This window comes from Streptomyces sp. NPDC058295 (assembly GCF_042880655.1).
In the GTDB taxonomy this organism is placed as follows: domain Bacteria; phylum Actinomycetota; class Actinomycetes; order Streptomycetales; family Streptomycetaceae; genus Streptomyces; species Streptomyces coriariae.
On the sequence record NZ_JBHVYO010000003.1, the window covers coordinates 138,987 to 196,657 of the forward strand.

A 57,671-nucleotide genomic window follows, 5' to 3' on the forward strand; every position below is an offset into this window, starting at 1 on the left:
GGGTGGTGGCGGTGCGGGTGGGCCACCAACCACCGGGGGGCGGGACCGGCCAGGGCGCGGCGACGTGGCGCGCACCGCGCCCCGGGGGCGGCCCCCCCCCCCCGGGGGGGGGGGGGGCGGACCCCCCCCCCCACCCCTCCTGTCGTACACCGTGCTGTCGTGCTCTCGTGCCCGGTGGGGCTACCCCACCTTCTGAGTCACCCACGCCGACAGCTCCGTGCGGGCGGCGGCCAGCAGGGTCGCGGACGGCGCGGTCGCCCCGTTGGTGACCAGGGCGTAGTGCACGGTGCCCGAGTCGGGCGCGCCGAGCAGCAGGCGCCGGCTGCCCGTACCGCCCGGTTCGGCGGCCGCGGCGATCTTCGTGGTCGTCGTGTACACGGGCGGGGCGTACACCGTGCCGAGGTCGGAGACGACGGTCGTCGTGGCGGTCGGGAAGGAGGCCGGCAGATGCAGTTCGGTGGGTGCCGTGCCGCCGTTCGAACGCCACACCAGCAGCCCGTACTGGCCGGAGCCGACGAGCTGCTTCGTGCTGGGCAGGGTGCTGGGGACCGGGTTCCAGGTGAGGGTGGTGGAGCCGTCGCGGGAGCGGTCCTCGTAGGTGAAGGCGACGGTGGTGCCGGAGGTGGCGCTCGGGTAGATCCGGTCGAGCAGCCGGGCGTCCTGACGGAGGGTGGCGGTGCCGCTGTCGTCCAGGCGTACGGCGGAGAGGTCCTCGTCGTTCCAGGCGTCGCCGGTCGTGAGCACCTTGTCGGCGTTGCCGTTCATCAGCTCGTGGTGACGGCCGTTGTAGATGTCCCACTGCCACTGCGAACCGGACAGGACCGGTCCCGAGGTCGCCGGGGTGGTCCACCAACTCGCGCCCTTCACCCGGGAGTCGAGGGCCTGGTACATCGCCTTCAGGACGGTCGGCGCCTTTCCGGCGGTGGTGCCGTTCAGGGGGTGGCCGAACTCGCTGACGATCGCCGTCGTCCCGGCTGCGGACGCGCGGTCGCGGACCGTGCCGAAGTCGGTCACGTACTGGCCGTCCTCCGCGTTGCCCCACATCAGGACGCCGGAGATGGCCTTCTGGTCGTAGAAGTGGGTGTTGAAGACATAGCGGGAGCCGAGCGTTCCCGCGTCGAGGAGGCCGCCCTCCTCCTTGCTGACGTTGCCGTTCCAGAAGAGGTTCGGCTCGACGAAGGCGGGCTTGTCGGTCCAGCCGGCCGCGTCCATCCGGGCCCGGAACCTCACGTAGAAGGGCCACAGCAGGTCGCGTTCCCAGGTGCGGCTGTTCTGGCCGGAGTCGTAGGTGCCGGCGTAGGGCTCGTTGTAGGGGTCGAAGCCCAGGACGCCGGTGAACTGCTCGGTGGTGAGGTTCGCCTTGAGGTACGCCATGGTCTTCTGGGCGGTGGCCAGGAAGTAGTCCTGGAGACCGTGGTTGTTGTGCCAGAAGTCGTACTGGGCGGCCTTCACCGCGCCGTTCTGGGTGATGTTCTGCCCCCAGAGGAAGCAGATGCCGCAGGACTCGGCGGGGTAGCCGCCGAGTGCCACCGCCCACGCGGGGGCGCCGTCGCCGGTGTACCAGCTGCCCGAGTTGAACAGGTAGCGGGAGTAGAGGTCCTGGTGGAAGTCGGGGTAGACCCGGATGCCCGCGTCCAGGAAGGCGCCCATCTGGGCGGTGGCGGCGGCCAGGTAGGTGGTGTCGACCTGGCCGCGCACCGGTTCGGCGTAGGCCCAGGAGAGCAGGAAGCGGACGGAGTTGCCGCCGCCGAGGGCGCGCAGGGCCGTGGCGGACTTCTTGGCGTCGGCGACGGAGGCGAAGGGCAGGCCCTTGTTCTCCGCGAGCTTGGTCTCGCCGGAGACGTTGTAGCCGCGCAGGACGACCTCGCGGCCGTTGGCGTCGACGAAGCGGCCGCCCGAGACGGTGAGCGCCGTGCCGTCGAAGGAGAGGGAGTCGGGGAGCGTGGCCGCGCCGGCGGTCGGGGAGCCCGCCACCGTCAGGAAGCCACAGAGTCCGCAGAGGACCACCAGAACAGCGAGCAGACGAGCCCGGATATTCGGCATGTCCACTACAGTCCGGTGATTTCCGGACACCGTCAATACCTTCTGACCCACGAGTAAGTTCATTCCCTGTCAACCCAGTTGGCAACCCGGCCGCGCCGGTTCCCCAGGTGCCCCGCCCGGTGCGGACCGGCGGGCGGAGCCGCTGCGGACTACCGTTCGGGGAAACGGCCGATGCGGGCGGCGCAGCCGTCGCGGCCGGAAGGGAACGATCGTGCGCGAGATTCTCCCGGTGCTGAACGGGTGGTACGCGGCCGGTGCGCCGTTCGGGCTCGCCACCGTGGTCGCCGTCAGCCGCAGCACGCCGCGCGACCCGGGCGCGGCGATGGCGGTGGGGCCGGACGACGAGGTCGTGGGCAGTGTGTCCGGGGGCTGCGTGGAGGGCGCGGTGTTCGAGCTGGCCCGGGAGGTCGTGGCCGACGGAGCGGCCCGGCTGGAGACGTTCGGCTACAGCGACGAGGACGCCTTCGCCGTGGGGCTGACCTGCGGCGGCGAGATCACGCTGCTGGTCCGTCCCGTCACGCCCGGCCTCGACCCGTCGTTCGGCGCCGTCGCGGAGTCGGTCGCCGCGGGCGAGCCGGTGACGGTGGCCACGGTGACCGACGGCCCCGCGCCGCGCGGGGCCACCCTCGCCGTCTGGCCGGACCGGACCTCCGGCACGCTGGGCACGGAGGGCCTGGACGCGGCCGTCACGGCCGACGCGCGCGGCGAGCTCGCGCTCGGCGTCACCGGCGTCCGGCACTACGGGCCGCGCGGCCAGCGGCGGGAGGACGCCGTCCCGGTGTTCCTGCACTCCTTCGCGCCGCCGCCGCGCATGCTGGTGTTCGGCGCGATCGACTACGCGGCCGCCGTGGCCCGGATCGGCGACTTCCTGGGCTACCGGGTCACGGTGTGCGACGCCCGGCCGGTCTTCGCCACCCCGAAGCGTTTCCCGCCGGGAGTCGAGGTGGTCGTGGAGTGGCCGCACCGGTATCTGCGCGACATGGACACCGACGGCCGTACGGCCGTCTGCGTGCTGACCCACGACCCGAAGTTCGACGTGCCGCTGCTGGAGGTGGCGCTGCGCCGGCCGGCCGCGTACATCGGGGCGATGGGCAGCCGCCGTACCCACGACGAACGCCGGGCACGACTCGTCGAGGCCGGACTCACGGACGCCGAGCTGGCCCGCCTGCGCTCACCGGTCGGACTGGACCTGGGGGCCCGTACCCCCGAGGAGGTGGCGGTGTCGGTGGCCGCCGAGATCGTCGCGCTGCGCTGGGGCGGCAGCGGGGCACCGCTGACCGCGACGGCCGGAGCGATCCACCGCGCGAAGTGAGGGGGCCGGCCGCCTTCCGCCCCGATTTCCGCGAGGAGGTGTGAGGCGCGCGCGAACGGGGTACCCGCCCATAACGGACAGGCATGCATGTCCTCTGTCCTTCGTCTCGCGAAGGAAGGAGGTCCGTTGAAGCAACGCACACTCGCAAGTTCCGGGCCGCCCCCGACCCTCTCGGCCGGGCGCGGCCCGGTTCTCTGTCACCGGCGCGGTGGCAGCCGGTGCAGGACGAGATCCGTGAGCCGTCCGTCGGCCGCGGTGGCGGTCAGGTAGGTGCAGTGCGGCTGACGCCGCCGGTCGGTCGGGGAACCCGGGTTGAGCAGCCGGGGTCCGCCGGGGGCGGTGGTGTTCCAGGGGATGTGGCTGTGGCCGAAGACCAGCACGTCCAGGTCGGGGAAGCGGGCGGCGCAGCGGGCCTCCCGGCCCTGGGCGGGGCCCGTCTCGTGGACGACCCCGAAGCGCAGTCCGCCCAGTTCGGCGAAGGCGACCTCGGGCAGCCGGGCGCGCAGCTCGGGCCCGTCGTTGTTGCCGTACACGCCGACGACCCGGCGGCTGCGGCGCTCCAGCAGGTCGAGGGTGTCCGTGTCGACCCAGTCCCCGGCGTGGATCACCACGTCCGCGTGCGGGAGCTCGTCGAGCAGCGGGACGGGCAGCGCCTTGGCGCGCCGGGGTAGGTGGGTGTCGGACATCATCAGCAGGCGCACGGCGCCAGACTACAAAATCCCCGACTCGGACCAATCCGGACAGGTGGGGCGTCGGCGCCGGGGTTAGCATCGGGCCACGCGCACCCTCCGTCCCGCGCACGGCAGAGCGATCCAGCAAGGGGGCCAGGAGCCCGATGCCGGTCAAGGTCAGCGTCATCGTCCCCGTCTACAACCCCGGTCCCTACATCGAGGACTGTCTCGCCTCGCTGCTGAGACAGTCGCTCCCGCCGGACGAGTACGAGGTGATCTTCGTCGACGACGGCTCCACCGACGCCACCCCCGCGCTCCTCGACGCGGTCGCCGCCGAGGACTCCCGGATCCGGGTCGTGCACCAGGAGAACTCCGGCTGGGCGGGCAAGCCCCGCAACGTCGGCATCGACGTCTCCCGGGGCGAGTACGTCATGTTCGTCGACAACGACGACCATCTCGGTGACGAGGCCCTGGAGCGGATGTACGCCTACGGGGTCGCGAACGACGCCGACGTCGTCGTGGGCAAGATGGCCGGCAAGGGCCGCTCGGTGCCGGTGGAGCTGTTCCGCACCAATCGCCCGCACGCCACCGTCGAGAACGCGCCGCTGATCGACAGCCTCACCCCGCACAAGATGCTCCGCCGGGCGTTCCTGGACCGCACCGGCCTGCGCTTTCCCGAGGGGCGGCGGCGCCTGGAGGACCATGTCTTCGTCACCGAGGCCTATCTGCGCGCGGACAACGTCTCGGTGCTCGGCGATTACGTCTGCTACTACCACGTCAGACGCGACGACGCCGCGAACGCGGGCTTCCAGCGGTTCGACCCGGTGGGGTACTTCAAGAACCTCCGGGAGGCCCTCGACGTCGTCGAGCGCTACACCGAGCCGGGGCCGCTGCGCGACAAGCTGTTCCGGCGGTGGCTGCGCGTGGAGATGGTCGAGCGGCTGCGCGGCAGACGCTTCCTGAGCCTGCCCGAGGACTACCGCAGGGAGCTGTTCGAGGAGATCCACGGGGTCGTCGTCGAGCGGTTCGGGCCGGGTGTGGCCGCGCCGCTCCAGCCCACCCAGCGGGTCGTCGCCGCGCTGGCCGCCGACGGACGCTACGACGACGTCGTCGCCTTCGCGGAGTGGGAGGCGGGCGTCGCGCTCGCCGTCGACCCGGAGGACGTCACCTGGCAGGGCGGCGTGCTGCGGATCGCCTTCGCCGCCGAGCTGACGCACGACGGCGGGCCGATGACCTTCCCGTCCGCCGGGGGTTCCCCGCAGTGGCCGCCGCGGGACGTGGCCGAGGCCGTCCGGTGGCTGGGCACGGACACCGTGGGCCGGTTCGACCGGGCCGCGCCCGACCTGCTGCTGCGGGAGCGGGCCAGCTCGGCGCAGTACTTCCAGCCGGTGGACGTGGTCCGGGAGACGGTCCCGGCCGGCGACGGCAGCCAGGTGCGGCTCGTCCTGCGGGCGACCGCCACCATCGATCCCGCCACCGCGCTGAGCGGCGGGCCGGCGGCTGAGGGCCTGTGGGACGTCTTCGTGCGCGTCGGCCTGGGCGGCTGGACGAAGGAGCTGCGGCTGGGACCGGCGCCCCGCCACGGCCGTCCCGTCCCGCCCGCCGGGGTGGTCGCGGGGCGCGTGGTGCTGCCGTACTGGACCGACCGGTACGCGAGCCTGGCGCTGGACGTCGGGCACGCGGGCCGGCGGCTGGGCCTGGGCCGCGTGGCGGCCGACGATGTCACCGTCGCGGAGGACCGCCTCCATGTGGTCCTGCCGCTGCACGTGCCCGAGGCCGCCGATGTGCTGCTGCGGCTGACGGGGGTGAAGTCCGGCGGCTCGCGCGAGGTCTTCGGGACGCTGTCGCCGGGCGGCCGGCTGGCGGCCGTCCTGCCGGTCGGTGATCTGCTGGGCAGGACCTGGCTGACGACGGTCTGCCTCACCCCGGACGTGGAGGGGCCGCGCTTCCACCCGCTGCCCTTCGCCCTGCATGTCGCGTCGGACGGCGTCCTCGTGGTGCCGGCGCCTCAGCCCGCCGGTTCGCGCCGGCTGGCCCGCAGGGTGCGACGGGCGCTGTACCGGGCACTCCAGAGCATCACGCCCCGGAGGAAGTGACGACATGCGGCCACTGGACATCGAGGGGGCCTGGGTGCTCGAACCCAAGGTCTTCCCGGACGCGCGGGGCAGCTTCCACGAGTGGTACCGGGCGCCGGAGTTCCGGGAGGCCACCGGCTACGACCTGGGGATCGCCCAGGCCAACTGCTCCGTCTCCCGCCGGGGCGTGCTGCGCGGGGTGCACTTCTCGGACGTGCCGCCGGGGCAGGCCAAGTACGTCACCTGTGTCCGCGGGGCGGTGCTCGACGTGGTGGTCGACCTGCGGGTGGGCTCCCCCCGGTTCGGGCGGTGGGAGGCGGTCCGGCTGGACGACGACACCCGGCACGCGGTGTTCCTCGCCGAGGGCCTCGGCCACGCCTTCCTGGCCCTCACCGACGAGGCCACCGTGGTCTACCTCTGCTCGACCGGATACGCGCCCGAGCACGAGCACGGGGTGCACCCGCTGGACCCGGCCCTGGGCATCGACTGGCCGGGGGGCGTGGAGCCGGTGCTGTCGCCGAAGGACGCGCGGGCGCCGTCGCTGGCCCGGGCGGAGGCGTCGGGGCTGCTGCCGTCGTACGCCTCCTGCCGGGCCCGCTACCAGGAGCTGCGGGTCAGCGGCTGACGGTCGCCCGCTCCAGCGCTCCGCGCAGCGGTTCCCAGCCCCGGGAGCGGTCGAGACCACGGTTGCGGGCCCGTACGAGGGGCTTCCAGAAACCCGCCCGCAGCAGGGTCTCGGGCCGCACCGCGCGCACCCGCTCCAGGACCGCCTCGGGGACCTTCTGCGGGTCGGGCACGTCGAACTCGGCGATGATCTCGTGGTATTTCTCGCGCAGCACCGGGTTGCGGGGGTCGGCGCCGAAGACGACGAGCTGCCCGGTCGGCTGGGTGTCGACGGGGACGGCCACCAGGTCGGGGCGGTAGCGGGACAGGATCTCGATGAGCTTGAAGACGTCACCGGTCCAGGCCGTGGTGTGCCGGTCGCGGGCAGCCTCGTCGACACCGCGGGGCAGCATGTCGTCGAGGACGATCACGCTCGACCAGTCGGAGTGCTTCTCGACGTTGATGAAGTCGCGCAGCGCGTACTCGAACAGGTGCATGCCGTCGATGAAGGACAGGTCGAGCGTGGTGCGGCCCCAGTGGCCGAGCGGCCGGCGGCCCCGGGCGAGGTTGCGCAGCGGGTGGCGGCCGCCCTTGAGGTGGGCGAGGGGGTTGCGGCGCGCGAAGAAGTCGTCGCTGGTGGCCTTCACCAGGTGGACGTCGCAGCGGATCTCCGAGGTCACCTTGAACGCGGGATCGACCGCGATGCTGGGCACCCGGGACAGCCGCAGGCTGCGGCCGTCGTTGACGCCGATCTCCAGGTAGTTGCGGTTGGCGGTGGCCTTGTGCAGTTCCCGCAGGAACTCATGGCGTTTCACGAAGGGACTCCTTGAGGGACACCGTGTCGAAGGACGCCTTGCGGATCAGGGGAAGCGCCTGCCCCAGGGCGGCGCGCCAGTCCCGTGGCGGCGACAGACCCACCTCCCGCCACCGGCCGTGCGCGAGGACGCTGTAGGCCGGCCGGGGCGCGGGGCGGGGAAAGGCGTCGCCGGTGGTGGGACGCACCCGGTCCGGATCGGCGCCGATCGAGCGGAACACCTCGCGGGCCAGGTCGTACCAGGTGGCCTCGCCGGCCGCGGTGGCGTGGAAGACACCCGTCGCGCCGCGGCCGGCCTTCGGCCCCAGATCGGCGATACGGGCGGCCACGTCCGCGCTCCAGGTGGGCTGGCCGCGCTGGTCGTCGACGACGTCGACGGTGTCGCGGCGGGCCTCCAGTTCCAGCATGGTGCGGACGAAACTGCGGCCGTGGGCGCCGTAGAGCCAGGCGGTGCGCACTATCACGCCGGCGTCGGGGAGCACGGTGCGCACGGCCCGCTCGCCGGCCAGCTTGGTGCGGCCGTAGGCGGTGCGGGGGGACGGTGGGCCGTCCTCCCGGTAGGGGGCGCGGGCCGCGCCGTCGAAGACGTAGTCGGTGGAGACATGGACCAGGCGGGCGCCGTGCGCGGCGCAGGTGGCGGCGAGCAGCCGGGGCCCCTCGCCGTTGACCAGCAGCGCGCGGGCCTCGTCGGTCTCGGCGTCGTCGACGGCCGTGTAGGCGGCGCAGTTCACCACCAGGTCGGGCCGGTGCGCGGCGAAGGCCCGGGCCACGGATCCGGGCCGGGTGATGTCCAGGCCGGTGCGGTCGAGGCCGGTCACGTCCTCGCCGCGCCGGGCCAGTTCTTCCACCGTGTCCCGGCCGAGCATGCCGCCCGCGCCGGTGACCAGCCATCTCATGGCAGCCGCGCCCGTCGTTTCAGGGGTTCCCACCAGTCGCGGTGGTCCCGGTACCAGGCGACGGTCTCGGCGAGACCGGTGGCGAAGTCGTGGCGGGGCCGGTAGCCGAGCTCGGTGCGGGCCTTCGTCCAGTCGACGCAGTAGCGCAGGTCGTGGCCCTTGCGGTCCTCGACGTGCCGGACCCGGCCCCAGTCGGCCCCGCAGGCGTCGAGGAGCAGCCCGGTCAGCTCGCGGTTGCTCAGCTGGGTGCCGCCGCCGATGTTGTGGACCTCGCCGGGGCGGCCCCGGGTGCGGACGAGATCGACGGCCTCGCAGTGGTCCTCGACGTGCAGCCAGTCGCGGACGTTGCGTCCGTCGCCGTAGAGGGGGACCTGCTCGCCGTCCAGGAGGTTCGTGACGAAGAGCGGGATCAGCTTCTCGGGGAACTGGTACGGGCCGTAGTTGTTGGAGCAGCGGGTGACGCGGACGTCCAGGCCGTGGGTGCGATGGTAGGAGAGGGCGATCAGGTCGGAGGAGGCCTTCGAGGCCGCGTACGGGGAGTTGGGGCGCAGCGGGTGGTCCTCGGTCCAGGCGCCGGTCTCGATGGAGCCGTACACCTCGTCGGTGGAGACGTGCACGAACGGGCCGACGCCGTGCCGCAGGGCCGCGTCCAGCAGCGTCTGGGTGCCGAGGACGTTGGTGCGGACGAAGGTGCCCGCGCCGTCGATGGACCGGTCGACGTGGGACTCGGCGGCGAAGTGGACGACCTGGTCGGCGGCGGCCGTCAGCTTGTCGACGAGGTCGGCGTCGCAGATGTCACCGTGCTCGAAGGCCAGCCGGGGATGCCCGGCCGGCAGGTTGGCGCGGCTGCCGGCGTAGGTGAGCTTGTCCAGGACCGTGACGCGCACGGCGGCGTCGCGGGCCAGCAGGCCGCGCACATACGTGGAGCCGATGAATCCGGCGGCCCCGGTGACGAGGAGGTTCATGTGTGGATCTGTACCTTGCTGTGATCGCCGAGAACCAGCCGGTGGGCGCTGGACACCCCGGCCGCCGGGGTGACCTCGACATGCCGGCCGATCAGGGAGTTCTCGATGCGGCCCACCCCGTCGATGGAGGAGTCGCGCAGCACGATGGAGAACTCCAGCTCGCTGTCGGTGATCCGGCAGTTGTCGCCGACGGAGGTGAAGGGGCCGATGTAGGAGTCGCGGACCTCGCTGCCCGCGCCGAGGACGACGGGCCCGACCAGGCGTGAGTTCACCACCCGGGCGCCGGTCTCCACGACGACCCGGCCGACCGTCTCGGAGGCCTCGTCGACCTCGCCGTCGATCCGGCGCTCGACGCCCTCCAGCACGGTCCGGTTGACCTCCAGCATGTCGACGACGTTCCCGGTGTCCTTCCAGTAGCCCTTGATGATCGTGGAGCGCACCCGGGCCCCGGTGTCGATGAGCCGCTGGACGGCGTCGGTGATCTCCAGCTCGCCGCGCCGGGACGGCCCGATGGCGCGTACGGCGTCGTGGATCGCGGCGGTGAAAAGGTAGACGCCGACCAGGGCGAGGTCGCTCTTGGGGTGCGCGGGCTTCTCCTCCAGGCCGACGACCTGTCCCGCGGGGTCGAGTTCGGCGACGCCGAAGGCGCGGGGGTCGGGGACCCGGGTGAGCAGGATCTGGGCGTCGGGCCGGGTCCTGCGGAACTCGTCGACGAGGTCGGTGATGCCGCCGACGATGAAGTTGTCGCCGAGGTACATCACGAAGTCGTCCTCGCCGAGGAAGTCACGGGCGACGATCACCGCGTGGGCGAGGCCGAGCGGCCTGTCCTGCGGGATGTAGGTGATGTCGAGGCCGAACCGGGAGCCGTCGCCGACGGCCTCCCGGATCTCCTGCGCGGTGTCACCGACGATCACACCGACCTCGGTGACGCCGGCGGCGGCGATGGACTCCAGGCCGTAGAAGAGCACGGCCTTGTTGGCGACCGGTACGAGCTGTTTGGCCGAGGTGTGGGTGATCGGCCGCAGGCGTGTCCCGGCGCCGCCGGACAGCACGAGAGCCTTCATCAGCCTCACTCCAGCCCCGGCCGCCGGGCGGCAACCGCTTCATTCGCTCACGCCGACCGTCTGCCGGTCAGTCCTCACCCCTGACAATGTTCCATTCCGGGCCGGACTGCATCCCGGCGACCGCCCCGGGAACGGCGACGGCCGCCATGCAGGTACGCGGCGCGGCCGCCGCACGGCGCAGGCGACGGGCCGTGGCCCAGCCGGTCTCGGCCCGGCGGATCGCCGGTTTCTCCTGGACGTACGCGGTCACGACGGTTCAACACCCTTCTCGGTCACACGGCTGTGGTCCCGGGACCTTCTCGGTCACACGGCTCTCTTAGGGTCATCGGGATTCAGGGAGCACCCTGGCCGCCGCTGCCGAACGAGCCGCCGGAGCCCTCGTCCCAGCGGGGGCGGCTCTGGTCGGCGCTGTCGCGGCTGCCGGTGGGCCGCAGCTCGTGCGGGGTGAGGCGTTCGCTCTCCTCCGCCGCCAGCGGCATCTCGTTGGGCTCGCGGGCCCGGCGGGTCTCGTGGGCGGGGCCCGAGCCGGGCCTGCGGGGCTGTTCGTGCGGCTTCGGCGGCGCGGGCTCACGCTCGCGGACCTTGATGCCGAGCCGGAAGGCCCAGATCAGACCGCCGACGAGAACGATCCCGACGACGATGAAGGCGACGGTGGCCAGCACGGACTTTCCGGATGCCGCGAGGGTGACAGAGGCGAAGGTGTCCATGGGCGGCGGGTACCCCCTTCGAGCTCCGGGACACGTGGCGGTCGGGCGGCTCAGTGGTCCAGCGCCAGTTCGCTCCACACCTGCTTGCCGCCGCTGACCGGTACCGTCCCCCAGGCGTCGGACATGGCCTCGACGAGGAGGATGCCCCGGCCGCCGGTGGCCTCCCAGCCCAGACTGGTGGGCTTGACGGGGGTGCGGGGCGAGGCGTCGGTGACGGCGACGCGCAGTCGGCGGCCGATCAGGACGAGGTCGAGGCGGACCCGGCCGTCGGTGTGCACCAGGGCGTTGGTCACCAGTTCGGAGACGACGAGCAGCGCGCTGTCCATGGCCTCGGCGGGCACGCCCCAGGTGCGCAGGGTGCGCCGGGTGAAGCGGCGGGCCTGCCGGGCCGCCTCGGGCACCCGCCACACCGTCCAGCCCTCGCGCAGGGGTTTGACGGCCATGCCGTCGTAGCGCATGAGGAGCAGGGCGACGTCGTCGCCGCGGTGCGCGTTGCCGAGCAGGGCGTCGGCGACGAGACCCAGGTGGGCGGGGTCGGACACGGCCAGTTCGTGGGCGAGGCGGTCCAGGCCGGTGTCGATGTCCATGTCGGCGGACTCCACGAGCCCGTCCGTGGTCAGAGCGATGACGGTGCCGGGCAGCAGGCGCAGCGGGGTCATCGGGAACTCGGCCCGGGTCACCACGCCGAGGGGCGGGCCGCCGTCCGTCTCGGCGATGTCGGTCGATCCGTCGGGGTACCGCAGGACGGGTGGCGGGTGTCCGGCCCGTACGCACCAGGCGGTGCCCTCCTCCATGTCGACGTCGACATAGCAGCAGGTGGCGAAGAGGTCGGTCTCCAGCTCCATCAGGAGCCGGTTGGAGTGGGAGACCACGACGTCCGGCGGGTGTCCCTCGGCCGCGTAGGCGCGCAGTGCCGTGCGCATCTGGCCCATGAGGGTGGCGGCGCCCGCGCTGTGTCCCTGGACGTCACCGATGACGAGGGCGACGTGGTGGTCGGACAGCGGGATCACGTCGTACCAGTCGCCGCCCAGCTCCAGGCCCGCGGTGGCCGGCAGGTAGCGGGCGACGGCGACGGCGCCGGGGAGTTCCGGCAGGCGGCGCGGGAGCAGCTGGCGCTGGAGCATGCCGACGAGTTCGTGTTCGGCGTCGAAGGCGCGGGCGCGCGTCAGGGCCTGACCGGCGAGGCCGGCGGAGGCGGTGAGCAGGGCGCGCTCGTCGGGGCCGAAGTCGTGCGGCTCGTCCCAGCCGATCAGACAGGCGCCGACCATCCGTCCCCCGGCGGACAGCGGCAGGACGGCGAGGCCACCGGGGCCGACCTCGGCGAGGGCCGGTTCCAGGGCGGTTCCGGCGGGCCAGATTTGGGCGCGGCCCTCGCGCAGGGCGGCGGCGAGGGTGGGCATCGCGCGTACGGGCGCGTCGGGCCACTCGGCACGCCACTCCAGCTGCCACAGCTCGGGCCAGGACTCGGGTTCGGGCGGGTCGAGGACGGTGACCACGAGCCGGTCGTTCTCCAGTTCGGCGAGCGCGATCCGGTCGGCCCGCAGCGGCTTGCGCAGCGCGGCGACGACGGCCCGGCCGACGTCCCTGACGGTGCCCGCGGTGGCGAGCGCGGCGGCCAGCCGCTGGACGCGGGCTACGTCGGTGACCTCGCCGCGCAGGGTGGAAGCGTCCGTGACGGTGCCGACGAGCCGCGCCGGTCGGCCGTCTCCGGGCAGCAGCCGGCCGCGCAGCCTGAGCCACCTCGGCGGCCCGGCGGGCTGGAGGACGCGGAACTCCAGCTCGCGCTCGCCGATCGACATGTGGCCGGCCTCGACGACGGACATCAGCGAGGGCAGGTCCTCGGGGACGGTGAGCCCGAGCAGCGTCTCCACCCGGCCGTCGAACCGGTCCCGGCTCAGCCCGAACAGTTCCAGGATCGCGTCGCCGACCTCGACCCGGCCGGTGTCCATGGCCAGGCTGAAGGCGTCGGGGCGCAGTTCCTCGTCCTGGGCGGGGACGGCGGGGGCGGGGAGGGCGACAGCCTCGGCCACGAGCTCCAGGCAGGCCCGTTCGTCGGCGCCGAAGCCGCCGGGGCGCTCGCTCACCGCGAGCAGACAGCCGCCCGTGCCGCCGTGCAGGGGCAGGACGGCCAGGTGGACGTCGCGGGCGGGCATCCGGCGCGCCTCCGCGCAGTCGGCCAGCTCCGCCGGGCCCAGCCACATCGGCCGCCCGGCACGGTGGGCGTCGGCGGCCGGCGAGTGGCCGTCGAGCGGGTAGCTCTCGCGCAGTCCGTACAGCGTCCTCGGGACGCCGGCCGAATCGACCAGCCGGAGCGGGTCTCCGTCCCCGCCGGGTGTGTAGACCGCGGCGAGGACCGCGCCCGCGAAGACGAGTGCCTGTTCGAGCGTGCGCCTCACCCGTTCGGGCGAGACGGGATCGGCTGTGATCGTTTTGAGCGCGATTTCGGCACGCAGGGGCCCCGTTCTGCGCTCCGCGGCACCCTCATCGACCACGTCCGCCATTACAGCGCCAAAGGTGCCCCCGCGCAGCCCCTGTGGCCGTTTCGTGGAGGCGATCCGGGGTCGGACCGCCGGCCGTGCTCGAAACGGACCGAACATGTCTTTACGCGTGCGTTCCGCACAGGGATGTCGTGACAGGCGTGACTGTCCACGACCCCCGTCCGCTTGCGAGTCTCTTGGCCTGGCCACGAAAAGGGCCACGGAAGGGGACGCATGGACAAGCGGTACGAGGTGTACGCGCTGGCGGACGCGCACTTCTACGAGACGCCCGACCGGCTGACCGGCGACGGTCCCGCTCCGCAGTTCGACACGGCGTGCCGCCCGGTCCCCGAGGGCTGGACCTCGGCGCGGATCGGCGACTGGCTGACCCTGACGCCGCTCGACGCGGACGGCTCCCCGGCTCCGGGCCCCGCCCAGGGCTGGAAGATCCACGCCTCGGCCACCCGGGCGAACGCGGAGCGCATCGCGTCGATCGTGTGGGACTACTGCGTCCCGCGCCGCGTCCCGTTCAAGTTCGTGCCGGGCCCGCACCTGCTGCATCTGCGCAACACCAAGTACGCGGGCCGCGACACCAGCGGCAAGTTCGTCACCGTCTACCCGTCCGACGAGGGGCAGCTGCACACGGTGCTGCGCGAGCTGGGCGCGCTGCTGGAGGGCTTCGAGGGCCCGTACATCCTGACCGACCTGCGCTGGTCCGACGGCCCGCTCTACGTCCGCTACGGGGCGTTCGCCCGCAGTTTCGTCGTCGACGACCGGGGCTCGCTGGTGCCGGCGGTGCGCGACGGCGCGGGGACCCTGGTCCCGGACCGGCGGGCGCCCTCCTTCCAGGTGCCGGAATGGGTGACCCTGCCCCCGTTCCTGGAGCCGCATCTGGCGGCCCGCAACACGACGACCGTGGGCGAACTGCCCTACCGCATCGAGAAGGCGCTGCACTTCTCCAACGGCGGCGGGGTCTACGCGGGCACCGACACCCGGGACGGGCGCAAGGTGGTCCTCAAGGAGGGCCGGCCGCACGCGGGGCTGGCCTCGGACGGGGCCGACGCGATCACCCGGCTGGAGCGGGAGAAGCGGGCGCTGGAGGCGGTGGCCGGGACCGGCGTGGTCCCCGAGGTACGGGACTGGTTCACCCTCGGCGACCACCGCTTCCTGGTCATGGACCTCGTCGAGGGACGGCCGCTCAACTCCTTCTTCGCCGAGCGGCACCCGCTGCTCTCCCCCGACCCCGATCCGCGGGCCGTCGACGCCTACACGGCGTGGGCGGTACGGATCCACGGGGCGGTGGAACGTGCGGTGCGCAAGGTGCACGAGCGCGGGATCGTCTTCAACGACCTGCACGTCTTCAACATCATGGTGGCGCCGGACGAGGAGTCGGTGTACCTGATCGACTTCGAGGCGGCGGCCCCCGCCGGGGAGAACGGCCGCCAGGTCGTGGCGCACCCCGGCTTCTTCGCGCCGCCCGACCGCCGGGGCGCCGACGTCGACCGGTACGCGCTGGCCTGCTTACGGCTGTCCCTGTTCCTGCCCGTCACCACGCTCTTCGTGGTGGACCGGGGCAAGGCGGCCCATCTGGCCGAGGTGATCGCCGAGCAGTTCCCGGAGGTACCCAAGGAGTTCCTGGACGGGGCGGTGGCGGAGATCACCCGCGACATCCGCACCGACGGGCCCGCCCCGGACGGCGGCGGGTCCGGCACGCCGGTGCGGGTCGCCGCCCGGGTGCCGTCGGCGCCCGCCTTCCGGGTGGAGCCCGGTGACTGGCCGCACAGCCGTGACTCGATGGTCAAGGCGATCCTCGCGTCGGCGACTCCGGAACGCGACGACCGGCTCTTCCCCGGGGACGTCGCCCAGTTCTCCGACGGCGGCGGTCTCGGCCTGGCGCACGGCGCGGCCGGCGTGCTGTACGCGCTGGCGGCGACCGGCGCCGAACGTCACGACGACGGCGAGCGCTGGCTCCTCGACCACACCGCCCCGGCCCCGACGGGCACCCCGCTCGGCCTGTACGACGGCCTCGCGGGCGTCGCCCACGTACTGGACCTGCTGGGTCACCGGCAGCGGGCGCTGGACCTGGTCGACGGCATCCTGCGCGAGCGCTGGCAGAACCTCTCCTCGGACCTGCACGGCGGGCTGGCCGGACTGGGGCTCGTCCTCGGCGACCTGGCGCGCCGGACGGGTGAGCCGGCCCTCCGCGAGCGGGCCGCCGAGGCCGCGGACATCCTCGTACGACGACTCGCCGAACCGGTGCCGGACACACCCCGGCGGCGGCGGGCGGGGCTGCTGCGGGGCGCGAGCGGACCCGCGCTGTTCCTGCTCAGGCAGTACGAGCGGACCGGCGAGCGCCGCTTGCTGGAGGCGGCCGGCATCGCCCTGCGCCGGGACCTGGCGGTGTGCAGCGAACGCGAGGGCGGCGCGCTGGAAGTCGACGAGGGGTGGCGGACCCTGCCGTATCTCGGGGACGGGAGCGTGGGGGTCGGGGCCGTGCTCGACGACCACGCGGCCCATGCCGAGGACGCCACGGGCGAGTTCGACCGCGCCCGCGCCGGCATCCTCATCGCGGCCACCTCACGCTTCTACGCGCAGCCCGGTCTCTTCCAGGGCCGCGCCGGGATGATCCTGCACCTCGCCCGCACCGGCACACCCGGCGCCACCCGGAGCCGGCTCGACGAACAGATCGCCGCGCTGGGCTGGTTCGCGATGCCCTACCAGGGCCAACTCACCTTCCCCGGACACCAGATGATGCGGCTCTCGATGGACCTCGGCACCGGCACGGCGGGCTGTCTGCTCGCCCTCGCCGCCGCCCTCGACCCGGACGGCACGGGCGCCACCGCGCACCTGCCGTTCCTCCCGCCGCCGCACCGGCGGCCCTCATGACGCGGCTCCGCGCCAAGCGACGGAGCCGTGACGCAACCCGTCCCCACGGGACGTGACATCCCACCGATGAACCGATGAGAGGACACACCATGGCCCTGCTCGACCTTCAGACGATGGAATCCGACGAGCACACCAGCGGCGGCGGCAACAGCACCGTGAGCCTGCTGTCCTGCATCAGCGCGGCCAGCGTTCTGCTCTGTCTCTGACCCGCGGGACGCGCGCGACGCGCTGAACGCTCCGGGCGGTCCGCTCCCCAGGGAGGGGGCCGCCCGGTGCCCGTCCCCCCAGGACTGCGACACCTCCGACACCTCAGAGGAAGCGCGGGAGCAGGATGCCGATGGACCGGACGACCGGTGAGCTGCTCGGCGCGGCCACCCGGCACAGCGGATCCCGCTGCCTGGCCCTGGCTCTGGTGAGCGTGGCGTCGACCGGCGCCCAACTGCTGCTGCCCGCGGCCCTCGGCCGGGCCCTGGACCTGCTGCTCACCCACTCCCCCGCGACCCGCTGGGTGCTGTGCTGCACGGCCCTCGCCCTGCTGCTCACCCTCCTCGACGCCTGCGAGACCGTCCTCGGCGGCACCCTCGACGCCCGGACCACCGCCTTCCTGCGCCGCCGGGTCACCGGCCACGTCCTGGCCGTGGGCCCGCGCGCCACGGCCCGTTTCGGCGCCGGGGACCTCGTCGCGCGGGTCGTCGGCAGCGCCGCCCAGGCCGGTAAGGCGCCCGGCGCCCGCGCCGCTCTGCTGGCCGCGCCGGCCGGCCCGGTCGGCGCCGTGGCGGCGCTGGCCCTCATCGACCCCTGGCTCGCGGTCGTCTTCCTGACCGGTGCGCCGGTCCTGACCCTTCTGCTGCGGTCCCTCGCCCGGGGCACCTCCGCGTGCGTGGCGGACTACCAGCGGGCGCAGGGGCGGATCGCGGACGCGCTCACGGAGGCGGTCGGCGGGGCCCGCACGATCCGCGCGGCGGGCACGGCGGACCGGGACACCGCACGGATCCTGCGGCCGCTGCCCGAACTGTCCCGGGCGGGCCGGCGCATGTGGCGGGTGCAGGGCCGGGCCGCCGCGCAGGCGACCGCGGTGGCGCCCCTGCTGCATCTCGCGGTCGTCGCCGTCGCGGGCCTCCTGCTCACCCGGCACCGGCTGTCGCCGGGCGACGTCCTCGCCGCGTCGCGTTACGCGGTGCTCGCCACCGGCGTCGGCGTGCTGGTCGGACAGCTCTCCGGCCTGGTCAGGTCGCGCACGGCGGCAGCCCGCCTCGGCGAGGTCCTCACCGAACCGGCTCCCCCCTACGGCGACCGCCGCCTGCCACGAGGCGGCCCGGGCCGGCTCGAACTGCGCGGAGTGACCGCCCGGCGCGGTGACCGTACGGTGCTGGACGGCGTCGACCTGGTGGTACCGGGCGGGACGACCCTGGCCCTCGTGGGCCGCTCGGGCGCCGGCAAGTCACTCCTGGCCGCGCTGGCGGGCCGGCTCACCGACCCGGACGCCGGCGAGGTCCTGCTGGACGGCGTGCCGCTGCCGTCGCTCCCCCGGGCCGAACTGCGGGCCGCGATCGCCCAGGCCTTCGACCGCCCGGCCCTGCTGGGCACGACGATCGAGGACACCGTCTCGCTCGGCCACGCCTCCCCGGCCCGGGTCCGGGAGGCCGCCCGCACGGCCTGCGCCGACGACTTCGTCCGCCGCCTGCCCGACGGTTACGCCACGCCCTGCGCGGACGCCCCGCACTCCGGCGGCGAGGCCCAACGGCTCGGCCTGGCCCGCGCGTTCGCCCACGGCGGCCGGCTCCTCATCCTCGACGACGCCCTCTCCAGCCTCGACACGATCACCGAACGCCAGGTCACCCGGTCCGTGTTCGGCCGCTCCACGGCCGCCACCCGCCCCGCCACCCGCCTCGTGGTCGCCCACCGCGCCTCCACGGCCGCCCGTGCCGACACGGTGGCCTGGCTGGACGGGGGCCGGGTGCGGGCGGTGGGGACGCATGCACAGCTGTGGCGGACGGCGGGGTACCGGGCGGTGTTCGGGACGGCCGAGGAAGCCGGCGCCGGTGCGCGGACGGATGCGACGGCGGATGCGCGGGCGGAGGCCGAGTCCGGCCCGGGGGCGCGGCGATGAGCCGGGCGGCCGACGCGGACGGGCTGGGGGCCAGGGGACTCCGCTTTCTGCTGGGCCGTCGGCGGGCCCTGGCCCGGTTGACGGTCTGGTCGGTGCTGGAGACCGGGCAGACCTTCCTGCTCGGCTACGCCTTGGCGCGGGCGTTGGACGACGGGTTCCTGGCCGGGCGGGCCGAAGCGGGACTGTGGTGGCTCGCGGTGGCCGGGCTGGGGGTGCTGGTGGGCGCGTACGGGACCGGGCGGGTGTACGGGGCGGTCGCCGCACTGGTGGAACCGCTGCGGGACCGTCTGGTCACCCGGGTGGTGCGGCGGGGCGTGCGGGAGGCGGACGGCGGGGCGTTGTCCGGGCTCACCCAGCAGGTGGAGATCGCGCGGGACAGCTTCGCGGGCCTGGTGATGGTCTCGCGCTCGTTCGTGTTCACGTCCGCCGGCGCTCTGGTCGGCCTGTTGGCGCTCGCGCCGCAGCTCCTGCTGGTCGTCGTACCGCCGCTCGCCGCCGGCGTGGGCCTGTTCGCGGTGACCCTGCGTCCGCTGGCCAGACGGCAGGAGGCGTTCCTCGCCGCCGACGAGGCTCTGGCGGGGCACATGGGCGTCGTCTGCCCGGGGCTCAGGGACGTCACGGCATCCGGCGCGGAGGACCGGATCGCCCTGGACACCGGCGCCCTCGTCGACACCGAGCTGCGCGCGGCCCGCGCCCTGGCCCACTGGGGCGTGGCCCGGGTGGCGTGCCTGGCGCTCGGCGGCCATCTGCCCTTGGTCCTGCTGCTGGCCGGCGCTCCCTGGCTCCTTGACCACGGCGTGACCCCCGGCGCCCTCGTCGGCGCCCTCGCCTACGTCACCCAGTCCCTGCTCCCGGCCCTGACCGCCCTGGTCCACGGCCTGGGCACGAGCGGCTCCCGCCTGACGGTCGTCCTGCGGCGGCTGGCGCCGCGCGGCGAGGCACCGGCACTCCCGGCCGACGACGGGGACCGGACGGCGGCCCGGCACCACCGGCTGCCCGACCCCCGGCGACCGACCGCCGCACGGCGACCGGCAGGCACGGACCCGGCTCTGCCCCGGAGCCGGCCCCGTGAAGCACCGGGCCACTCGTCCGCCGGCCTGCGCCCGCACACCGACCAGCGTCCGCGCACCGGCCACACCCCGTCCACCGACCGTGCCCGGCCGGGCGCGACCCCGCAGGGCCCTCCCCTTCGGTCCGCCCCTCCGGTGGTCCCGCCGAGCCCGGCGCCCCCCGCGCTCTCGCTGACCTCCCTCACCTTCGCCTACGGTCCCGCCTCGGCACCGGTCGTCGACGGCCTCACGCTCACCCTGCCCATCGGGGCGCGGCTGGCCGTCGTCGGTCCTAGCGGGGTCGGGAAGTCCACGCTGACCGGGCTGGTCGCCGGGCTGCTGGAGCCGGTGCGCGGGGAGATAAGGATCTGCGGCCGGCCGGTGCCGAGCAGCGACGCGGCGGCCCAGCGCGTGCTCATCCCGCAGGAGGCGTACGTCTTCAGCGACACCCTCGGCGAGAACCTCACGCATCTGCGGCCGGACCCCGTGCCCGAGGAGGAACTGCTCGCGGCGGCCGAGGCGGTCGGCCTGACCCCGCTGCTCGACGCGCTGGGCGGACCGGCGGCGAGGGTGGATCCGGCAGCGCTGTCGGCCGGCGAACGACAGTTGATCGCCCTCACCCGCGCCTACCTGTCGCACGCCCCGCTCGCCCTCCTCGACGAGGCGACCAGCCACCTGGACCAGGAGGCGGAGGCCCGGGCCGAGCGCGCCTTCGCCGCCCGGCCGGGCGGCACCCTGGTCGTCGTCGCCCACCGCATCAGCTCGGCCAGGCGCGCCGGCCGGGTGCTGGTCATGGACGGGCCGCGGACCACGTACGGGACCCACGACGAGGTGGTGCGGCGCTCTGCCCTGTACCGCGATCTCGTCGGCGGCTGGGAGCAAGCCGGTGAAGCAGCAGGGGAAGAAGCCGGGGAAGGAGCCGGCGAAGGAGGAACGGAAGGGGACTCAGGGAGGCCGGCGGACTCGGAGGAAGCGGGACGGCCGGAGGACGGCTCAAAGCCAGCCCTGCCCCTGGGAGATACGGATGGCGTCGACCCGGTTGCGGGCGCCGGTCTTGCGGGTGATCGCCGCCATGTAGTTGCGCACGGTCCCGTGGGACAGATGCAGGTTCCCGGCGATCTCCGCGACGGAGGCGCCCTCGGCGGCGAGGGTTAACACGCTGAGCTCCCGACGGGTCAGCGGCATCTCGGCGGCCTTGAGGAAGCCGAAGCCCAGCGAATCATTGACGAAACGTTCCCCCTGGGCGACCTTCCGGATGCCGCGCAGCAACTGCTCCGGCGTGCCCGCCTTGTCGACATAGCCGAGCGCCCCCGCCTCCAGGGCCCGTTTCAGCAGGCCAGGCCGGTTCGCACTGGCGAGGACCAGTAAGCGGGGCGGCACCGGACCGCCGCCCCGCGGGCATAAGTCGCCCAGTGGTGGGAGGCCGTAGGCGTCGGAGCAGTCGAGATCCGCCGCGCACACGTCCGGACGCACCGCCCCGACGCGCCCGGCCGCGCTGCGCCAGGGGACGTCCTCCACCCGAAGATCGGGTTCCCGGGACAGCCATTGCGCGAGGACCGATCTGACCAGACACGCGTCGTGCACCAGTAGTACGCGGATCACTGCCGCCCCTTCAGCTCTCGCCGTACGCCGGTTCCGTGGTGTTGTCCGTGCTGTCGTTCTTGGTGTCGTTCGTGGTGTTGAACGCGTGCCCATTCTTCGGCTCCGGCACCTTTTCTCAGCGCGAAGATCCGGCCATCGGGATGCGCGGGGGCGCACGCGGGGCGCCCGTACGCGGTCGCGCGCTTCGACCGAGGGGGCATGAGGGTGGTCCGACGGGGTAGGGGGCGACCCTCGGCGGGCGTGTCGCTCGCCGTGCGCGCCGGGCCGCCAGGGGGCAGATTTGGAGCCTGAGGCTCGCGCGGCGCCGGGCGAGGAGGTGGTCGCCGTGTCGGACGGGCAGATGTCGTCCGGTCAGGCGCCTGCAACCGAATGGGCGCCGGTCGAACAGCCGCTGCTCTCGCTGTCGCTGACGTCGATGATGGACGCCGTGGCGCGCACTCGGGTGCCGTGTACCTGCGTGCGGGCGACGAGCCGCTGCTGGAGATGGCGGTGATGGCGGGGCTGCCCCGGTCCTTCGCGGCCCCCTGGGAGCGGGTGGGGCTGAGCGCGCCGATCCCGGTCGCCGAGGCGGTGCGCGAACGGCGGCTGGTGTGGGTCGGCGGGGTGGAGGACATGGCCCGCCGCTATCCGCGGATCGCCGTCGTGCTGCCCTATCCCTTCGCGCTGGCCGCGCTGCCGGTGCTCACCGCGACCCGGGTGTACGGCGCGGTCTTCGTGACCTGGCCCGGCTCGCACCCGCCGGACCTGTCCGACCGGGAGCGCCAGGAGCTGACGGCGGCCTGTGAGCGGCTCGCGCTGCGGCTGGAACGCGCCGCGTCGAAGAACCGTTCGGTGCGGGCCGAGACCGATCCGCTCGACGCGGGCCCGCTGGGCGGCGTCGCCGACACGCTCGGCACGATCGAGGCGGCACGGATGGTGTCGCGGCTGCCGTACGGAATGTGCTCGCTCGACGTGAGCGGGCGGGTCGGGTTCGCCAACGAGGCGGCCTCCGAGCTGCTCGGTGTCCCGGTGGGCGGCCTGCTCGGTGCACAGCTGTGGGCGGCGGTTCCCTGGCTGAACGATCCCCTGTACGAGGAGCGGTACCGGGCCGCGCTGCTCAGCCAGGAGGCGACCTCGTTCGTGGCGCTGCGCCCGCCCTCGCAGTGGCTGTCGTTCCGGCTGTATCCGAGTACCACCGGGATCAGCGTGCGGATCAGCCGGGCCCGGGCGGTGTCGGAGATGAGCCCGACCGGTCCCCGCTCGGAGGACGCGCCGACCCGGCTGGTGTCGATGTCGCAGGCGCTGAGCATGGCCGGGGCGCTCACCGAGACGGTGAGCGTGCAGGACGTGGTGGGGCTGGTGGCGGACGAGATCGCGCCGGCGGTGGGCAGTCAGGCGCTGGCGCTGCTCGGCGCGCGGGCGGGGCGGCTGCACGTGCTCGGGCACCACGGGTACCCCGACCCGCATGTCGTGGAGCGGTTCGACCGGACGCCGCTGTCCTCGCCGACGCCGGGCGCGCACGCGGCCGCCCATGGCGTCCCGGCGTTCTTCGACTCCCGGCAGGACCTGGAACGGCTGTACCCGGCCCGGCACGCCACGCCCGACGGGTTCGCCGCCTGGGCCTTCCTGCCGTTGATCGCCTCCGGCCGCCCGGTGGGCGCCTGCGTGCTGGCCTACGCCGAACCGCACACGTTCTCCACGCACGAGCGCGCGGTGCTGACCAGCCTCGCCGGGCTGATCGCCCAGGCCCTGGACCGGGCCCTGCTCTACGACGTCAAACACCAGCTGGCGCACGGGCTCCAGGCGGCGCTGCTGCCGCACTCGCTGCCGTCGCTGCCCGGGATCGAGGCGACCGCCCGCTATCTGCCGGCCACCCGGGGCATGGAGATCGGCGGGGACTTCTACGACCTGGTGCCCTCGCACCCGCACGCGGCGGCCGTGATCGGGGACGTGCAGGGGCACAACGTGACCGCGGCCGGGCTGATGGGCCAGATCCGTACCGCCGTCCGCGCGTACACGACGGTGGGGCAGGAGCCTGCGGAGGTCATGCGCAGCACCAACCGGCTGCTGATCGACCTCGGCTCCGACCTGTTCGCGAGCTGTCTCTACCTGCGGCTGGATCCGGCCCGGGGGCGGGCCGTCATGGCCCGGGCCGGGCATCCCCCGCCGCTGCTGCGCCGGGCGGACGGCCGGGTGCGCGTTCTCGACCTCGCGGGCGGTCCGCTGCTGGGCATCGACGCCTCGGCGACCTATCCGACGACGGAGGTCGAGCTGACCGACGGCTGTGTCCTCGCCCTCTACACCGACGGGCTCATCGAGACGCCGGGGGTGGACATCGAGGACGCGGTCGCCGACCTGGGGCGGCGCCTCGGCGAGGCCGGGGACCGTCCGCTCGCGGAGCTGGCCGACGAGCTGGTGGGTCCCTACGCGGCGGCGGACGAGCGGCGGGACGACGTGGCGCTGCTGTTGCTGCGGGCGCGGGGGAACGCCTGAGGGCCGCCGTCGGGCACAGACACGAACGGTCCGACCCCCGCCGGAGGGTCGGACCGTTCAGCTGATGCAGGATCAGTGCGACTCGGTCACACCCGAGCCGTCCTGCGCGCCGTTGTCGTTCTGGTCGTGGCCGTTGGCGTCGGCGTTCTCGTCCGCGCCGCCGACGGCGTTCTCGTCCGCGCCGCCGACGATGGCCTCGCCGGTGTTGTCGTCGACACCGTCACCGTTCTCGTCCACCGCACCGGCACCGGCCTCTTCGCCGCCGCCCTCGATGGCCTCGCCGGTGTTGTCGTCGACACCGTCACCGTTCTCGTCCACCGCACCGGCACCGGCTTCCTCGCCGCCGCCCTCGATGGCCTCGCCGGTGTTGTCGTCGACACCGTCACCGTTCTCGTCCACGGCGCCCGCACCGGCCTCTTCGCCGCCCACCGCGTCACCGGCGCCGATGCCGCCGTCGCCGAGGGTCGCGCCGACCGCCTCGAGCGCGGTGGTCACCGGCTGGAAGAAGGTCTCGCCACCGACGGTGCAGTCGCCGCTGCCGCCCGAGGTCAGGCCGATCGCCTGGCCCTCCTGGGTGAAGAGCGAGCCGCCGCTGTCGCCGGGCTCGGCGCAGACGTCCGTCTGGATGAGGCCCGTGACGGTGCCCTCGGGGTAGTTCACGGTGGCGTCCAGGGCGAGGACCTGACCGTCGTTGAGACCGGTGGTGCTGCCCATCCGGAAGACCTGCGTGCCGACCGTCGCCTCGGCGGCCTCGGTGATCGCGAGGGTCTGGTCGCCGAGGTTGACCTCGCTCGCGGCCACGGTGGCGGGGTCGTCGTACTTCACGAGCGCGAAGTCGCCGTCCCCGGGGAAGGTCGCCTGGTCGACGGTGGCGATCGGGTCGCCGTCCTCGGAGTCGGACCACTGCTCGGCCGCGACCCCGCAGTGACCGGCCGTCAGGAAGGCCGGGGAGCCGTCGCCCGCCGTCACGTTGAAGCCGAGGGAGCAGCGTGCCCCGCCGCCGAATATCGCGTCGCCGCCGGCGACCTTCGTGGTGAAGGTGCCGGCCGACTTCTGGATCGTCGCCATGCCCGCGCCGAGGGTCTTGACGGTCGACTCGACCTGGTCCCACTTGGTGCCGGTGACCGTGGAGTCGGCGGTGACGAGGATCTTGTTCGTCTTGGGATCGACGGCCCAGGCGGTGCCCGGGACGGTCGCTTCCTTCTTCAGCGTCTTCGCGGCCGCCTCGAGTTCGGCGGTGCTGTTGTCGACCTGGCGGATCTTGGCGCCCGCCTTCTTGGCCTGCACGATGACCTGGTTCTCGTCACCGTCGATGTTGATGTCATCGCCCTCGACGTTGACGACGTTGACGACGAGTTGCTTGCCCTCGCTGTCGTAGTACGAGCCGGCGAAGGCGTCGCCGAGCAGCTTCTCGAGCTGTGCGGCGAGATCCGAGGCGTCGCCCGCCTTGAGCGTCTTCACCGTGGCGGCGTTGTCGGAACCGCCGTCCTGGGAGGCGTTGGCCTGGGGAAGCAGGATGGCTGCCGCTCCGAGCGCAGCCACACCGCCTGCGGCGATGATGGCCTTACGCTTCGTAACTCGCTTGTGACTCAAAAAACTCGACCTCCTGGGGGACGGGGTCTGGCTGCCGGGGTTCGGCAGCTCCGTACAGCGGCGCCTGGTTGGCCATGAGTACGCAGGGGTCGAGGGGTGCGTTCAATCGCGTTTGCCAACTTCCTTTGCTCAAACGTGAATCGGCCATGACCGGAGTCCGACCTCGCGACCCCGGGAACAATCGCCCATATGACGATGACGGCCGCCGAAGGCGACAAGATCCTTTCGGTCGGCCCGGTGCTCCGGACGCTCACTCCGGGCCTGTTCACCGAAGTCACCCAGGGGCACCGCCGGTTCGGCGAATTCCCTGGTCAGGGGCGTCGAAACGGGAGGGCGACGGACCGCCGGGGGAGCTACCGACGGCGGCCACGGGCAGGGCTGACGCGATCGCCGCCCCGGTCGTCCACGGGACCCCGGAAGGAGGAAGACGGTGCGGCGGCCGACTTCGTTCCGGCCGGCGGTGACCGATTCGGATGTCCTGAACCGAGCGGTACCGACGAAGCCCGGCCCATGAAAGCGGTTGCGGATCTGTGCGTCAGCTATGTGCCTCGTCGGCCCGCCCTTCACGGATCGACACGCCCCGCGGTCGAGTGATCACGTTCCGTTCAGATCCGCGGGTCGAATCCCCGCTTCAGAGAATCTGCACATCGAATGCCCAAGCGGGTCACCGCGAGCAGGGGTTCTGCACAACTGCCCGGCGCCCGACACGCCTTTGGTGCGGGAGTGTCGGATTCGCCGCGAGAGGGCCGGCCGCTCATCCGCGCAGATCCCGCCCATCGTGTGAAGAAGTCGCCGACAAGCAGTGGGCGCGCCTGCACCGTTTCACGCTCCCGTGACACAAGTTCCCAGGTGAACGCGGTGATTGATTGGCTGCGCCGACCGCGGACCTGCTTTGATCCAACGCACCGCAGGGTCATCGCGGTCTCCCGGAAACGGGGGCCCGGTGCCCGTGCTCGCGGCCGTCATCTGTCCCCAGAGGGGGCCGCTCCCCCCTTATGAGATATCCATGTGAAGGGAAGTTCCACCATGAACTCCACCCCCCAGGTTGAGACCGTCGAGATCTCCGACGCCGAGCTGGACAACGTCTCCGGCGGTCTGTCCCTGAACGCCGTCGGCTCCGTCACCGGCCTGGTGGACGGCATCGCCCCGGTCTCCGGCCTGGTCAACACGGCCGTCGGCACCGTCGAGGGTGTCACCGGCCTGAACACGGCCCCGGTCACCAACCTGGTCGCCGGTCTCTGATCGCACCTTTCGTGACCCCTTTGAGTCCCGGAGCCGTCACCCGGCTCCGGGACTCATCGGCGCCCTGAAACTCCCTAGGTAGGCCCGTGCAGTTCCGCCAACAGGCCCTCGCCAAGCTCCAGTCGCCGGAGGAACTCGACCTGCCGGTGCGTTTCGCGCGCCCCCAGGGCTGGCTGGTGCTGTCCGTGACCGTGGTCGTCATGGCGGCCGCGTCCGTGTGGGCGGTGACCGGTTCGGTCGCCTCCACGGTGAGCGCGCCCGCCGTCCTCACCCACGGCGAGGGCAGCTACATCCTCCAGAGCCCCGCCGCGGGCCAGGTCATCGCGGTCCTGGCGAAGGAGGGCGAGCGGCTGCCCGCCGGCTCGCCCGTACTGAAGGTGCGCACGCCCGACGGCGACGCCGTGGTGCGGACGGTCGCCGCGGGCCGGATCACCGCGCTCGCCGCCACCATCGGTCAGATCATCTCCACCGGCGCGAACGTCGCCGCCGTCGAGAAGGTCGCCGACGCCGACGACCCGCTGTACGCCACGGTGTACGTCCCCGCGGAGAACGCCGCCTCCATCCCGTCCGGCGCGGCCGTCGACCTGACCGTACAGACCGTGCCCTCGCAGGAGTACGGCGTACTGCGCGGCCATGTGAAGTCGGTGGACCGCGCGGCCCAGTCGGCGCAGGCGATCGCCGCCTTCCTCGGCGACAGCCAGCTGGGCGAGCAGTTCACCGAGGACGGCCGCCCGGTGGCGGTCCTGGTCCGCCTGGACAGGTCCTCGGCGACGAAGAGCGGCTACCGGTGGTCGTCCGCGGACGGGCCGCCGTTCGCCCTCACCTCCATGACCATGGCCACGGGTTCGATCCGGCTGGCCGACCAGCGTCCCGTCGATTGGCTGCTCCCGTGACCACCACCGAGCAGCCGCGGACCCGGCGGCGTGCCGCACCGCCCCGACGCACGGTTCCCAAGAGCCGGACGAAGACCGTCCGCACGCCCACCGTGCTCCAGATGGAGGCCGTGGAGTGCGGGGCGGCCTCGCTCGCGATGGTCCTCGGGCACTACGGCCGGCACATCCCGCTGGAGGAGCTGCGCATCGCCTGCGGTGTCTCCCGTGACGGCTCCCGGGCGAGCAACCTGCTGAAGGCGGCCCGCAGTTACGGCCTCACGGCCAAGGGCATGCAGATGGACCTGGCGGCCCTCGCCGACGTCAGATCGCCCGCGATCCTCTTCTGGGAGTTCAACCACTACGTCGTCTACGAGGGCCTCGGCCGTCGCTTCGGCCGCCGGGGTGTGTACATCAACGACCCCGGCAAGGGCCGGCGTTTCGTGCCGATCGAGGACTTCGACGGCAGCTTCACCGGTGTCGTGCTGGTGCTGGAGCCGGGCGAGGACTTCGAACGGGGCGGTCGCAGACCGGGTGTGCTGGGCGCGATGCCGGCCCGGCTGCGCGGCACCGCGGGCACCCTGCCGGCGGCGGTGCTGGCGAGTCTGCTGCTGGTGCTGGTGGGTGCGGCCGTGCCGGCGCTCAGCCGGACCTACATCGACATGTTCCTGATCGGACGGCAGACCTCGCTGCTGGGGGTGCTGTTCGTCTCGATGGGCACCTGCGTGGCGCTCACGGTGGCGCTGACCTGGCTCCAGCAGGCCAACCTGCACCACGGCCGGATCATCTCCTCGACGCTCTCCAGCGCCCGCTTCCTGCGCCATCTGCTGCGGCTGCCGGTCACCTTCTTCTCCCAGCGCAGCCCGGCCGACCTCGTCCAGCGGCTCCAGTCGAACGACGCGGTCGCCGAGACGCTGGCCCGCGATCTGGCGTCGGCGGGCGTGGACGCGATCGTCGTCGTCCTGTACGCGGTCCTCCTCTACACCTACGACCCGCAGCTGACGGCCGTCGGGATCGGCGTGGCGCTGCTGAACATCGTCGCCATGCGGATCGTCATCCGGCTGCGCGCGACCCGGACGGCGAAGCTGCGCGCGGACAACGCGCGGCTCACCAACACGGCTTACACCGGGCTGCAGTTGATCGAGACGATGAAGGCGACCGGCGGCGAGGAGGGGTACTTCCGCAAGTGGGCCGGACAGCACGCCACCACGCTGGAGGAGCAGCAGCGGCTCGGGGTGCCGAGTGCCTGGCTGGGCGTGGTCGCGCCGACGCTCGCGACGCTCAACAGCGCGCTGATCCTGTGGATCGGCGGCATGCGGGCGATCGAGGGCCATATCTCGGTGGGTCTGCTGGTCGCCTTCCAGGCTCTGGTCACCCGTTTCACCGCCCCGCTGACCCGCCTCAACGGGGTCGCGGGCCGCATCCAGGACTTCGCGGCGGACGTGGCCCGGCTGAAGGACGTGGAGAACTTCCGCGCCGACCCGCTCTACGACCGCCGCGCCGGCGGGGACTCCACGCGCCGACTGCGCGGTCATGTCGAGCTGGAGAACATCACCTTCGGTTACAGCCCGCTGGACAAGCCGCTGCTGACCGGCTTCGACCTGACCGTCGGACCGGGGCAGCAGGTGGCGCTGGTCGGCGGCTCGGGCAGCGGCAAGTCGACGGTGTCCCGGCTGATCTCGGGCCTGTACGCGCCCTGGGAGGGCGTAATCCGGGTCGACGGGCAGCGCCTGGAGGACATTCCGCGCGGGGCGCTCGCCTCCTCGGTGTCCTTCGTCGACCAGGAGGTGTTCCTCTTCGAGGGCTCGGTGCGGGACAACGTGGCGCTGTGGGACCCGTCGATCCCGGACGACGCGGTCGTCGACGCGCTCAGGGACGCGGCGCTCTACGACACGGTCGTACGGCGGCCCGGCGGCATCCACAGCAAGGTCGAGCAGGACGGCCGCAACTTCTCCGGCGGGCAGCGCCAGCGTCTGGAGATCGCGCGGGCGTTGGTGCGACGGCCCAGCATCCTGGTGCTGGACGAGGTGACCAGCGCGCTGGACGCGGAGACCGAGCAGGTCGTGATGGACAACCTGCGCCGGCGCGGCTGCGCATGCGTGGTGATCGCCCACCGGCTCAGCACGGTCCGCGACAGCGACGAGATCGTCGTACTCCAGCACGGCACGGTCGTGGAGCGCGGGCGGCACGAGGAACTGGTGGCGCGCGGCGGCTCGTACGCGGCGCTGGTCAGGGAGCGATGAGATGACTGCCGTGTCCGAAGGCGACGTCGTGCTCGCCGCGCTGGGGCAGCTGGGCACGCGGATCGACTGCGCGGGCTTCAGCCGGCTCGACCTGGAAGGGCCGCAGGTGCTGTGGCTGGTCGCGTCGGGCGCGCTGGACCTGTTCGCGGTGGACGCCGAACAGCAGGGTCACTGGCACCACTTGGGCCGACTGGAGGCGGGCGCCCTGCTGCTCGGTCCGGTCACCGGACCCCACCACACGCTCGTCGCACGCCCGTTGCGCGACTGCGTCGTGCACCGCATCGGGCTGCGTGAGCTGTACCAGCCCGCGAACACCCAGACCTGGTCCTACGACGAGTACGGCAACCCGCAGTACGTGCCGCCGACTTCGAGTCCCCTGGAGTACGCGCTCGCCCTCGGCGTCGGCCGCGGTCTGTCGATCCTCTTCCAGGCGCCGATGGCCACCGAGCGGGCCACGGAAGTCACCGACGACGACGTGTTCTGGATGCAGGTGCCGCCGGGCAGTGTGCAGTACGGCTCGCTGTACGGCGCGGAGGCGGCCGCCGACCTGCTGATGGACCCCGCGGTGTGGCAGAGCATGGTCGACCAGCAGTACCGGCTGCTGACCACGCTGGACCGCTGGATCGAGCAGCTGGAGCACACCCACGAGACCCGCACGGCAGCCGGGATCAAGGCCGGTGAGGCGGTCCGCGCCCAGGCCGACCGGACGCTGCTCGCGTCGATCGGCAAGAGCGGCCGGGGCGACAGGAACGGCAGGGGCACGGACAAGCGCGCCACGGCCGCCGACGCCGACGCCACCTACGCGGCATGCCGGCTCGTCGCCCGGGCCGCCGGGATCACCCTCGCCGAACCCTCGCAGCTGGGCGCCGACAGCGACCGGCTGGACCCGGTGGAGCGGGTCGCCCTCGCCTCGCGGGTGCGCGCCCGGGCCGTACGTCTGGACGGCCACTGGTGGCGGGACGACGTGGGGCCGCTGGTCGGGCACCGGGCCCTGTCCGGGGCGCCGGTCGCGCTGCTGTGGCGGCGCGGCGGCTATGTCGCCGTGCACCCGGCGACCGGGCGGGAGACCCCGGTCGAGAAGGCCAACGCGGAGGAGTTCGAGCCGCGGGCGGTCATGTTCTACCGCCCGCTGCCGGAGCAGGGCCTCGGACCCCTCGGCCTGCTGCGCTTCAGCATGCGGGGCACGGCGGGCGACCTGACGAACCTGCTGCTGAGCGGGCTGGTGACGGTGGTGATCGGGGCGCTGGTGCCGATCGCGACCGGCAAGGTGCTCGGCGAGTACGTGCCGAAGGCCCAGCAGGGGCTGATCGTGCAGGTGTGTCTGGCGGTGATGGTCAGCGGCGTGGTGGCGGCGGCGTTCATGCTGCTGCAGAACCTGACCATGCTGCGGCTGGAGGGCCGGATCGAGGCGACACTCCAGCCGGCGGTGTGGGACCGGCTGCTCAGGCTGCCGACGAAGTTCTTCGCCGAGCGTTCGACGGGCGAGCTGGCGAGTGCCGCGATGGGCATCAGCGCGATCCGCCGGCTGCTGGCCGGACTCGGTCCTTCGGTCGCGCAGTCCGTCACCATCGGTGCCATGAACCTGGGGCTGCTGCTCTGGTACAGCGTGCCGATGGCCCTCGCCGCGATCGGCATGCTGGTCGTCATCGCGTCCGTGTTCCTGGCGCTCGGGCTGTGGCAGGTGCGCTGGCAGCGGCGGCTCGTGGTGCTCTCCAACAAGCTCAACAACCAGGCCTTCCAGACCCTGCGCGGGCTGCCGAAGCTGCGGGTGGCGGCCGCCGAGAACTACGCGTACGCGGCCTGGGCGGCGCAGTTCGCGCGCAGCCGGGAGCTCCAGCAGCGCCTCGGCCGGATCAAGAACCTCAACACGGTGCTGGGTTCGGTGTATCTGCCGCTGTGTTCCCTGCTGATGTTCATGCTGCTGGCCGGCCCGGCGCGGGGTGCGCTGTCGGCGGCGGACTTCCTCACCTTCAACACGTCCATGACGATGCTGCTCACCTCGGTGACCTCGTTGACCGGCGCGTTCGTCTCGGCGGTGGCCGCGCTGCCGCTGTTCGAGGAGATCCGGCCGGTGCTGGAGGCGACGCCGGAGGTCCGCACGGCGAACACCCGCCCCGGCCCGCTGACCGGCGCGCTCGAGGCCCGCCGGCTGTCCTTCCGCTACTCCGACGACGGTCCCCTCGTCCTCGACGACGTCTCCTTCGAGGTGCGGCCGGGCGAGTTCGTGGCGATCGTCGGCCCGAGCGGCTGCGGCAAGTCGACCCTGCTCAGGCTGCTCATCGGCTTCGACAAGCCGGTCTCGGGCAGTGTGCTGTACGACGGCCAGGATCTGGCGGCCCTCGACCAGTCGGCGGTGCGCCGGCAGTGCGGGGTGGTGCTCCAGCACGCACAGCCGTTCACCGGCTCCCTGCTGGACGTCATCTGCGGCACCGAGGCCTACACGCCGGAGGAGGCGATGGCGGCCGCCGAGCTGGCCGGCCTCGCCGAGGACATCAAGCGCATGCCGATGGGACTGCACACGATCGTCTCGGGCAGCGGATCGGTCTCGGGCGGCCAGCGGCAGCGCCTGATGATCGCCCAGGCGCTGATCCGCCGGCCGCGCATCCTGTTCTTCGACGAGGCGACCAGCGCCCTCGACAACGAGACCCAGCGCACGGTCATCGAGAGCACCCGCAAGCTCAACGCCACCCGGGTCGTCATCGCGCACCGCCTGTCCACGGTGATGGACGCCGACCGGGTCGTGGTGATGGAGAACGGCAAGGTCGCCCAGCAGGGCCCGCCCGCCCAGCTCCTCGCCGACACCGGCGGAAGGCTGCACGAACTGGTGCGAAGGCAGCTGGCCTAGGCCCCGCCCCGGCCGGTCCCGGCATATCCGGGACCCCCTCCGGCCGGGAACCGGCGCCCGGCCGCGGGTCCGCCGCCGCGCGGGTCTGCTCCTCTTACCGGCGAAACTCGAGCCTCGCTAACGAAACTTTGCCGTTTCGCAGAAACTGGTCTAGCCTCCAGGTGTACGAAACCGTTTCGTTTACGTGTTCTTTGCCCTCACGTCCCCTGGAGTGGTTCCCCATGTCTCCGAAGACCTTGACGGACGGCACCCGCACGGGCGCCGACCAGGGGCCGTCCGCGGCATCCGCCAAGAAGTGGTGGATCCTCGCGGTCGTCGCCCTGGCCCAGCTGATGGTGGTGCTGGACGCCACCATCGTGAACATCGCCCTGCCCTCCGCCCAGGCCGACCTCGGCTTCTCCGACGGCAACCGGCAGTGGATCGTCACCGCCTACGCGCTGGCGTTCGCCTCCCTGCTTTTGCTCGGCGGCCGGATAGCCGACCTCTTCGGCCGTAAGACCGCCTTCCTGATCGGGGTCGTCGGCTTCGCCGCCGTCTCCGCCCTCGGCGGTGCCGCGACCAACTTCGAGATGCTGGTCACCGCCCGCGCACTCCAGGGCGCCTTCGGCGCGCTCCTCGCGCCCGCCGCGCTGTCGCTGCTCAACACCACGTTCACCGACGCCAAGGAGCGCGCCAAGGCGTTCAGCGTCTACGGCGCCATCGCCGGCGCGGGCGGCGCGGTGGGCCTGCTGCTCGGCGGCATCCTGACCGACGCGCTCGACTGGCGCTGGACGCTCTACGTCAACGTGGCCATCGCCGTCGTCGCCTTCGCGGGCGGCTGGCTGCTGCTGTCCAACCACCGCGACGCCGAGAACTCCAAGCTGGACGTGCCGGGTACGGTCCTGGTCGCCGCCGGTCTGTTCTCCCTCGTGTACGGCTTCTCCAACGCGGAGACCCACGACTGGGACTCGCCGCAGACCTGGGGCTTCCTGCTCGCGGGCGGGGCGCTGCTCGCCGCCTTCACCTGGTGGCAGACCCGGGCCGCGCACCCGCTGCTGCCGCTGCGCATCCTCCTCGACCGCAACCGGGCCGCCTCGTTCCTGGCCGTGCTGATCTCCGGCGCCGGCATGTTCGGCGTGTTCCTCTTCCTCACGTACTACCTCCAGCTGAACCTGGGCTTCAGCCCGACGAAGACGGGTGTGGCGTTCCTGCCGATGGTCGGGGCGCTCATGGTGGCGGCGCAGATCGGCACCACGGCCCTGGTGCCGCGCCTCGGCCCGAAGGCGGTCATCCCGCTGGGCTTCGCGATCGCCGCGGTGGGCATGGCCTGGCTGACCGGGATCGGCGTCGGCTCCCACTACCTGAGCGCGGTGCTGCCGCAGCTGGTCATCACCGGTTTCGGCCTCGGTCTGGTCATGCCGCCCGCCATGCAGCTGGCCACCGGCGGGGTCGCCGCCGAGGACGCGGGCGTGGCCTCGGCCACGGTCAACGCCATGCAGCAGGTGGGCGGTTCGATCGGCACCGCCCTGCTGAACACCCTGGCCGCGAGCGCCGCCGCCGACTTCCTGGTCGGGAAGAACCCGGCGAACAAGCTGGTCCAGGCGCAGGCGACCATCGAGAGCTACACGACCGCCTTCTGGTGGTCGGCCGTCTTCTTCGCCGCGGGCGCGGTCATCGCGTTCCTGCTCTTCCGCCGCGGGGTGCCGCAGCAGGACGCGGACGCGGCCCCGGTGGTCCACATGTGACGGGCCCTCCACCCGCCGCACGAGGGAGAGGGGCCGCCGTCCGCGAGGGACGGCGGCCCCTCTGTGTCATGCCCGCAAGGGCGGGGCGCCCGGAGGTTTAGCCCTGGGTACTCGCGGTCCATGAGAATCAGCGTGCTGGACGTGGGCTCGAACACCGTGCGGCTGGTGGTGGCGGACGCGGCGGGCGGGGTCCCTCTGCCGGTACACACGGCCAAGTGGCGCTTGCGGCTGTCCGAGCAGGTCGCGCCGGGCGACCCCATCCCGGAAGAGGCCGTGGAACGCCTCGTCCGAGCGGTCGCCGCGGCGGCCCGTACCGCGGACCGGTGGGGTGCGGCGGGCCCACTCGCCTTCGCGACCGCCGTGGTGCGCGCGGCCCCCAACCGGCGCGAAGTACTGCGCGAGGTCCGGTCCAGGACCGGCGTCGCACTGTGCACCCTGCCGGGTGAGGTGGAGGCCGAGCTGACGTTCCTCGGGGCCCGCCGCTGGATGGGCTGGCGCTGCGGGCCGCTCGCCCTGCTGGACATCGGCGGCGGCTCCTTCGAAGTGGCCTTCGGCCGGGGCCGGTTGCCGGACTTCGTGGCCTCGCTCCCCCTGGGAGCGGGCCGGCTCACCCACGACTTCTTCGCGGACCACGACCCGCCCTCCCCCGAGGCCCTCCGTGCGGCACGGCGCAGGATCCGCCACCAGCTCAGGGACGTGGCGGCCCGGGTCCGCTGGGAGGGTCCGCGTACGGCGGTGGCGACCTCCCGCACCTTCCAGCAGCTCGGCCGGCTCTGCGGGGCCGCCCCCGGACGGCACGGCCCCTTCATGGACCGCACCCTGCGCCGCGGCGACCTGCGCGAGGCCATCGCCACCCTGGCCGCCCTGCCCGCCGCCGAACGCGCCCGGCTGCCCGGCATCTCCGCGCCACGCGCGGCGCAGAGCCTGGCCGGCGCGGTGATCGGGCACACGGCGATGAAGCTGACCGGGCTGACCTCGGTCACCGTCTGCCCGTGGGCGATCCGCGAGGGCGTCATGCTGCGGCACATGGAGGACGGCCCGGCCTGGTGGGCCGAGGTCAGCCGGCACACCGACAACGAGGAGGAGGCACCCCTGGAGCCGGTACCCCTGCGCCTCACCCAGCACGTCCCCTCCCCTGCCCGGCCACCGTCCGGCCCCACCTCGCACCGCCCGACAGAAGAACCGGCGACAGACCGAGCCCACTGACCCCCGCACCGGCCCCCTGCGGCGAGCCCCGGCCAGGGAAACCGCCGCCCCCCTCGGCCACGGCCCGACGCGCTCCGTAGAAGTCGTGGGACGACCGAGCCGGGGACGATCGAGCTGGGGACGACCGAGCCGAGGGTGGCCGGTCGCTCGGATGCCGGACAGAGGTGCACGCAGGCGGGCCGGGCGCACCACCTGCGCGAGCCGCCTGGACCGGGCGAGAAGGTGATCTCGCCGCTCGGGTACCGCTCCCGGCGGCCGCCCGCCGGACGCTCGGGTTGATCGGAGCAGGTCGGCACGCATCGGAGCAGGCGGGCCGCCCAGGCCCGGCCCGGCCAGCGTGAGCCGTCGGAAGCCGTGGCAGGCCGTGGCAGGCGGTCGGATGCGGAGCGTTGCTTCGCGTGATCCGGACCTGGGCGGGGGATCCGGACCTGGGCGGGGGATCCGGACCCGGGCGGGTGATCCGGCGGGTGTGGGGTACCCGGCGCGCATGGCACACGACCCCCATGGACCACAGCTGCCGGTCGCCCGCGGCCCGGTGTCCGCGGCCGTCCGCGGATATCTGGCGGGCACGGATGCGCTCCCGGCGGCGGAGACGGTCGCGGTCGCGTCCGCGTACGGCGACGACCTCCAGCTGGCCCTGTACCTCTGCTACGAGCTGCACTACCGCGGTTTCGCGGGGGTGGCCCCGGACCGGGAGTGGGATCCCGGTCTGCTGCGGGTGCGGGCCGCGCTGGAGCACCGCTTTCTGACCGCCCTGCGCGAGGACACACCGGTCCACGACTCCGTCGAGGAGGCGCTCGCGGAGCTTCTCGTCGAGCCGGTCGAGGGCTCGGGCGTCAGCCATTTCCTCGCGGCCGAGGGCGAGTTGTGGCAGCTGCGCGAGTACGCCGCCCAGCGCTCGCTGTACCACCTCAAGGAGGCGGACCCGCACGCGTGGGTGCTGCCGAGGCTGTGGGGCCGGGCCAAGGCGGCGATGGCGGCGGTGGAGTTCGACGAGTGGGGCGGCGGTCGCCCCGAGCGCGTGCACGCGCAGCTGTTCGCGGACCTGATGACGGACCTGGGCCTGGACACCACCTACGGCCGCTATCTGGACGCCGCGTGCGCCGAGATGCTGGCCACGGTCAACCTGATGTCCCTCTTCGGCCTGCACCGGGCCCTCAGGGGTGCCCTCGTGGGCCACTTCGCGGCGGTCGAGATCACCTCCTCGCCCGGCTCCCGGCGGCTCGCGCAGGCGATGCGCCGCGCGGACGCCGGACCCGCCGCCGAGCACTTCTACGACGAGCACGTCGAGGCCGACGCCGTGCACGAGCAGGTGGTACGCCATGACGTCATCGGCGGTCTGCTGGACGAGGAACCGCACCTCGCCCCCGACATCACCTTCGGTCTCGACGCCACCGGGCACCTGGAGGACCGCCTCGCCGCCCGCCTGCTGAGCGCCTGGCGCTCGGGAGAGTCCTCCCTGCGTACGCCGCTCCCCCATCAGGAAAAAGCCCATATTTCGTGATTGTCTGGGTACTTGGTCGACGTGAACCCACTCGTACTCCCGGGCGTGTACGCCCCTCAGGAGGACACCGCCCTGCTGGCCGGGGCACTGTCCGAAGAACCGCTGCTCCCGGGCGCCGACGTCCTCGACGTGGGCACCGGCACCGGCGCGCTGGCACTGGAGGCCGCGCGGCGCGGCACGCGGGTCACCGCGGTCGACGTGTCCTGGCGCGCGGTGTACTCTGCCCGCCTCAACGCCTGGCGGGAACGGCTGCCGGTGCGTGTGCACCGCGGCAACCTCTTCGCCCCCGTGCACGGACGGTCCTTCGACCTGATCCTGACCAACCCGCCGTACGTACCCGCGCCGGCCGGCGACCGCGTGGGCCGCGGGACGGCCCGGGCCTGGGACGGCGGCGGTGACGGCAGGCTCCTGCTCGACCGGATCTGCGTCGAGGCGCCCCTGCTGCTGCGGCCCGGCGGCGTGCTGCTGATGGTCCACTCCGCGCTCAGCGACCCCGCGAGCACTCTCACGGTCCTGCGCGCGTCCGGCCTCAAGGCGTCCGTGACGCGACGCCGCCGTATCCCCTTCGGCCCGGTCCTGCGCGAGCGCAGGGACTGGCTGCGGGAGCGGGGTCTGCTGTCCGACGACGACGAGAACGAGGAACTGGTGGTCGTCCGTGCCGAACTCCCCAGCTGACAGGCCCTGTCGGATCAGCGTCCAGCGCCAGGGGCCCCTGCTCGTCGAGGGACCCGTCGAGGTGGAACTGGAGGACGGCACCACGGTCGCTTCCGACCGCTTCCGGGTCGCCCTGTGCACCTGCCGGCGCAGCCGCCGTTACCCCTGGTGCGACACCAGCCACCGGGAGCGGTCCTAGGGATTCCTGGGGACCCTCCGGCACGTCCCACTCGTGGAACGAATGCACCGGAGGCCGGCGGACAGCCCCACACTGTCCGTCCGGCCTCCGGGTACGGAATCACGCTGCTCCCGTGTCAGGGGCTCGCACTCCCCACCTCACGAGCCTCTCTGGACGTCCACGGGGACCACGCGATCCCGGTCTCAGAACGCGAAGAGGCTGCTCCCGGCAGCGTTCTTCACGCACTCGTTGGAGAAGGCGCGCTCGAAGGAGACGCGCTTGCCCTGCCATACGCCGTCGACGGTGACGACCACCGGGTCGTACTCCCTCGTGCAGACGGCGTCGCCCGGACCCGCCAAGGCGTCCAGATCGCCGCCGGCGGCGCGCAGTTCGGCGCAGGCGCGAGCGGCGTCGGGGTGGGTGCCGGAGGGCGTCGGGGCGCAGCTCAGGGTGACGGCCCGGGCCGCGTTGACGGTGGCGGCGGTCTCTCCGTGGCCCACGGTCAGCACGAGAGCCGACGGGGCGTAGAGGGAGGTCGGCGCGGCGGCCGGGGCGGCGAGCGCGGATCCGGTGAGGGATCCGCAGACGGTGGCGGCCGTGAGGCCGAGGGTCGCTGCCCAGCGCGCGGTGTTCCGCATTGTGTGCATCCTTCCGCTCGATTCGGGGGTGTGCCGGTCCGGCTCGGTCGGTGTCGAACGCGGCGAGCGCGAGTCTGCCTAGTCCACCGCCGAATCTCACATCGACCCCATGGCTTTCAGTAACCTTGCGTATTGAATCAGTGGCGAGAAGTAACGGAATTCGAACGTTCCAACGCCGAAAGCAAGCGCTTCTTGATCCCTTCGATCGTCTCGATGACCGGTTTCCATAGCTTCGTTAATCGGCCTGAAACATTCCGCCTCGGCCTCCGGATCTCTCCGCGCACCCCTCCGTTCCGCTCTCGGCGGACTTCTTCTCGACCCCTTGTGTTCATGTACCTGCGGAGTAATCGTCATTACATGATTACGACCGAGCAGAAAGAGAAGCTGAGGGGCTGGTTCATCGGCCGCCTGCCGGACGAGCTCTTCGAGGAACCCGCCGAGGTGACGGTCGACCGCGAGGAGATCACCGTGATCGGCCGCATCCCCGCGCCCCGGCTGGCCGAGGACGTCTCGGCCGCCGAGCGGGAGGCGGCGGTCGGCGCACGGATCCAGGAGTTCCGGGAACGCACCCGGGAGACGCGGATGGCCGTGGCCCGCGACGCCGAACACCGGTTCCGCCGGAAGGTGTCCTGGGGTGTGGTGTGCGACGGGGAGCGCGCCCTGTTCACCCACGTCGCCGCGCCCGTCATGACCCGGCTGCGGCAGCCCGAACGCCAGGTCCTCGACACCCTGATCGGCGCGGGCGTGGCCCGCAGCCGCAGCGACGCGCTCGCCTGGTGCGTGCGGCTCGTCCAGCGCCACACCGACGACTGGCTCACCGAGCTGCGCGACTCCCTCGAACAGGTCCAGCGAGTGCGGGCCCAGGGACCTGACGCGGCCCCCGACTCCGCCTCCGACTCCGGCGCCAGTCACGGAGATACGGCGGATCCGTCCACTCCCGACGCGGAAGAAGAATGATTCCCCCCTGCCCGCTGTCTTGCCCCACCCCGTTGGTTCGGCAGTCCGGTCGGGAGACTTGCGCATCCTCACCTGCCCCGCCGACCACCGTCATGCCTTCCCGGCAGATCTGCACTGACCTCGGGCTCATGGCCTGCACCGCGACCCGTCAGACGGGCTCTACGGACAGTCGTCCCATGCCTCACTCGTTGATCTTGCCGAAGGGGATGTGCACACTCGGGGTGCTGCGGGACGTCCCGGTGAGGTGGCTGACCTGGTCGTCGAAGAAGATGTGGGGCTTGAGCACCCGCATGATCGTGCCCTTGTCTATGCCTCCGAGAAAGAACGCATCGTTGACCGTCAAACCCCACCCCTTGAGGCTGCGCACCGCGCGTTCGTGGGCCGGGGCGCTGCGGGCGGTGACGAGTGAGACGTGCACACGGATCTTGTAGTCCGGGTTTCCGGTCCGCTGTTCTTGTTCTCGCCGCTGGACCCTGTTGAGGCCGGCGAGGAAGTCCCGCAGTGGACCCGGATCGTGCGGGGTGGCGGCGTTGACGGTCTCGTGGGAACGGAAATCTTCTATACCGCCGCTCTGGAAGACCTGTTCAGAGGCGTCGTCGGCGAGAACTCCATCGAAGTCGAAGGCGATCCGTAGGTCCTGGTCGTCGATGTCGTCCGCGGCTGCGGGGCCCAGGACGCGGCCTGCCGGCAGGCCGAGCGCGACGGCCTCGCGGACGTCGGTCTCGTTCGCCGACAGAAACAGGGACATGTTCAGGGCCGGCATGAAGTGGTAGGGCGAGCGTCCCTGCATGAAGATGGCCCGGCTGATCGACAGACCGTGCGACTCGATGGACCGCATGACCCGCAGGCCGGTGTCGGGGTCGTTGCGGGACAGGACGATGACCTCCACCAGAGGATCCTCAGGTGACAGATCGTTCAGGGACAGCAGTCGACGGATGAAGGGAAAGGCCACCCCGGTCCCCAGCATGTCGCCGAGATGCTCTTCCTGGTAGGCCCGGTACACCTCTTCACCTTGCTCGCGAAAGACAGCATCCGCCTCCGCCAGGTCGAACAGGGCGCTGGAAGCGATTCCGATGACCAGGCGATCGGCGAGTTCGTAGACGGGCACGGGCCTCTCCCTTCCTGCACGACACAAACAGGTGTGGCACTCACGGCATTGGACTGCCGCACCTGTTTCGCGGCAACACCCTCACCGGGACGCGCCTCTGGGAGTCGTTCTGCTGTCACCTGCCCCTCCCCCTGAGCACGTAGAGGGGCCCTGGCACCGTACGGCGCCAGGGCCCGAAGGAACTGCTACACCATCCGCCGGCCCTACTGCTGCACCGGCCTTCTGTTTCCGCAGACCCGACCGAGACGCAGTCGGGACTGCCGGGATCGCGGTTGCTCGACCGGAGACCTGCGGTACTGCTCACGGCGGCCCCTGACCTGCGGCCGCCCGGTCCGGTCGTCAGCCCCGTCGCCGTCCTGCGACAACCCTGGCTTCGGAACTCCACCACCGCACCGTCCCGCGCACTGCAACTGCGTTACTGCCGCCCGGCAGTTCGTGTCTGCCGGGCCCTGCTGTCTCTCTGGTCTACAAGAGAAACCATAACCACGCCATTAACCAATGTCTACTCTCGTCAGGGTAGATTTTCTGAAGTTGGATGGTGAGGTACGGTCGTGCGCAGTGATGGAGGGCGAACCGTCGGGGCCGCGTCCCGGCGATCGCATCAGATGGCCCAGGAGTAGTCGAGGAGACGGTGACCCACATCCAGAAGGAGGACCGGCCCGGCCGGTTCTCCGTCCAGACCGAGGTGGTCGACGGCGTCCTCGTCGTGACCGTGCACGGCGAGATCGACCACGACGTCAAAGACGTCCTCAGCCGGGCGCTGACCTATGAGGACGGCATGGCGCCGCCCCGGATCGTGGCAGATCTCAACGGTGTGACCTTCATGGACTCCAGCGGGATCAACGTCTTCGTCGCCGCGCACCTGCGGGTGAGTCGGGCTCAGGGGTGGCTGCGCATGGCCGGCGCCCAGGAGTCCGTCGTACGCCTGCTGCAGATCGTCGGCGTCGACGCCTTCATCCCCTGTCATCCCACTGTCGAGCAGGCTCTGAAGGCCTGACCGCCCCGATTCGGCCAGGCCCAGACCCGGGGCCGGGCCCAGGCGAGGTCCTGCACCTGATAGGCACCCTGCCAGGCGACGCCGAAGGGCAGGTTCACCGTCAGGCGCAGTCCCTCTACCGAGCGTCGCGCAGCCGCGGCGGCCAGGGGGCCGGCGTCGACGAGCTGGGCGCCGGTCTCCTCCAGGACGATGCGCACCAGCGCCGGCCGGTGGCGATCGAACCGGACCGTCTGCCGAACGCCGGGACGGGGTCCTCCGCAGCCGCCGAGTCAGCCCGAGTCAGCCGGCCCGTTCGACGTACGACGCCAGGTTGGCCAGCGAGGAGGCGATCCCGGCCTCGTGCACCGCTTGGTCGATGCCGGGTGGCACATCCGTGGCGGTGACGGTCACCTCTGTCCCGTCACCGGCGGCAGCGAGGTGCCAGGTCATCGTCATGGTGCCCGCGTACGACGGATCGTCCGCCTCGAACACGGCCCGCTGCACCACGCGCTCGGGTGGCACCAGTTCGGCGAACCCGACCTCGACGACATCCGTCGCCTCCGAGGTCTTGCCGGGGCTGCCGGTGGGGTCGAGGTGGGTGAGTACCATCCGGAACCCGCCACCGGGACGGGGATCCCACCGCTCGACGCGTCCGCGCATGCCGTCCGGCGGCAGCCAGGTCTGCAGGGCCTCCCGGTCGAGGAGGGCGTCGTAGACGGCCGCCGGTGGTGCCGCGATCATCCGGCCGGCGCGGTCGGTCCTGTGCACGGTCCGAGTCTAGGACGGCGGTGTCGGGTGGGCAGACCGAACGGTCACCAGGGCCCCAGGACGACGAGGACACCGTCAGGGACGGTCCACCGCGCTCGCTCGCCACCGGATCCCTCTGGGCTGCTCACCCGGACCCCTCCCGGACCCCTCACGGATCCCTCCCGGAACCCACCAGGGCCCCGCCCGGAGCTCTTCCGCGGGCCGACGGGCCCGAGTGGCGTGCGGTCAGCCGGGGAGTTCGGTGTGGAGGCGGATCGTGGTGCCGGTGTCGGGGGCGGAGCGGATCTCGACGAGGTCGCACAGCTGGTGTGCCAGCCACAGCCCGCGTCCCCCGATCTGCGTGCCGTCGGGCCTCGACCGGCCTGTCAGGGGGTTGTCGATGTAACCGGCGTCGCGGAACTCGCACACCAGCCGGTGGTTCTCGCTCCACGTCCGCAGCACGCCGTGCCCGCCGCCGTGCCGGATGCTGTTGGCGGCCACCTCCGTGGCGGCCAGATGCAGCTCGCGCAGGCGCCGGCCGCCCAGCCCGTGCCGTTCGGCGCAGCGCCCGATCTTCTCCCGCAGCGCCGGCAGGTCGCCGCCGGCGTAGACGAACTCCTCGTACGGGTCACAGGGGTCGGTCAGCGGGACGAAGACGAACGGCGCCTGCGGGTCGTAGTCCGTGCTCGGCATGCTGCGGCCGCCCGTGCGGATCTCGGGATGGCAGCGGGTCATCTCCTCCAGCGCGGCCTTCTCGCCGGCGACGTCGTACGGGCACAGCAGCCACCAGGCCGGGCTGTCGGCGAAGGCCTTGTTCAGCAGCCACTCGTGGTAGCGCAGTTCCTGCGCCTCGGCGGGGCTGCGGACCTCCTCCCACGGCGATTCGCCGATCCCGCGCACCGGGCGCCCCTGGGAGACGTACTCCTTGATCCACTCCTGCCAGGCCCCGATGAGCCGGCCCGGGTGGTGCGCGGTGAGCGTGGTGTCGACGTAGCGCACCGCAGCGTCATCGGTGATCTGGGCACGCAGCAGGGACACCTTGTCCTGCGGTACGGCCACGACGACGGCCTCGCCGGCGTCGAGCGCCTCCTGGATGAAGCCCAGCGTGCCCTCGATGAACTCGCCTCGGCCGCAGTACGGGTACAGCTCGTGCCGGTAGCCGGTGCCGGAGGGCGCGGCAGGGGGGCGGGAGGAGGAGGTCACAGCGCCATCACCACCGGAACGCGGGGGACGGCGAAGCCGGACAGTTCCCAGGCCAGCCGCACGGTCTCGTTCGTCCCCTCCAGGACGACCTTCCGGTCCGGCAGGTGTCCGGCAGCGTCGGCCAGGGCGCTCATCCCGGCCGCGTCGAAGAAGTCCAGGGCATGGCAGAACAGGCGCACGGTCGTCTTCCGGGCGAGCAGGGTGCGCAGGATGGCTCCGAAGGCGGAAGCGCCTTCGCTGTCGACGACCCCGTTCACCGTCCAGCCGTCCTTTCTCGTCCGGTACACCTGGAATGCGGGTGACACCGGGCGGCTGCCCAGATGGTGGGGGTGGGCACACCTGACCTGTTCCAGTGTAGGAGCGTCCCAGTCGGCGCCGTGATAGGCGCAGACCACCAGAGCGCCGCTGTCGGCGGCGAACTCCTCCAGGTCCAGCTCGCTGCGCAGCAGCTGCTCGGACGGCCGCGCGGAGCCGTCGGGCCGGACGTGGTGCAGTACCCGAAGCGAGCGGAACCCCTCGCGGCCCGCGTTGGCGGCCTCGCGGCGCACCGCGGCCAGGAGGGAGCCTTCCAGCCGGGCGGGGTCGAGGACCAGCTGGGCGAATTCGCTGCGTGTCTCCATGGCCGGCCCGACGATCACCACCTTGTCGCCGAACAGTGCCCCGTCCGCGACGAAGGCCCGGCTGCGGTCCATGACATCGTCCGCCGGATCCAGCAGCTGGCAGACGTGGTCGCCGGTGCCGACCTCGTCCAGGGTCGCCAGAGTGCGCGCCGCTCTCATGCTCCTCCCCTCGCTTCGGTGACCACCCTACTGATCCGTGCGTCGTGGTCCGACGCCTCCCGCCCCGGCTGCCCGTGCCCCGCGCAGCCGGATCCCGCTGGAGGGCGTCTCTTCGGGGTGGGTTGCCCGGATTTCAGGCGTCCCGGCCCCTTCACGCCGGACGCGGCGCGGGCCGTCTTCCAGGCTCACGCCGTACTGATCACCGTCGGCTCCCTCACCGCCACCGTCCCCGGACCACCGCCACCGACCCGCCGGTATGGTCGCGCCTGCGACGGCGACGACGCCGGACCACGGGACGGCGAGAGGCGGGACGTACGGATGGCGAAGCACTGGGCGGACTTCCAGTACGAGATCTATCTCAACGGGATGACGGGCGCGGTCCCCCGGCTGCCCACCGACCTGACCCGGCTCGAGGAGCTCACCGCACAGCGCCTCGGCCCCGGGCCGGTCGGCTATGTGTCGGGCAGCGCGGGGGACGGCAGCACGGCGCGGGCGAACCGCGCGGCCCTGGAGCGCCGCCGGATCGTGCCGCGCATGCTGCGGGACGTGCACGAGCGGGACCTGTCGGTCGAGGTGCTGGGCCGTGCCCTGCCCGCGCCGCTCGCTCTCGCGCCCGTCGGCGTGCTGTCGATCATGCATCCGGAGGCCGAGTCCGCGGCGGCCCGGGCGGCGGCCGCGCAGGGGGTGCCGTTCGTCCTGTCGTCGGCGTCCAGCACGCCGATCGAGCAGGTGGCCGAGGCGATGGGGGATGCCGAGCGCTGGTTCCAGCTGTACTGGTCCAAGGACCGCGAGGTGACCCGCAGCTTCCTGCAGCGGGCGCGGACGAGCGGGTTCACGGTGCTCGTCGTCACCCTGGACACCCCGCTGCTGGCGTGGCGGCCCCGCGACCTCGACCAGGCCTATCTGCCGTTCCTGCACGGCGTGGGCACCGCCAACTACTTCACCGACCCGGCCTTCCGGGCGGGCCTGGCCAAGCCGGTGCACGAGGACCCGAACGCGGCCGTCCTGCACTTCGTGAGTCTGTTCGCGGACCCTGGCAAGACCTGGCCGGACCTGGCGTTCCTGCGGGAGAACTGGGACGGGCCGATCGTCCTCAAGGGTGTGCTGCACCCCGACGACGCCCGGCTGGCCGCCGACGCCGGGATGGACGGCGTGGTGGTCTCCAACCACGGGGGCCGGCAGGTCGCCGGTTCGGTCGCGGCAGCCGACGCGCTGCCCCGGGTGGCGCGGGCGGTCGGCGACCGGCTGACGGTGCTGTTCGACAGCGGGGTGCGCACCGGCGACGACGTCTTCAAGGCGCTCGCCCTCGGCGCGCGGGCGGTACTCCTCGGCCGTCCCTACGTCTACGGCCTCGGCCTGGACGGACAACCCGGCGTCGAGCACGTGATCCGCTGTCTGCTCGCCGAGTTCGACCTCACCCTGGCGCTGTCCGGCCACGCCGGGCCTGGGACCGTGGGCCCGGCGGACCTCGTCGAGGACGCCGGGTGACGGCGGTCGGGTGACGGCGCGGCCACCGGTCACCGCCGTGCCCTCGGGCCGGCCGGGGTTCGCGTACCGGGTGGCTCAGGTGGTGCCGTCCGCCAGGTCGACCGGCTGGGCCGAGGCGGGCGCGTCCGTGCCGGTGACCGCGAGGGAACCGGGCGTGGCGGAGGCGACGTCGGTGAGCCAGCGCTGGCCGGTGGAGTGATCGCGGACCTTCACGACCACGTCCGCTCCCGGCTCCTCGCCGGCCGGTGCGAGGGCGAGCGCGTCGTCCCAGCGGGGCAGCAACTCGCCCTGCACGGTGAGGTCGTAGCGGACGTCGTCCCCTCGGGCGTCGGTCTCGTCCACGCACGAGCCGAGGATGACCACCCCGGCGTCCGCGTGGGAGTCCACGCAGAGGCCGGGCCCGGCCACGCTGCGCAACTGCCCGTCGTCGTCGTACGACCACTGCTGGGTCGCGTCGGAGGAGCAGTCCGCCAGTTCGACGGAGGAGCCCGCCCTCGCCTCGCCCCGGACGTCCAGGCAGAGGTCGGCGGCGGCGTTGCGCAGCCTGGTCTGCCGTGGCGCGGTGGGCAGTTGGGCGGTGTCCGGGGCGGTCGGCGAGGCGGTGGCGGCCTGCGAGTCGATACCGGGGACGCTGCCGCTGGTGGAGGCGGCCGGGTCGGCGCCGCCGTCGTCCGACCACATGCCGGCGGCGAGCAGGGTGGTCAGCAGACCCGCCGAGGCCAGGCCGACACCGGTGAACAGCGCGCGCGGTGAGCGGGGCTCCCCCGACGACCGCCGGCGGGGCGAGGGGATGCGCGAGAGCAGGTTGCCGCCCCTGCCCCGGGTGCCACGGGTCCCACGGCCGCCGTGCCGTGCGGAGCCCTTGAGCCGTACGGTCTGCTGCTTGGCGCGGCCGGGGCGGGTGTCGTGGTAGCGGCGGGCGCCCCAGCCGAGCACGGCCTCGGCGAGCAGCACGCCGAGGCCGCTCTCGAAGTGGCCGAGCTGTTCGGCGGCGGCACGGCAGTAGCGGCACTCGTCCAGGTGCTTGCGCACGTCCGGCAGGAGCTCGCCGCCGCGGCGGATCGGGACGTCGAGGAGCCGGTTGTAGAAGCGGCAGTCCTTGCTCGGGGCGAGTTCCCGGTGCGCCCGGACGACTCCTTCACGCAGTTTGTCCTGGGCCTGCTCCAGGACGGAGGCCACGGTGTCGGTGTCCATGCCGAGCAGACCGGCGGCGACGGTGATCTCTTCGGCCTCGACCTCCACATGCCACAGGACGCACCGGGCGACCGCGGGAAGGCCCTGGAACGAGCGTTCCGCCAGCACCCGGTTCTCCGGGATCATGGATTTCGCGGCCCGCATCCCACGGGCGCCGGCCGGCTTGCGCAGCACCGGCAGCACGCCGGACAGTTCCTCGTCCGCGGACCACAGCCGGGCCATGTCCCGCACGGTCACCAGCAGTCGGGGCCGCAGCGCGGTCCCCGGCTCGCCCAGCTTCAGCCGGTCGAGGACCTGGTGGAAGGCGGCCGCGGTGACCATGGACGCGACACTCCCGGAGGAGGCGAGGCAGATGACCGCGTACTCGTGCACCGGCCGCCAGTGCCGGGCGATCAGCAGAGCGGTGGACTGGGCGACCTCGCTGTCCGCGCCGCCACGTATACCCGCGGCGAGTGACTCGTCGGATTCTCCGGGACCCCCGCCCGGCGGAGGGTAGGGCGGACGAGGAGGCTGAGGGGTGGGCACTGAGCGCATTCCTTTGGTACGTACCTGTTCGGTGCGGCAGGGAGCGTGAATTCGCCTCCGCCGACGAACGCAGGGGGTTTGGTCATGACCCCCCGCACGGGCGGTTCACCTTTGCACAACTGAGTCGCGCACAACAAGGCGAGAGCTGAAGCTGCGCCTTGTTGATAGAAAGTCGATAGGCGGGGCCGGCTCGCACCGGGCATCCCGCCTTTCCGCGGCATCTGCCGGCCCGGCCGAAATCCGCCCTTGCGCCCCGTGTGAAACACGCGCACGCACCGGGGCGCCGCGCACTTTCCCGGCGCACCGGCCCGCGTAGTTGGCTGGAACCGGCCACTTCCTCGGAGGCCCCGCGCAGGACGGCGGCTCTCCTGCGCGAAACGGCCGCCGGCCTTGTTCCTCCCGCCCTCGGCCGGCGGCCCTGAACGTTTGCGCTTTGCCTATATCTGCCAGGACCGCAGCCGGTCCGCCGCGCCGTAGACGTCCGTCTTGCCGTCCAGCAGATCGCGGGCGAGGTCGACGAGCGCGCCGTACGGCGGATCGATACCGGCCCCACTGGTGAACATGTACGCCACCGCCGTCGCGCAGGCGAATCGGGCGTTGGCCGAGGGCAGGGGCTTGAGCACGGTGAGGGTGTGCAGCAGCGCGGCGGCCCGCCAGGCCGGGTCGGAGTCCACGCCCAGCTTGGGCGGATCGACCCGGTGCCGGGCGACGGCGGCGACCAGCGCCGAGAAGTCGTTGACGGTGGGCTGCTCCGGCAGAACCTCTTCATGGCGCTGGAGCAGCCAGGGCACGTCGATGTGGATGACGGAGGTCATCGGTCAGGCGACCCGCCCCTCGCCCCGCACGGAGCGTTCGTCCTCGGGAAAGGCGGCGGCGAACTCGTCCGCGTGCGAGGCGAAGAACCTGCGGAAGGCCTCCGCGCCCTCCTGGAGCGCCCGGTGCCGCGCGATGTCGGCGGCGGCCGCCTCCCGCACGAGTGCCTTCATCGACGTACCGCGTTCCTTGGCGATCTGCCGCAGGTCCTCCAGCTCGCGATCGCTGAATTCCACATTGAGGGCTGGCATACCCCTCACGGTACCGCGCGGGTACTTACTCGTAAATATCCCCAGGTCAAACTGATGACCGCGCGGTACCGGAAGGTGTTCGACCCTGCACATCGCCGATCAGCCAGGGCCTATTGCGATCCGGTTGCCGATCGCGCCCTATCCCTGATCCGCCACAAAGGAGGCCAGCCGGGCCAGCGCCGCGTTCCAGTTGATCGCGGTCTCGTTCGTGGACCAGGACTGGATGTCGTCGATATAGCAGAACTGGCCCACGCAGCCCTGCAGCTTGCCCTGTGCGTAGGGGTCCTGAATGCTCGAGTTCGCGCCGCCCGCCAGGGTGCCCCGCGGCGGGTCCGGCAGGTTCGGGTCCAGTTGGTGCGCGTACCAGCGGCTGTGCTGGTGGTGGGAGTTCACCTCGCCGTAGCCGGTGACGTACGACAGGTTGAGCGCGTTGCGCCCGAGGACGTAGTCCATGCTCTGGACGGCCCCGGCCCGGTACTTCGAGGCGCCGGTGAGGTCGTAGGCCGTGGCGATGACCACGGCGTTGTTGAGGACCTGGTGGCTGGAGCCCCAGTCGTAGCGGTTGCCGTCGGGGGCGTAGGGCATGCCGTACGGCTGCCCGGCCAGTGTGGCGAGATACGTGTCGGCGCCCCGCACGACCGATGCGCGGACCTTGTCGCGGCCGGGCAGCCGGTTCGGGACGGTCGCCAGGTCGAGGCGGCCGGCGGCGGCCGTGCGGGACCAGTCGAAGCCGCTGGGGACGAAGATGTCGGCCGTGTGCACCGGAGAGCTCACCACCTGGTCGGCGAACTGCTTCTCCCCCGTGCTGAGGTACAGCTCGGCGGCCGCCCAGTAGAACTCGTCGGTCGCGTCGTCGTCGTTGTAGGCGCCGCCGCCGATGCCGTCGTTCGGGTCGGCGTACACGTCCGGATGCGCGAGGGCCGCCGTGAAGGCCTTGCGCGCGGCCGTCAGCGCCTTCGCCGCGAAGGCCTTGTCGTAGGGCCGGTACAGGCGGGCCGCCTGGGCGGCCGTGGCGGCCAGATTGAGGGTCGCGGCGGTGGTGGGCGGGTGCAGTTCGCGCTTCTGCGGATCGTCGCCCGGCAGCAGCGGCAGGCCGGTCCACTGCTCGTCGTGGATCTTGTGGTGGGCCATGCCGGCGAGCGGCTGCCCGTCCGGCACCTGCATCTTCAGCAGGAAGTCGAGTTCCCAGCGGGCCTCGTCGAGGACGTCCGGCACCTTGTTGCCGCTCTCCGGGAGGGCGAGCGTCCCGTCGCCGAGAGCGGCCGGGTCGCCGGTGCGGGCGAGCAGGGAACGTTCGTAGGTGCTCAGCAGCTCCCAGGTGGCGATGCCGCCGTTGACGACGTACTTGCCGTGGTCGCCGGCGTCGTACCAGCCGCCGGTGACGTCGAGGGTGTAGTCGCACACCCCGGGCCGGCACGGGACCGCGGAGTCGCCCTGGTTGGGGGCCGCGTTCACATGACCGGCCGCCCTGCCGTACCCGGGCCGCAGGTCGTCCCGGATCGCGATGCCGCTGCGCTGCGTGTAGTAGTACTTCACCGCGTCCAGGCGCAGCTGATCGTAGGCGGCGGTGCCGATGTCGAAGGGGCGGCTGGTCTCGCCGTCGGCGACCAGCGTGAAGCCCGTCCCGCGCGTGCGGTAGCCGCCGAAGTCGATGGAGTGGACGTTCTGTCCGGAGGAGACGTCGAGTCCGCGCGGCACGCTCCAGCCGTGCGCGACCGTCGCCCCGGAGCCGTTCTTGAGCTGCCAGGGCAGCTTCGCGTCGGCGTCGGTGACCAGGGTGGCGTTCTTGGGTCCGGCCGGCAGATAGGCGACCTGGTTGACGCGCACGCGTGGCCCGGTGTCGGGCTGGTACACCTCCGGCGGCACCCCGCCCAGCAGCGACACGTCGTCCAGGCAGAACCGCCAGGGATCGGCGCTCCCGCCGACCTGGAAGGCGACCTGGCCCTGGGTGCTGTCGACCGGCGAGGTGAACGTGTACGTGTAGGCGTCTCCCGACTCGTTCAGCACCGGGGTCGCCTCGTACCAGGTGTCGTACGGGGAGACGCCGAGGCCCACGATCGCCCGCACCACATGCCCCTCGGGCACCCCGGAGGCGCTGAAGGAGAACCGGTACGACGACCCCTTCACCAGGGTGATCGCCTCCTGGCCGATGGCGGAGTCCCAGCGGTTGACGGTGCCGCCCGGCACGTCCGCGCACAGTCGGCCGTCGGTGAGAGCGGCGGTGACGTTGCTGGTCCACCACGGGTCGGCGGAGGTGCCGAAGCCGCCGTTCCTGACCTGTTCGACCTCCTCCGCACCGGCCGACTGCACGGGCAGCGCGGTGAGCGCAGCCCCCAGCAGGGCCGCGAGGGACAGCAGGGTGGTTCTGCGTCGTTTCACGTCCGGGCTCCTCGGGGAGGTGCGGGACGCTCCGTACGGGATGCGGGTGCCATCTCTCGTGGGAGCGCTCCCAGAGCGGGGTCGCAGGACATGGTTGTTGGAGTCATGACACTCCGTCAACGGTCCGGACGAGATGGCTTCGAGGCCGTTGTCAGTGGGGCGTCCTAATGTGGACCGTCCGAGCACCGATCACCCATGACGAGGAACCGGAGTTCTCCATGACCACCCTGCCCGACCGGCCGAACACCGCCCTGCTCGTGATCGACGTCCAGAAGGGCGTGGTGGCGGGCGCGCCCCGGCGCGACGAGGTGATCGCGAACATCCACACCCTGATCGACGCGGCCCGCGCGCAGGACGTGCCGGTCGTCTGGGTACAGCACTCCGACGACGACCTCGAACGGGGCAGCGAGAACTGGGAGTACGTCGAGGAACTGGTCCGCCTCGACGCCGAGCCGCTCGTCCACAAGACCTACCAGGACTCCTTCGAGGACACCGAGCTGGAGTCGGTGCTCGCGGCGCGCGGGGTGGGCCGGGTCGTCGTCACCGGGGCGCAGACCGACGCGTGCATTCGCTCGACACTGCACGGCGCCTTCGTGCGGGGATACGACGTGACACTGGTCGGCGACGCGCACACGACGGAGGACCTGAGCAAGTACGGCGCTCCGGCGCCGGAGCAGGTGATAGCCCACACCAACCTGTACTGGTCGTGGCAGAGCGCACCCGGGCGTGCCGCGGGCACGGTGGACACGGCGAAGGTGACCTTCGAGGCGACCGACGCGGGCTGAGGCGCCTTGGGCGCGGGTGATCGCGCGCGGGAGCGCCGGGCCGCCCGGCCCGGGCCGGTCTGTTCCGGGCCGGTCCGGTCCGGTCCGGTCCGCCGGGAACGGGCCGGACCGGACGGTTCCAGCAAGGCGGTCCGGGCCGGCTGGTGCGGGACAGCCGGTCAGGCCGGTCAGGCGGTCAGCCCGGTCAGGATTCGAGTTTGGTGATGCGGACCGCTCCTTGGGGTGTGCCGGGTGCGCTGCTGGTCAGGGTCAGTCGCAGCCTGGAGCCGCGGACCGGGTCGAAGGTGAGAGCCGTCGGCGCGTCCGAGGCGGTGGCCCAGTCGACGGTCGCCCCGGTGACCGGCACATAGCGCTCGCCGTCCCAGACCTCCGCCTCGACTGCCGCGGGCAGGCTGTGCGTGGCGTCGACCGTGAAGGACAGCTCCACCCGGTCGAAGTCCCGGGTGCGCCCGTAGTCCACCGAGACCCAGTCCCGCGGCCGTGCCCCGCCGAAGGCGGGCAGCAGGGCGGTGGCGGACTTGGCGAAGGCGTTGGACCAGCCGGTGGCGGGGTCGCCGTCCAGCAGCGCGGTGGGCAGCGTGTCCGGGCGGCCGGAGTAACTGGCGTCCGCGTAGGGGAGATTCGCCGGCGCCGGCAGGTCGGGAGTGAAGACGGCGGGCGGAGTCGTCGCCTTCGAGCGGGCCGGCGTGGTGCGCACGGTGGTGGTGCCCTTGCGCAGCCCGTCCACGCGGGCGGTCACCCGCAGGGCGCCGGCCCCGGTTCCGGAGCGCACGATGGCGAGGACCTTGCCGTGGAAGGCGGTGCGCGTGGCGGACTGATAGCGCTCGGCGCTCTCCTGGCGCCCGTTGTCGAGGCCGGCGAGGGAGCCGCCGCTCACCTCGAAGGAGAGGAGGTGTTCGGCGTCGGGCACCACGGTCCCGTGCGCGTCGACCACGTCGGCGGTGACAAAGACCAGTGACCGCCCGTCCGCGGGAAGGGACTTGCGGTCCGGGGTGAGGCGTACGGAGTGCGGGGCGCCGGCCGTGCGCAGCACGTCGGTGGCGACCGTCCTGCCGCCCCGGCGGGCCACCGCCTTCAGTTCGCCCGGCCGGTAGGGCACCCGCCAGGTCAGGTGCAGCTTGCCCGCGCTGCCGTTCGGACTGGTGTAACTGCCGGGGTAGGGGCCGGTGGTGAAGGTCTTGTCGTCGCCGGTGGCCTCGGTGGTCTCCAGGTAGGCGCGGCCGTCGACGGTCCTCTTGGTGTCGAACTTCCGTATGCCCAGGGACTTTCCGTTGAGGTACAGCTCCACGGTGTCGACGTTGGAGTAGGCCCACACCTCGACCGTGTCGCCCGCCTCGTGGTTCCAGGTCATCGGCAGCAGATGGACCATCGGCTCGTCGACCCACTGGCTCCGGAAGAGGTGGTACATGTCCTTCGGGAACCCGGCCGTGTCGACCGCGCCGAAGAAGGACGCCTTCACCGGGAAGACGTTGTACGGGGTGGGTTCGCCGATGTAGTCGATGCCGGACCACAGGAACTGACCCGTGAACCATTTCCGGTCGCGGTCCTTCTTGTGCCCGTACTCGCCGCTCATCGTCCAGGAGGCGAGGTTGTTGTCGTAGGAGGAGGTGGCCCGCCTGCCGGGGGTGTGGTTCTCACCGGTGTTGAGGTGCTCGGGTTCCTGGTAGGTGCCGCGGGTCGAGGTCTCCGAGGACGACTCGGACTCGAAGAGGAACAGGTGCGGGTAGGTCGTGTGCAGGACGTCCACCGACCTGGCCGTGTTGTAGTTCAGGCCGAGGCCGTCCAGCTTGGCGAGCATCAGGTCGGCGGCGGAGCCCTTGGCGGGCGGGGTGCGGTACTTGTCCGAGCCGATGATGAGCGGACGGGTGTCGTCCGCGGCCCTGATCGCGGTGATGATCCGGTCCGCCATGGCGAGACCGGCGGTGGAGGTGGAGTCGGTGATCTCGTTGCCGATGGACCACAGCAGGACGGCGGGCGAGTTGCGGGCCGCCAGCACCATCTCGGTGGCGTCCCGCTCGCACCACTCGTCGAAGAACCGCCCGTAGTCGTACCGCGTCTTGCCGGTCTTCCAGCAGTCGAAGGCCTCCACCAGCATCACGATGCCCAGCTCCTCGCAGATCCGGATCATCTCCGGCGACGGCGGATTGTGGGAGGTGCGGAAGGCGTTGACGCCCATGGACTTCATGATCGTCATCTGTCTGCGGACGGCGTCGACGCTGATCGCGGCGCCGAGCGCGCCCAGGTCGTGGTGCAGGTCGACGCCCTTGATCTTGGCGTACCTGCCGTTGAGGTGGAAACCCTCGTCCGGGTCGAAGCGGAAGGTGCGGATGCCGAACGGGGTGCGGTAGGTGTCGGTGACCCGGCCGGCGACCCGCAGCTCGGTCTCCAGGGTGTAGCGGTGCGGGGTCTCGAAGTCCCATCGCCGCGGGCCGGTCACGGTGAGTTCCTGGGTCTGCGTGGCCCGGTCGGCGACGGCGAGCGTGGAGGAGGTGCGGGCGACGGTGCGGCCGTTCGGGGCGAGGACGCGGGAGACGACCTCGACGTCCGTGCTCGCGCCGGACGCGTTCGCCACGGTGGTCGCGACCCGGACCACGGCCCGTTCGTCGGTGACCTCGGGGGTGGTGACGTACGTGCCCCACCGGTCCACGTGCACCGGTTCGGTGACGACCAGGCGGGCCTCGCGGTAGATGCCGCTGCCGGAGTACCAGCGGCTGCTCGGGAGCCGGTTCTGCACCTTGACCGCGATCACGTTCTCGGTGGTGCCGTCGGTGTGCAGCAGGTCGGTGAGGTCGAAGGCGAAACCGGTGTAGCCGTAGGGGTGGTGGCCGACCTCGGTGCCGTTGCAGTAGACGTACGAGTCCATGTAGACGCCGTCGAACTCGACCGAGATCCGCCGGCCGGCGTGGCCGGGCGGCAGTGTGAAGGCGAGGCGGTACCAGCCCAGGCCGCCGGGGAAGAAGCCGGTGCCGCTGGTCGTGCCGTTCTGCGTGGTGGGCGTCTGCTCGATGCTCCAGTCGTGCGGAACCGCCACCACACGCCAGGTCGAGTCGTCGTGGCCGGGGTCCGCGGCGTCCGCGTACTGGCCGGTCGGATCGGTGATCCCACCGGGGTTGACCAGCGCGAAGCGCCAGCCGTCGCGCAGCGCGACCGTGCGGCGGCCGGATGCGCGCACTGCGTCCGCGGCGGCCTGTGCCGCCGGTGTGCCGAGGAGCGCTCCGGCGGCAGGTGCGGCCGCGGACGCGAGAAGGACCGATCTGCGAGTGACCGTCATGGTCGGCTCTCCCTCATCAGGAACCAGAAGTACTCACAACTGATCGTTAACAAACAGAATCTGACGACGGGCCGCTCCTGCCCGTCAAGGGGCCGGACGCGCCCGCCCGCTCCGGCGACGGACCGGGCTCCCTCACCCGGGGATCGCACGGGATCGACCGGTTTCAGCCCTTGACTCCGACGGGAACTCGCTGTTCAGCCGAGCCCTGGGGGTTCCCGTCCGCCGGGGAGCGGGACACACTAGGCTGGAACGGAAGTGACGTACCTGTTCACTGTGAGTGTCCGCGATGGAGTGCCGAGATGAGCCCGGAGTATCCGTTCGACGAGGCTGCGACGGCCCGGGCGGTCGTCGACGACTCCGGCGCGCTGATCGGCTGGAACGAAGGCGCCCAGGCCCTGCTCGGCTGGACCCCGGCCGATGTCCTGGGCCGGCCCGCCACCGAACTGCTGGCCGACGGGACACCCGACTTCACCGGCACCCGCTGGGACGGAACGGTCACTTTGCGCCACCGTGACGGCCGCCCGGTCCGGGTGTGGCTGCTCGCCCACCGCCTCCCCGACCGGACCGACGACCCGGGACAGTGGCTCGTCGTCACCCCGCTCGCCGGGGGCGGAGCCGACCCGTCGGACGCCCTCCTCGCCGCGGCGGGCCTCGTCCAGTCCCCCTGCGCCATGGCCGTCTACGACGAACGGCTGCGGCTGCGCCGGCTCAACGACGCGATGCGCGAGGTCATCGGACTGCCCGAGGAACGGGTCCGGGGGCTGCGGCTCGCCGAGATCGGCGGCGGACCGCAGAGCACGGAGCTCGAACAGCACATGCTGCGCGTGCTCACCAGCGGCCGGCCGCAGGACGTGCAGACGTACATCCACACCGGCGGCGAGTCGCGGGCCCATGCCTGGCTGGCCCGGATGTCGCCGGTCGTCGACGCCGACGGCCGGGTCCGGGGCGTGTGCCTGTCCGCCCACGACTTCACCGAGAACTACCTCGCACGCGAGCGGCTCCAGCTGGTCAACGAGGCCAGCGTGCGCATCGGCAGCACCCTCGACGTCATCCGGACGGCTCAGGAGCTGGCGGAGGTCTGCGTGCCCGCGCTCGCCGACTTCGTCAGCGTCGACCTGCTCGACCCGCAGGACGGCGGGGAGCCGCCGAGCCGGTTCGGCCCGCCGGTGGGGCTGCGGCGTGCCGCGCACCACTCGGTGAACGCCGGCAGCCCGGAGGCGGTGGCCAAGCCGGGCGAGGTACAGCAGTACCCGACCGGGTCGCCGCAGGCCGACTCGCTGGTCGCGGGACACACCATCATCGGCTCCCCGGCGGGGGGCGGTCTGGACGCCTGGCTCGCCTGGGACCCGGCACGCGGCGCCCGGGTGCGGGAAATCGGCATCCACTCCACGATGTCCGTGCCGATCCAGGCGCGCGGTATGACACTCGGCGTCGCCGTCCTCACCCGGTTCCGCCGGCCGGACCCGTTCACCCCGGACGACGTACTGCTGGCCGAGGAGATCACGGCCCGGGCCGCCGTCTGCATCGACAACGCCCGCCGGTTCTCGCGCGAGCGCGAGACGGCCCTCGCCCTCCAGCGCAGCCTGCTGCCGCGCTCCCTGCCCCGCACCCCCGCCGTCGACGCCGCCTCCCGTTATCTGCCGGCCGCCCGCGCCGGGGTCGGCGGCGACTGGTTCGACGTGATCCCGCTGTCCGGGATGCGCGTCGCCATGGTCGTCGGGGACGTTGTCGGGCACGGCATCCAGGCCTCGGCCACCATGGGAAGGCTGCGTACCGCCGTGCGCACCCTCGCCGACATCGACCTGGCCCCCGACGAGCTGCTCACCCACCTCGACGACCTGGTCGTCCGGCTGTCGGAGGAGGCCGGCGCCGAGGGCAACCCCGGCGAGGTCGGCGCCAGCTGTCTGTACGCGGTGTACGACCCCGTGTCGCGACGCTGCACGCTGGCCCGGGCCGGGCACCCCCCGCCCGTGGTGCTGCGGCCGAACGGCCCGGCCCGCCGGGTCGAGCTGCCGGCCGGTCCCGCGCTGGGCCTGGGCGGGCTGCCCTTCGAGTCGGCCGAGCTGGAACTCGCCGAGGGCAGCGTGCTCGCCTTCTACACCGACGGCCTGATCGAGTCCCGCGAGCGGGAGATGGACTCCGGTCTCCGGCTGCTGAGCGAGACTCTGGCGGCGTACGCGGACTCCCTGGACGAGACCTGCGACCGGATCCTGCACGCCCTGCTCCCGCCCGGTGGCGCCGCCGACGACGTGGCCCTGCTGCTCGCGCGCACCCGGGGCCTGCCCGCCTCCCAGGTCGCGACCTGGGACATCCCCGCCGACCCCTCGCTGGTCGCGCCGATCCGCAAACAAGCGGTCGACCAGCTCTCCCGCTGGGGACTGTGCGAGGCGTCCTTCACCACTGAGCTGGTGGTGAGCGAACTGGTCACCAACGCCATCCGCTACGGCGCCCATCCCATCCGGCTCCGGCTGATCCATGACGCGACCACGCTGATCTGTGAGGTGTCCGACACCAGCCACACCGCCCCGCACCTGCGCCGGGCGAAGACCTGGGACGAGGGCGGCCGCGGCCTGCTGCTGGTCGCCCAGCTGACCCAGCGCTGGGGCAGCCGGCACACCCCCGAGGGCAAGACCATCTGGGCGGAGCTGAACCTGCTCGACGAGGAGTGAGGCGGCCTCCCGGTCACTTGGCGGGCGTTTTACCCGGGCGTGTTTTCATGGACGGGCACCCGGACCAGCTCCCTGGGCGGGCAC

Annotated in this window: 42 protein-coding genes and 2 pseudogenes (1 of these 44 only partly in view); 23 read left to right on the forward strand and 21 right to left on the reverse strand. The window is 72.5% G+C overall.

The features are described 5' to 3' along the window. Positions 1-180: 180 nt before the first annotated feature. Positions 181-2,043 (reverse strand): endoglycosylceramidase, encoded by a 1,863-nt coding sequence (locus tag ACFVYS_RS04715; RefSeq protein ID WP_389498826.1) that lies wholly within the window; start codon positions 2,041-2,043, stop codon positions 181-183. A 211-nt stretch (positions 2,044-2,254) separates the two neighbouring features. Between ACFVYS_RS04715 and ACFVYS_RS04720 the strand changes: the two genes are divergently transcribed. Continuing rightward, entirely contained in the window at positions 2,255-3,355 is a 1,101-nt protein-coding gene (locus ACFVYS_RS04720) for an XdhC family protein (RefSeq protein WP_389498828.1), read from the forward strand. 197 nt (positions 3,356-3,552) lie between these two features. Here ACFVYS_RS04720 and ACFVYS_RS04725 read toward each other — a convergent pair whose 3' ends face one another. Next, positions 3,553-4,056, reverse strand: a complete 504-nt coding sequence (locus tag ACFVYS_RS04725) for a metallophosphoesterase family protein (RefSeq protein ID WP_389498830.1) — start codon at positions 4,054-4,056, stop codon at positions 3,553-3,555. Positions 4,057-4,190: 134 nt separating this feature from the next. Here ACFVYS_RS04725 and ACFVYS_RS04730 point away from each other — a divergent pair, with 134 nt between their 5' ends. Together ACFVYS_RS04730 and rfbC are read left to right on the forward strand one after the other, a co-directional pair. Then, a complete protein-coding gene (locus ACFVYS_RS04730; RefSeq protein WP_389498832.1) occupies positions 4,191-6,122 on the forward strand; it encodes a glycosyltransferase family 2 protein in 1,932 nt (643 codons plus the stop codon). A 4-nt stretch (positions 6,123-6,126) separates the two neighbouring features. Further along, a complete protein-coding gene (rfbC, locus tag ACFVYS_RS04735) occupies positions 6,127-6,726 on the forward strand; it encodes a dTDP-4-dehydrorhamnose 3,5-epimerase (RefSeq protein WP_389498834.1) in 600 nt (199 codons plus the stop codon). Here the strand turns inward: rfbC and ACFVYS_RS04740 are convergent. The 7 genes from ACFVYS_RS04740 to ACFVYS_RS04770 all read right to left on the reverse strand — a co-directional run bounded on the left by ACFVYS_RS04740 (position 6,716) and on the right by ACFVYS_RS04770 (position 13,651). Continuing rightward, positions 6,716-7,519: a class I SAM-dependent methyltransferase gene (locus ACFVYS_RS04740; RefSeq protein WP_389498836.1), complete on the reverse strand. Its 804-nt coding sequence runs from the start codon at positions 7,517-7,519 to the stop codon at positions 6,716-6,718. The genes rfbC and ACFVYS_RS04740 overlap by 11 nt on opposite strands. Beyond that, on the reverse strand, positions 7,506-8,414 hold the full coding sequence (gene rfbD / locus ACFVYS_RS04745) for a dTDP-4-dehydrorhamnose reductase (protein WP_389498838.1): 909 nt from the start codon (positions 8,412-8,414) through the stop codon (positions 7,506-7,508). The genes ACFVYS_RS04740 and rfbD overlap by 14 nt, the downstream gene beginning before the upstream one ends. Further along, positions 8,411-9,379 (reverse strand): dTDP-glucose 4,6-dehydratase, encoded by a 969-nt coding sequence (gene rfbB / locus ACFVYS_RS04750; RefSeq protein WP_389498840.1) that lies wholly within the window; start codon positions 9,377-9,379, stop codon positions 8,411-8,413. The genes rfbD and rfbB overlap by 4 nt, the downstream gene beginning before the upstream one ends. Continuing rightward, positions 9,376-10,443, reverse strand: coding sequence for a glucose-1-phosphate thymidylyltransferase (locus ACFVYS_RS04755; RefSeq protein WP_389498842.1), 1,068 nt, complete (start codon positions 10,441-10,443; stop codon positions 9,376-9,378). Before ACFVYS_RS04755 ends, rfbB begins: the two co-directional genes overlap by 4 nt. Before the next feature lie 67 nt (positions 10,444-10,510). Next, on the reverse strand, positions 10,511-10,693 hold the full coding sequence (locus ACFVYS_RS04760) for a hypothetical protein (protein WP_389498844.1): 183 nt from the start codon (positions 10,691-10,693) through the stop codon (positions 10,511-10,513). Between the two features lie 82 nt (positions 10,694-10,775). Next, positions 10,776-11,150, reverse strand: a complete 375-nt coding sequence (locus tag ACFVYS_RS04765; protein ID WP_389498846.1) for a DUF6479 family protein — start codon at positions 11,148-11,150, stop codon at positions 10,776-10,778. A gap of 50 nt (positions 11,151-11,200) precedes the next feature. Continuing rightward, positions 11,201-13,651, reverse strand: coding sequence for a SpoIIE family protein phosphatase (locus tag ACFVYS_RS04770; protein ID WP_389498848.1), 2,451 nt, complete (start codon positions 13,649-13,651; stop codon positions 11,201-11,203). 210 nt (positions 13,652-13,861) lie between these two features. Between ACFVYS_RS04770 and lanKC the strand changes: the two genes are divergently transcribed. The 4 genes from lanKC (at position 13,862) to ACFVYS_RS04790 (ending at position 20,827) form a co-directional block, all read left to right on the forward strand. Further along, a complete protein-coding gene (gene lanKC / locus ACFVYS_RS04775; RefSeq protein WP_389498850.1) occupies positions 13,862-16,513 on the forward strand; it encodes a class III lanthionine synthetase LanKC in 2,652 nt (883 codons plus the stop codon). 89 nt (positions 16,514-16,602) lie between these two features. Continuing rightward, positions 16,603-16,719, forward strand: a complete 117-nt coding sequence (locus tag ACFVYS_RS04780) for a SapB/AmfS family lanthipeptide (RefSeq protein ID WP_020128989.1) — start codon at positions 16,603-16,605, stop codon at positions 16,717-16,719. A gap of 125 nt (positions 16,720-16,844) precedes the next feature. Then, on the forward strand, positions 16,845-18,623 hold the full coding sequence (locus tag ACFVYS_RS04785) for an ABC transporter ATP-binding protein (RefSeq protein WP_389498852.1): 1,779 nt from the start codon (positions 16,845-16,847) through the stop codon (positions 18,621-18,623). Then, positions 18,620-20,827: an ATP-binding cassette domain-containing protein gene (locus ACFVYS_RS04790; RefSeq protein WP_389498854.1), complete on the forward strand. Its 2,208-nt coding sequence runs from the start codon at positions 18,620-18,622 to the stop codon at positions 20,825-20,827. The genes ACFVYS_RS04785 and ACFVYS_RS04790 overlap by 4 nt, the downstream gene beginning before the upstream one ends. On the opposite strand, the pseudogene ACFVYS_RS04795 reads toward ACFVYS_RS04790, so the two are convergent. Next, positions 20,750-21,274 (reverse strand): annotated as a pseudogene (locus ACFVYS_RS04795) (LuxR C-terminal-related transcriptional regulator); the annotation flags it as partial. The gene ACFVYS_RS04790 and the pseudogene ACFVYS_RS04795 overlap by 78 nt on opposite strands. Positions 21,275-21,590: 316 nt before the next feature. Between ACFVYS_RS04795 and ACFVYS_RS04800 the strand changes: the two are divergent. Beyond that, positions 21,591-23,746, forward strand: a pseudogene (locus ACFVYS_RS04800) (SpoIIE family protein phosphatase). Positions 23,747-23,818: 72 nt separating this feature from the next. Here ACFVYS_RS04800 and ACFVYS_RS04805 read toward each other — a convergent pair. After that, complete coding sequence (locus tag ACFVYS_RS04805; protein WP_389498856.1) at positions 23,819-25,339, reverse strand: S1 family peptidase; 1,521 nt, start codon at positions 25,337-25,339, stop codon at positions 23,819-23,821. Positions 25,340-26,365: 1,026 nt separating this feature from the next. Between ACFVYS_RS04805 and ACFVYS_RS04810 the strand changes: the two genes are divergently transcribed. The 9 genes from ACFVYS_RS04810 to ACFVYS_RS04850 all read left to right on the forward strand — a co-directional run bounded on the left by ACFVYS_RS04810 (position 26,366) and on the right by ACFVYS_RS04850 (position 37,825). After that, positions 26,366-26,581, forward strand: a complete 216-nt coding sequence (locus ACFVYS_RS04810) for a type A2 lantipeptide (protein ID WP_389498858.1) — start codon at positions 26,366-26,368, stop codon at positions 26,579-26,581. A gap of 86 nt (positions 26,582-26,667) precedes the next feature. Further along, positions 26,668-27,474: an HlyD family efflux transporter periplasmic adaptor subunit gene (locus tag ACFVYS_RS04815; RefSeq protein WP_389498860.1), complete on the forward strand. Its 807-nt coding sequence runs from the start codon at positions 26,668-26,670 to the stop codon at positions 27,472-27,474. Next, positions 27,471-29,693, forward strand: coding sequence for an NHLP family bacteriocin export ABC transporter peptidase/permease/ATPase subunit (locus ACFVYS_RS04820; protein ID WP_389498862.1), 2,223 nt, complete (start codon positions 27,471-27,473; stop codon positions 29,691-29,693). The genes ACFVYS_RS04815 and ACFVYS_RS04820 overlap by 4 nt, the downstream gene beginning before the upstream one ends. 1 nt (position 29,694) lies before the next feature. Next, positions 29,695-32,538 (forward strand): NHLP bacteriocin export ABC transporter permease/ATPase subunit, encoded by a 2,844-nt coding sequence (locus ACFVYS_RS04825; protein ID WP_389498863.1) that lies wholly within the window; start codon positions 29,695-29,697, stop codon positions 32,536-32,538. Positions 32,539-32,759: 221 nt separating this feature from the next. Further along, the gene (locus ACFVYS_RS04830) at positions 32,760-34,262 is read left to right on the forward strand and encodes an MFS transporter (RefSeq protein WP_389498865.1); all 1,503 of its coding nucleotides are present in this window, start codon (positions 32,760-32,762) and stop codon (positions 34,260-34,262) included. A gap of 120 nt (positions 34,263-34,382) precedes the next feature. Further along, the gene (locus ACFVYS_RS04835; RefSeq protein WP_389498866.1) at positions 34,383-35,468 is read left to right on the forward strand and encodes a Ppx/GppA family phosphatase; all 1,086 of its coding nucleotides are present in this window, start codon (positions 34,383-34,385) and stop codon (positions 35,466-35,468) included. A gap of 487 nt (positions 35,469-35,955) precedes the next feature. Beyond that, the gene (locus ACFVYS_RS04840) at positions 35,956-36,972 is read left to right on the forward strand and encodes an iron-containing redox enzyme family protein (RefSeq protein ID WP_389498868.1); all 1,017 of its coding nucleotides are present in this window, start codon (positions 35,956-35,958) and stop codon (positions 36,970-36,972) included. A gap of 12 nt (positions 36,973-36,984) precedes the next feature. Continuing rightward, positions 36,985-37,647, forward strand: a complete 663-nt coding sequence (locus tag ACFVYS_RS04845) for a HemK2/MTQ2 family protein methyltransferase (protein ID WP_389499100.1) — start codon at positions 36,985-36,987, stop codon at positions 37,645-37,647. Next, a complete protein-coding gene (locus ACFVYS_RS04850) occupies positions 37,628-37,825 on the forward strand; it encodes a CDGSH iron-sulfur domain-containing protein (RefSeq protein WP_057604023.1) in 198 nt (65 codons plus the stop codon). The genes ACFVYS_RS04845 and ACFVYS_RS04850 overlap by 20 nt, the downstream gene beginning before the upstream one ends. 182 nt (positions 37,826-38,007) lie before the next feature. Here the strand turns inward: ACFVYS_RS04850 and ACFVYS_RS04855 are convergent, their stop codons facing one another. Next, positions 38,008-38,442, reverse strand: coding sequence for a protease inhibitor (locus tag ACFVYS_RS04855; protein WP_389498869.1), 435 nt, complete (start codon positions 38,440-38,442; stop codon positions 38,008-38,010). Between the two features lie 357 nt (positions 38,443-38,799). On the opposite strand from ACFVYS_RS04855, the gene ACFVYS_RS04860 reads away from it, so the two are divergent. Continuing rightward, positions 38,800-39,399 carry a hypothetical protein gene (locus ACFVYS_RS04860; RefSeq protein WP_389498871.1) on the forward strand — a complete coding sequence of 200 codons (600 nt, stop codon included), beginning with the start codon at positions 38,800-38,802 and terminating at the stop codon, positions 39,397-39,399. A gap of 181 nt (positions 39,400-39,580) precedes the next feature. On the opposite strand, the gene ACFVYS_RS04865 is transcribed toward ACFVYS_RS04860, so the two are convergent. After that, entirely contained in the window at positions 39,581-40,507 is a 927-nt protein-coding gene (locus ACFVYS_RS04865) for a 5'-nucleotidase (protein WP_389498873.1), read from the reverse strand. Between the two features lie 631 nt (positions 40,508-41,138). On the opposite strand from ACFVYS_RS04865, the gene ACFVYS_RS04870 reads away from it, so the two are divergent. Further along, the gene (locus ACFVYS_RS04870; protein WP_389498875.1) at positions 41,139-41,504 is read left to right on the forward strand and encodes an STAS domain-containing protein; all 366 of its coding nucleotides are present in this window, start codon (positions 41,139-41,141) and stop codon (positions 41,502-41,504) included. Between the two features lie 279 nt (positions 41,505-41,783). On the opposite strand, the gene ACFVYS_RS04875 is transcribed toward ACFVYS_RS04870, so the two are convergent. The 3 genes from ACFVYS_RS04875 to ACFVYS_RS04885 all read right to left on the reverse strand — a co-directional run bounded on the left by ACFVYS_RS04875 (position 41,784) and on the right by ACFVYS_RS04885 (position 44,212). Further along, a complete protein-coding gene (locus ACFVYS_RS04875) occupies positions 41,784-42,251 on the reverse strand; it encodes an SRPBCC family protein (protein WP_389498877.1) in 468 nt (155 codons plus the stop codon). Positions 42,252-42,476: 225 nt separating this feature from the next. Continuing rightward, positions 42,477-43,433 carry an anti-sigma factor RsbA family regulatory protein gene (locus tag ACFVYS_RS04880; protein WP_389498879.1) on the reverse strand — a complete coding sequence of 319 codons (957 nt, stop codon included), beginning with the start codon at positions 43,431-43,433 and terminating at the stop codon, positions 42,477-42,479. Then, positions 43,430-44,212: an MEDS domain-containing protein gene (locus tag ACFVYS_RS04885; protein ID WP_389498881.1), complete on the reverse strand. Its 783-nt coding sequence runs from the start codon at positions 44,210-44,212 to the stop codon at positions 43,430-43,432. Before ACFVYS_RS04885 ends, ACFVYS_RS04880 begins: the two co-directional genes overlap by 4 nt. 318 nt (positions 44,213-44,530) lie before the next feature. Between ACFVYS_RS04885 and ACFVYS_RS04890 the strand changes: the two genes are divergently transcribed. Next, entirely contained in the window at positions 44,531-45,700 is a 1,170-nt protein-coding gene (locus ACFVYS_RS04890) for a lactate 2-monooxygenase (protein WP_389498883.1), read from the forward strand. A gap of 75 nt (positions 45,701-45,775) precedes the next feature. On the opposite strand, the gene ACFVYS_RS04895 is transcribed toward ACFVYS_RS04890, so the two are convergent. The 4 genes from ACFVYS_RS04895 to ACFVYS_RS04910 form a co-directional block, all read right to left on the reverse strand. Beyond that, the gene (locus ACFVYS_RS04895; RefSeq protein ID WP_389498885.1) at positions 45,776-47,419 is read right to left on the reverse strand and encodes an RICIN domain-containing protein; all 1,644 of its coding nucleotides are present in this window, start codon (positions 47,417-47,419) and stop codon (positions 45,776-45,778) included. Between the two features lie 437 nt (positions 47,420-47,856). Next, complete coding sequence (locus tag ACFVYS_RS04900; protein WP_389498887.1) at positions 47,857-48,234, reverse strand: toxin Doc; 378 nt, start codon at positions 48,232-48,234, stop codon at positions 47,857-47,859. A gap of 3 nt (positions 48,235-48,237) precedes the next feature. Further along, positions 48,238-48,483 carry a hypothetical protein gene (locus ACFVYS_RS04905; RefSeq protein ID WP_037735240.1) on the reverse strand — a complete coding sequence of 82 codons (246 nt, stop codon included), beginning with the start codon at positions 48,481-48,483 and terminating at the stop codon, positions 48,238-48,240. Positions 48,484-48,621: 138 nt separating this feature from the next. Beyond that, the gene (locus tag ACFVYS_RS04910; protein ID WP_389498889.1) at positions 48,622-50,862 is read right to left on the reverse strand and encodes a glycoside hydrolase family 9 protein; all 2,241 of its coding nucleotides are present in this window, start codon (positions 50,860-50,862) and stop codon (positions 48,622-48,624) included. A 218-nt stretch (positions 50,863-51,080) separates the two neighbouring features. Between ACFVYS_RS04910 and ACFVYS_RS04915 the strand changes: the two genes are divergently transcribed. After that, positions 51,081-51,647, forward strand: a complete 567-nt coding sequence (locus tag ACFVYS_RS04915; RefSeq protein WP_389498891.1) for a cysteine hydrolase family protein — start codon at positions 51,081-51,083, stop codon at positions 51,645-51,647. A gap of 184 nt (positions 51,648-51,831) precedes the next feature. Here the strand turns inward: ACFVYS_RS04915 and ACFVYS_RS04920 are convergent, their stop codons facing one another. Further along, positions 51,832-54,918, reverse strand: coding sequence for a glycoside hydrolase family 2 TIM barrel-domain containing protein (locus ACFVYS_RS04920; protein WP_389498893.1), 3,087 nt, complete (start codon positions 54,916-54,918; stop codon positions 51,832-51,834). A gap of 299 nt (positions 54,919-55,217) precedes the next feature. On the opposite strand from ACFVYS_RS04920, the gene ACFVYS_RS04925 reads away from it, so the two are divergent. After that, complete coding sequence (locus ACFVYS_RS04925) at positions 55,218-57,587, forward strand: SpoIIE family protein phosphatase (RefSeq protein ID WP_389498895.1); 2,370 nt, start codon at positions 55,218-55,220, stop codon at positions 57,585-57,587. 72 nt (positions 57,588-57,659) lie between these two features. Then, positions 57,660-57,671, forward strand: the start of a protein-coding gene (locus ACFVYS_RS04930) for an arsenic transporter (protein ID WP_389499102.1). Its footprint extends 1,284 nt past the window's final position; only the first 12 of its 1,296 coding nucleotides appear in the window; its start codon is at positions 57,660-57,662; the stop codon falls past the right edge of the window.

What these genes read in the sequence shown, in the direction of transcription:
- ACFVYS_RS04810 (WP_389498858.1), top strand. Translation starts at nt 26,366, where the DNA reads ATGAACTCCACCCCCCAGGTTGAGACCGTCGAGATCTCCGACGCCGAG.
- ACFVYS_RS04920 (WP_389498893.1), bottom strand. Translation starts at nt 54,918, where the DNA reads ATGACGGTCACTCGCAGATCGGTCCTTCTCGCGTCCGCGGCCGCACCT.
- rfbD (WP_389498838.1), bottom strand. Translation starts at nt 8,414, where the DNA reads ATGAGATGGCTGGTCACCGGCGCGGGCGGCATGCTCGGCCGGGACACG.
- ACFVYS_RS04890 (WP_389498883.1), top strand. Translation starts at nt 44,531, where the DNA reads ATGGCGAAGCACTGGGCGGACTTCCAGTACGAGATCTATCTCAACGGG.
- ACFVYS_RS04905 (WP_037735240.1), bottom strand. Translation starts at nt 48,483, where the DNA reads ATGCCAGCCCTCAATGTGGAATTCAGCGATCGCGAGCTGGAGGACCTG.
- ACFVYS_RS04780 (WP_020128989.1), top strand. Translation starts at nt 16,603, where the DNA reads ATGGCCCTGCTCGACCTTCAGACGATGGAATCCGACGAGCACACCAGC.
- ACFVYS_RS04900 (WP_389498887.1), bottom strand. Translation starts at nt 48,234, where the DNA reads ATGACCTCCGTCATCCACATCGACGTGCCCTGGCTGCTCCAGCGCCAT.
- ACFVYS_RS04860 (WP_389498871.1), top strand. Translation starts at nt 38,800, where the DNA reads ATGATTACGACCGAGCAGAAAGAGAAGCTGAGGGGCTGGTTCATCGGC.
- ACFVYS_RS04925 (WP_389498895.1), top strand. Translation starts at nt 55,218, where the DNA reads ATGAGCCCGGAGTATCCGTTCGACGAGGCTGCGACGGCCCGGGCGGTC.
- ACFVYS_RS04835 (WP_389498866.1), top strand. Translation starts at nt 34,383, where the DNA reads ATGAGAATCAGCGTGCTGGACGTGGGCTCGAACACCGTGCGGCTGGTG.
- ACFVYS_RS04765 (WP_389498846.1), bottom strand. Translation starts at nt 11,150, where the DNA reads ATGGACACCTTCGCCTCTGTCACCCTCGCGGCATCCGGAAAGTCCGTG.
- ACFVYS_RS04855 (WP_389498869.1), bottom strand. Translation starts at nt 38,442, where the DNA reads ATGCGGAACACCGCGCGCTGGGCAGCGACCCTCGGCCTCACGGCCGCC.
- ACFVYS_RS04715 (WP_389498826.1), bottom strand. Translation starts at nt 2,043, where the DNA reads ATGCCGAATATCCGGGCTCGTCTGCTCGCTGTTCTGGTGGTCCTCTGC.
- ACFVYS_RS04885 (WP_389498881.1), bottom strand. Translation starts at nt 44,212, where the DNA reads ATGAGAGCGGCGCGCACTCTGGCGACCCTGGACGAGGTCGGCACCGGC.
- ACFVYS_RS04840 (WP_389498868.1), top strand. Translation starts at nt 35,956, where the DNA reads ATGGCACACGACCCCCATGGACCACAGCTGCCGGTCGCCCGCGGCCCG.
- ACFVYS_RS04730 (WP_389498832.1), top strand. Translation starts at nt 4,191, where the DNA reads ATGCCGGTCAAGGTCAGCGTCATCGTCCCCGTCTACAACCCCGGTCCC.
- ACFVYS_RS04915 (WP_389498891.1), top strand. Translation starts at nt 51,081, where the DNA reads ATGACCACCCTGCCCGACCGGCCGAACACCGCCCTGCTCGTGATCGAC.
- ACFVYS_RS04830 (WP_389498865.1), top strand. Translation starts at nt 32,760, where the DNA reads ATGTCTCCGAAGACCTTGACGGACGGCACCCGCACGGGCGCCGACCAG.
- ACFVYS_RS04790 (WP_389498854.1), top strand. Translation starts at nt 18,620, where the DNA reads ATGAGCCGGGCGGCCGACGCGGACGGGCTGGGGGCCAGGGGACTCCGC.
- ACFVYS_RS04785 (WP_389498852.1), top strand. Translation starts at nt 16,845, where the DNA reads ATGCCGATGGACCGGACGACCGGTGAGCTGCTCGGCGCGGCCACCCGG.
- rfbB (WP_389498840.1), bottom strand. Translation starts at nt 9,379, where the DNA reads ATGAACCTCCTCGTCACCGGGGCCGCCGGATTCATCGGCTCCACGTAT.
- lanKC (WP_389498850.1), top strand. Translation starts at nt 13,862, where the DNA reads ATGGACAAGCGGTACGAGGTGTACGCGCTGGCGGACGCGCACTTCTAC.
- ACFVYS_RS04755 (WP_389498842.1), bottom strand. Translation starts at nt 10,443, where the DNA reads ATGAAGGCTCTCGTGCTGTCCGGCGGCGCCGGGACACGCCTGCGGCCG.
- ACFVYS_RS04825 (WP_389498863.1), top strand. Translation starts at nt 29,695, where the DNA reads ATGACTGCCGTGTCCGAAGGCGACGTCGTGCTCGCCGCGCTGGGGCAG.
- ACFVYS_RS04770 (WP_389498848.1), bottom strand. Translation starts at nt 13,651, where the DNA reads ATGGCGGACGTGGTCGATGAGGGTGCCGCGGAGCGCAGAACGGGGCCC.
- rfbC (WP_389498834.1), top strand. Translation starts at nt 6,127, where the DNA reads ATGCGGCCACTGGACATCGAGGGGGCCTGGGTGCTCGAACCCAAGGTC.